At 41.1% G+C, this 51,904-nt stretch carries 60 protein-coding genes and 3 tRNA genes; 29 read left to right on the top strand and 34 right to left on the bottom strand.

Annotated elements, in window-relative coordinates:
• The 10 genes from ABI367_RS14750 to ABI367_RS14705 form a co-directional block, all read right to left on the bottom strand.
• On the bottom strand, nt 1-678 hold a 678-nt coding region (locus tag ABI367_RS14750), incomplete at its 3' end, for a YWFCY domain-containing protein (RefSeq protein WP_462228530.1).
• A 3-nt stretch (nt 679-681) separates the two neighbouring features.
• Nucleotides 682-1,854, bottom strand: coding sequence for a relaxase/mobilization nuclease domain-containing protein (locus ABI367_RS14745; protein WP_462228529.1), 1,173 nt, complete (start codon nt 1,852-1,854; stop codon nt 682-684).
• Nucleotides 1,821-2,231 carry a plasmid mobilization protein gene (locus ABI367_RS14740; protein ID WP_462228528.1) on the bottom strand — a complete coding sequence of 137 codons (411 nt, stop codon included), beginning with the start codon at nt 2,229-2,231 and terminating at the stop codon, nt 1,821-1,823. The genes ABI367_RS14745 and ABI367_RS14740 overlap by 34 nt, the downstream gene beginning before the upstream one ends.
• Before the next feature lie 129 nt (nt 2,232-2,360).
• Nucleotides 2,361-2,624 carry a hypothetical protein gene (locus tag ABI367_RS14735; protein WP_462228527.1) on the bottom strand — a complete coding sequence of 88 codons (264 nt, stop codon included), beginning with the start codon at nt 2,622-2,624 and terminating at the stop codon, nt 2,361-2,363.
• Nucleotides 2,625-2,642: 18 nt separating this feature from the next.
• Entirely contained in the window at nt 2,643-3,233 is a 591-nt protein-coding gene (locus ABI367_RS14730; protein WP_462228526.1) for an AAA family ATPase, read from the bottom strand.
• 35 nt (nt 3,234-3,268) lie between these two features.
• A complete protein-coding gene (locus ABI367_RS14725) occupies nt 3,269-3,781 on the bottom strand; it encodes an ORF6N domain-containing protein (RefSeq protein ID WP_462228525.1) in 513 nt (170 codons plus the stop codon).
• Nucleotides 3,782-3,814: 33 nt separating this feature from the next.
• A complete protein-coding gene (locus tag ABI367_RS14720; RefSeq protein ID WP_462228524.1) occupies nt 3,815-4,069 on the bottom strand; it encodes a hypothetical protein in 255 nt (84 codons plus the stop codon).
• Entirely contained in the window at nt 4,062-4,343 is a 282-nt protein-coding gene (locus ABI367_RS14715; protein WP_462228523.1) for a helix-turn-helix domain-containing protein, read from the bottom strand. The genes ABI367_RS14720 and ABI367_RS14715 overlap by 8 nt, the downstream gene beginning before the upstream one ends.
• Before the next feature lie 127 nt (nt 4,344-4,470).
• Nucleotides 4,471-5,712 carry a site-specific integrase gene (locus tag ABI367_RS14710; RefSeq protein ID WP_462228522.1) on the bottom strand — a complete coding sequence of 414 codons (1,242 nt, stop codon included), beginning with the start codon at nt 5,710-5,712 and terminating at the stop codon, nt 4,471-4,473.
• 299 nt (nt 5,713-6,011) lie between these two features.
• Nucleotides 6,012-6,084, bottom strand: a tRNA-Lys gene (locus ABI367_RS14705).
• A gap of 193 nt (nt 6,085-6,277) precedes the next feature.
• Between ABI367_RS14705 and ABI367_RS14700 the strand changes: the two genes are divergently transcribed.
• Both ABI367_RS14700 and ABI367_RS14695 read left to right on the top strand, forming a co-directional pair.
• Nucleotides 6,278-6,361, top strand: a tRNA-Leu gene (locus ABI367_RS14700).
• A gap of 63 nt (nt 6,362-6,424) precedes the next feature.
• A tRNA-Leu gene (locus ABI367_RS14695) sits at nt 6,425-6,508 on the top strand.
• 21 nt (nt 6,509-6,529) lie between these two features.
• Here ABI367_RS14695 and ABI367_RS14690 read toward each other — a convergent pair.
• From ABI367_RS14690 to ABI367_RS14670, 5 genes are all read right to left on the bottom strand, one after another.
• Nucleotides 6,530-7,039, bottom strand: coding sequence for a hypothetical protein (locus ABI367_RS14690; RefSeq protein WP_462228521.1), 510 nt, complete (start codon nt 7,037-7,039; stop codon nt 6,530-6,532).
• On the bottom strand, nt 7,036-7,566 hold the full coding sequence (locus ABI367_RS14685; RefSeq protein WP_462228520.1) for a CHAP domain-containing protein: 531 nt from the start codon (nt 7,564-7,566) through the stop codon (nt 7,036-7,038). The genes ABI367_RS14690 and ABI367_RS14685 overlap by 4 nt, the downstream gene beginning before the upstream one ends.
• Complete coding sequence (locus tag ABI367_RS14680; protein WP_462228519.1) at nt 7,482-7,838, bottom strand: hypothetical protein; 357 nt, start codon at nt 7,836-7,838, stop codon at nt 7,482-7,484. The genes ABI367_RS14685 and ABI367_RS14680 overlap by 85 nt, the downstream gene beginning before the upstream one ends.
• 84 nt (nt 7,839-7,922) lie before the next feature.
• Nucleotides 7,923-8,420 (bottom strand): terminase large subunit domain-containing protein, encoded by a 498-nt coding sequence (locus ABI367_RS14675; RefSeq protein ID WP_462228518.1) that lies wholly within the window; start codon nt 8,418-8,420, stop codon nt 7,923-7,925.
• A 55-nt stretch (nt 8,421-8,475) separates the two neighbouring features.
• Complete coding sequence (locus tag ABI367_RS14670) at nt 8,476-8,943, bottom strand: terminase small subunit (RefSeq protein WP_462228517.1); 468 nt, start codon at nt 8,941-8,943, stop codon at nt 8,476-8,478.
• Between the two features lie 197 nt (nt 8,944-9,140).
• Between ABI367_RS14670 and ABI367_RS14665 the strand changes: the two genes are divergently transcribed.
• Together ABI367_RS14665 and ABI367_RS14660 are read left to right on the top strand one after the other, a co-directional pair.
• Nucleotides 9,141-9,710, top strand: coding sequence for a hypothetical protein (locus tag ABI367_RS14665; RefSeq protein ID WP_462228516.1), 570 nt, complete (start codon nt 9,141-9,143; stop codon nt 9,708-9,710).
• Between the two features lie 125 nt (nt 9,711-9,835).
• Nucleotides 9,836-10,123 (top strand): RNA recognition motif domain-containing protein, encoded by a 288-nt coding sequence (locus tag ABI367_RS14660; protein ID WP_462228515.1) that lies wholly within the window; start codon nt 9,836-9,838, stop codon nt 10,121-10,123.
• 76 nt (nt 10,124-10,199) lie between these two features.
• On the opposite strand, the gene ABI367_RS14655 is transcribed toward ABI367_RS14660, so the two are convergent.
• Nucleotides 10,200-10,616: a hypothetical protein gene (locus ABI367_RS14655; RefSeq protein WP_462228514.1), complete on the bottom strand. Its 417-nt coding sequence runs from the start codon at nt 10,614-10,616 to the stop codon at nt 10,200-10,202.
• A gap of 344 nt (nt 10,617-10,960) precedes the next feature.
• Here ABI367_RS14655 and ABI367_RS14650 point away from each other — a divergent pair, with 344 nt between their 5' ends.
• Together ABI367_RS14650 and ABI367_RS14645 are read left to right on the top strand one after the other, a co-directional pair.
• Nucleotides 10,961-11,665, top strand: a complete 705-nt coding sequence (locus ABI367_RS14650; RefSeq protein WP_462228513.1) for a S24 family peptidase — start codon at nt 10,961-10,963, stop codon at nt 11,663-11,665.
• A 43-nt stretch (nt 11,666-11,708) separates the two neighbouring features.
• On the top strand, nt 11,709-12,071 hold the full coding sequence (locus ABI367_RS14645) for a hypothetical protein (protein WP_462228512.1): 363 nt from the start codon (nt 11,709-11,711) through the stop codon (nt 12,069-12,071).
• 3 nt (nt 12,072-12,074) lie between these two features.
• Here ABI367_RS14645 and ABI367_RS14640 read toward each other — a convergent pair whose 3' ends face one another.
• On the bottom strand, nt 12,075-12,713 hold the full coding sequence (locus ABI367_RS14640) for a DUF47 domain-containing protein (RefSeq protein ID WP_462228511.1): 639 nt from the start codon (nt 12,711-12,713) through the stop codon (nt 12,075-12,077).
• 194 nt (nt 12,714-12,907) lie between these two features.
• Between ABI367_RS14640 and ABI367_RS14635 the strand changes: the two genes are divergently transcribed.
• The 8 genes from ABI367_RS14635 (at nt 12,908) to ABI367_RS14600 (ending at nt 20,393) form a co-directional block, all read left to right on the top strand.
• Nucleotides 12,908-14,254 (top strand): hypothetical protein, encoded by a 1,347-nt coding sequence (locus tag ABI367_RS14635; protein WP_462228510.1) that lies wholly within the window; start codon nt 12,908-12,910, stop codon nt 14,252-14,254.
• A gap of 37 nt (nt 14,255-14,291) precedes the next feature.
• Nucleotides 14,292-15,332, top strand: a complete 1,041-nt coding sequence (pstS, locus tag ABI367_RS14630; RefSeq protein ID WP_462228509.1) for a phosphate ABC transporter substrate-binding protein PstS — start codon at nt 14,292-14,294, stop codon at nt 15,330-15,332.
• 131 nt (nt 15,333-15,463) lie between these two features.
• Entirely contained in the window at nt 15,464-16,378 is a 915-nt protein-coding gene (gene pstC / locus ABI367_RS14625; RefSeq protein WP_462228508.1) for a phosphate ABC transporter permease subunit PstC, read from the top strand.
• Nucleotide 16,379: 1 nt separating this feature from the next.
• Nucleotides 16,380-17,225, top strand: coding sequence for a phosphate ABC transporter permease PstA (gene pstA, locus ABI367_RS14620; protein ID WP_462228507.1), 846 nt, complete (start codon nt 16,380-16,382; stop codon nt 17,223-17,225).
• A complete protein-coding gene (gene pstB / locus ABI367_RS14615) occupies nt 17,207-17,965 on the top strand; it encodes a phosphate ABC transporter ATP-binding protein PstB (RefSeq protein ID WP_462228506.1) in 759 nt (252 codons plus the stop codon). The genes pstA and pstB overlap by 19 nt, the downstream gene beginning before the upstream one ends.
• A 76-nt stretch (nt 17,966-18,041) precedes the next feature.
• Nucleotides 18,042-18,737 carry a phosphate signaling complex protein PhoU gene (gene phoU / locus ABI367_RS14610; RefSeq protein WP_462228505.1) on the top strand — a complete coding sequence of 232 codons (696 nt, stop codon included), beginning with the start codon at nt 18,042-18,044 and terminating at the stop codon, nt 18,735-18,737.
• Between the two features lie 116 nt (nt 18,738-18,853).
• Nucleotides 18,854-19,816: a phosphate ABC transporter substrate-binding protein PstS gene (gene pstS, locus ABI367_RS14605; RefSeq protein WP_462228504.1), complete on the top strand. Its 963-nt coding sequence runs from the start codon at nt 18,854-18,856 to the stop codon at nt 19,814-19,816.
• 79 nt (nt 19,817-19,895) lie between these two features.
• Entirely contained in the window at nt 19,896-20,393 is a 498-nt protein-coding gene (locus ABI367_RS14600) for a DinB family protein (RefSeq protein ID WP_462228503.1), read from the top strand.
• A 66-nt stretch (nt 20,394-20,459) separates the two neighbouring features.
• Here the strand turns inward: ABI367_RS14600 and ABI367_RS14595 are convergent, their stop codons facing one another.
• From ABI367_RS14595 to ABI367_RS14575, 5 genes are all read right to left on the bottom strand, one after another.
• Nucleotides 20,460-21,206, bottom strand: a complete 747-nt coding sequence (locus ABI367_RS14595) for a LytR/AlgR family response regulator transcription factor (protein WP_462228502.1) — start codon at nt 21,204-21,206, stop codon at nt 20,460-20,462.
• A complete protein-coding gene (locus ABI367_RS14590) occupies nt 21,203-22,237 on the bottom strand; it encodes a sensor histidine kinase (protein WP_462228501.1) in 1,035 nt (344 codons plus the stop codon). The genes ABI367_RS14595 and ABI367_RS14590 overlap by 4 nt, the downstream gene beginning before the upstream one ends.
• 35 nt (nt 22,238-22,272) lie before the next feature.
• The gene (locus tag ABI367_RS14585) at nt 22,273-23,118 is read right to left on the bottom strand and encodes a LiaF transmembrane domain-containing protein (RefSeq protein ID WP_462228500.1); all 846 of its coding nucleotides are present in this window, start codon (nt 23,116-23,118) and stop codon (nt 22,273-22,275) included.
• A 115-nt stretch (nt 23,119-23,233) separates the two neighbouring features.
• Complete coding sequence (locus ABI367_RS14580; protein ID WP_462228499.1) at nt 23,234-24,274, bottom strand: agmatine deiminase family protein; 1,041 nt, start codon at nt 24,272-24,274, stop codon at nt 23,234-23,236.
• A gap of 47 nt (nt 24,275-24,321) precedes the next feature.
• Entirely contained in the window at nt 24,322-25,191 is an 870-nt protein-coding gene (locus tag ABI367_RS14575; RefSeq protein WP_462228498.1) for a carbon-nitrogen hydrolase, read from the bottom strand.
• Between the two features lie 132 nt (nt 25,192-25,323).
• On the opposite strand from ABI367_RS14575, the gene ABI367_RS14570 reads away from it, so the two are divergent.
• Together ABI367_RS14570 and ABI367_RS14565 are read left to right on the top strand one after the other, a co-directional pair.
• The gene (locus tag ABI367_RS14570; RefSeq protein WP_462228497.1) at nt 25,324-26,289 is read left to right on the top strand and encodes a lysylphosphatidylglycerol synthase transmembrane domain-containing protein; all 966 of its coding nucleotides are present in this window, start codon (nt 25,324-25,326) and stop codon (nt 26,287-26,289) included.
• Between the two features lie 8 nt (nt 26,290-26,297).
• Nucleotides 26,298-27,002: an SDR family NAD(P)-dependent oxidoreductase gene (locus tag ABI367_RS14565; protein WP_462228496.1), complete on the top strand. Its 705-nt coding sequence runs from the start codon at nt 26,298-26,300 to the stop codon at nt 27,000-27,002.
• Between the two features lie 40 nt (nt 27,003-27,042).
• On the opposite strand, the gene ABI367_RS14560 is transcribed toward ABI367_RS14565, so the two are convergent.
• Together ABI367_RS14560 and ABI367_RS14555 are read right to left on the bottom strand one after the other, a co-directional pair.
• Nucleotides 27,043-27,315 (bottom strand): hypothetical protein, encoded by a 273-nt coding sequence (locus tag ABI367_RS14560; RefSeq protein ID WP_462228495.1) that lies wholly within the window; start codon nt 27,313-27,315, stop codon nt 27,043-27,045.
• A gap of 53 nt (nt 27,316-27,368) precedes the next feature.
• A complete protein-coding gene (locus tag ABI367_RS14555) occupies nt 27,369-27,716 on the bottom strand; it encodes a single-stranded DNA-binding protein (RefSeq protein ID WP_462228494.1) in 348 nt (115 codons plus the stop codon).
• Between the two features lie 149 nt (nt 27,717-27,865).
• Here ABI367_RS14555 and ABI367_RS14550 point away from each other — a divergent pair, with 149 nt between their 5' ends.
• The 5 genes from ABI367_RS14550 to ABI367_RS14530 all read left to right on the top strand — a co-directional run bounded on the left by ABI367_RS14550 (nt 27,866) and on the right by ABI367_RS14530 (nt 32,019).
• On the top strand, nt 27,866-28,228 hold the full coding sequence (locus ABI367_RS14550) for a hypothetical protein (protein WP_462228493.1): 363 nt from the start codon (nt 27,866-27,868) through the stop codon (nt 28,226-28,228).
• A 72-nt stretch (nt 28,229-28,300) separates the two neighbouring features.
• Complete coding sequence (locus ABI367_RS14545) at nt 28,301-29,368, top strand: NADH:flavin oxidoreductase/NADH oxidase (RefSeq protein WP_462228492.1); 1,068 nt, start codon at nt 28,301-28,303, stop codon at nt 29,366-29,368.
• 64 nt (nt 29,369-29,432) lie between these two features.
• Nucleotides 29,433-29,855 carry an OsmC family protein gene (locus ABI367_RS14540; protein WP_462228491.1) on the top strand — a complete coding sequence of 141 codons (423 nt, stop codon included), beginning with the start codon at nt 29,433-29,435 and terminating at the stop codon, nt 29,853-29,855.
• 248 nt (nt 29,856-30,103) lie between these two features.
• Entirely contained in the window at nt 30,104-30,532 is a 429-nt protein-coding gene (locus ABI367_RS14535) for a DoxX family protein (RefSeq protein ID WP_462228490.1), read from the top strand.
• On the top strand, nt 30,532-32,019 hold the full coding sequence (locus ABI367_RS14530; protein WP_462228489.1) for a multicopper oxidase family protein: 1,488 nt from the start codon (nt 30,532-30,534) through the stop codon (nt 32,017-32,019). The genes ABI367_RS14535 and ABI367_RS14530 overlap by 1 nt, the downstream gene beginning before the upstream one ends.
• Nucleotides 32,020-32,092: 73 nt before the next feature.
• Here ABI367_RS14530 and ABI367_RS14525 read toward each other — a convergent pair whose 3' ends face one another.
• The 5 genes from ABI367_RS14525 to ABI367_RS14505 are packed head-to-tail and all read right to left on the bottom strand — an operon-like array spanning nt 32,093 to nt 35,569.
• Nucleotides 32,093-32,485, bottom strand: coding sequence for a hypothetical protein (locus ABI367_RS14525; RefSeq protein WP_462228488.1), 393 nt, complete (start codon nt 32,483-32,485; stop codon nt 32,093-32,095).
• A 10-nt stretch (nt 32,486-32,495) separates the two neighbouring features.
• Nucleotides 32,496-33,302 (bottom strand): DUF4097 family beta strand repeat-containing protein, encoded by an 807-nt coding sequence (locus ABI367_RS14520; RefSeq protein WP_462228487.1) that lies wholly within the window; start codon nt 33,300-33,302, stop codon nt 32,496-32,498.
• 32 nt (nt 33,303-33,334) lie between these two features.
• A complete protein-coding gene (locus ABI367_RS14515; RefSeq protein ID WP_462228486.1) occupies nt 33,335-34,168 on the bottom strand; it encodes a hypothetical protein in 834 nt (277 codons plus the stop codon).
• A 10-nt stretch (nt 34,169-34,178) separates the two neighbouring features.
• Nucleotides 34,179-35,051 carry an anti-sigma factor family protein gene (locus ABI367_RS14510; protein WP_462228485.1) on the bottom strand — a complete coding sequence of 291 codons (873 nt, stop codon included), beginning with the start codon at nt 35,049-35,051 and terminating at the stop codon, nt 34,179-34,181.
• A 2-nt stretch (nt 35,052-35,053) separates the two neighbouring features.
• Complete coding sequence (locus tag ABI367_RS14505; protein ID WP_462228484.1) at nt 35,054-35,569, bottom strand: RNA polymerase sigma factor; 516 nt, start codon at nt 35,567-35,569, stop codon at nt 35,054-35,056.
• A 307-nt stretch (nt 35,570-35,876) separates the two neighbouring features.
• Between ABI367_RS14505 and fabG the strand changes: the two genes are divergently transcribed.
• From fabG to ABI367_RS14490, 3 genes are all read left to right on the top strand, one after another.
• Nucleotides 35,877-36,620 (top strand): 3-oxoacyl-[acyl-carrier-protein] reductase, encoded by a 744-nt coding sequence (fabG, locus tag ABI367_RS14500; protein WP_462228483.1) that lies wholly within the window; start codon nt 35,877-35,879, stop codon nt 36,618-36,620.
• 86 nt (nt 36,621-36,706) lie between these two features.
• Nucleotides 36,707-37,297, top strand: coding sequence for a hypothetical protein (locus tag ABI367_RS14495; protein WP_462228482.1), 591 nt, complete (start codon nt 36,707-36,709; stop codon nt 37,295-37,297).
• A 111-nt stretch (nt 37,298-37,408) separates the two neighbouring features.
• Nucleotides 37,409-39,493 (top strand): vWA domain-containing protein, encoded by a 2,085-nt coding sequence (locus ABI367_RS14490; protein WP_462228481.1) that lies wholly within the window; start codon nt 37,409-37,411, stop codon nt 39,491-39,493.
• Between the two features lie 48 nt (nt 39,494-39,541).
• On the opposite strand, the gene ABI367_RS14485 is transcribed toward ABI367_RS14490, so the two are convergent.
• The 4 genes from ABI367_RS14485 to ABI367_RS14470 form a co-directional block, all read right to left on the bottom strand.
• Nucleotides 39,542-40,525 (bottom strand): type I phosphomannose isomerase catalytic subunit, encoded by a 984-nt coding sequence (locus tag ABI367_RS14485; protein WP_462228480.1) that lies wholly within the window; start codon nt 40,523-40,525, stop codon nt 39,542-39,544.
• A gap of 5 nt (nt 40,526-40,530) precedes the next feature.
• Nucleotides 40,531-40,716 (bottom strand): type II toxin-antitoxin system HicA family toxin, encoded by a 186-nt coding sequence (locus ABI367_RS14480; RefSeq protein ID WP_462228479.1) that lies wholly within the window; start codon nt 40,714-40,716, stop codon nt 40,531-40,533.
• Nucleotides 40,717-40,932 (bottom strand): type II toxin-antitoxin system HicB family antitoxin, encoded by a 216-nt coding sequence (locus ABI367_RS14475; protein ID WP_462228478.1) that lies wholly within the window; start codon nt 40,930-40,932, stop codon nt 40,717-40,719.
• A gap of 108 nt (nt 40,933-41,040) precedes the next feature.
• Nucleotides 41,041-42,270 carry an NADP-dependent isocitrate dehydrogenase gene (locus tag ABI367_RS14470; protein ID WP_462228477.1) on the bottom strand — a complete coding sequence of 410 codons (1,230 nt, stop codon included), beginning with the start codon at nt 42,268-42,270 and terminating at the stop codon, nt 41,041-41,043.
• 147 nt (nt 42,271-42,417) lie between these two features.
• Between ABI367_RS14470 and ABI367_RS14465 the strand changes: the two genes are divergently transcribed.
• Genes ABI367_RS14465 through ABI367_RS14455 form a run of 3 tightly spaced genes read left to right on the top strand, consistent with a single transcriptional unit; the run spans nt 42,418 to nt 44,086 of the window.
• Entirely contained in the window at nt 42,418-42,858 is a 441-nt protein-coding gene (locus ABI367_RS14465; RefSeq protein ID WP_462228476.1) for a hypothetical protein, read from the top strand.
• Between the two features lie 42 nt (nt 42,859-42,900).
• Complete coding sequence (locus ABI367_RS14460; protein ID WP_462228475.1) at nt 42,901-43,608, top strand: hypothetical protein; 708 nt, start codon at nt 42,901-42,903, stop codon at nt 43,606-43,608.
• Nucleotides 43,609-43,666: 58 nt separating this feature from the next.
• A complete protein-coding gene (locus ABI367_RS14455; RefSeq protein WP_462228474.1) occupies nt 43,667-44,086 on the top strand; it encodes a hypothetical protein in 420 nt (139 codons plus the stop codon).
• 61 nt (nt 44,087-44,147) lie between these two features.
• On the opposite strand, the gene ABI367_RS14450 is transcribed toward ABI367_RS14455, so the two are convergent.
• The gene (locus tag ABI367_RS14450) at nt 44,148-45,956 is read right to left on the bottom strand and encodes a DNA polymerase III subunit gamma/tau (RefSeq protein ID WP_462228473.1); all 1,809 of its coding nucleotides are present in this window, start codon (nt 45,954-45,956) and stop codon (nt 44,148-44,150) included.
• 173 nt (nt 45,957-46,129) lie between these two features.
• Here ABI367_RS14450 and ABI367_RS14445 point away from each other — a divergent pair, with 173 nt between their 5' ends.
• Nucleotides 46,130-51,394 (top strand): PKD domain-containing protein, encoded by a 5,265-nt coding sequence (locus tag ABI367_RS14445; protein WP_462258096.1) that lies wholly within the window; start codon nt 46,130-46,132, stop codon nt 51,392-51,394.
• A 9-nt stretch (nt 51,395-51,403) separates the two neighbouring features.
• On the top strand, nt 51,404-51,904 hold a 501-nt coding region (locus ABI367_RS14440), incomplete at its 3' end, for a PorP/SprF family type IX secretion system membrane protein (RefSeq protein WP_462228471.1).

Below are 51,904 nucleotides of genomic sequence, written 5' to 3'. Positions count from 1 at the left end.
GTCATAGATGAGCATTGCGAATCCCTTGGCGATATGCTGGGTGATGATATGTCTTATAACAAAATAAGACTTACCAGCGCCCGGGCTACCGCCGACCAGCGTTCCGCGAAAGGGGTTGATGATATTGATCCAGCTGCCCCGCTCCCGCCCTTTGAGTTGATATTTGGCAGGGAGGTTAATGGAGTACTCGTTTTCCAATAGTCGTTCTTCCTGCGGGAAGGTTTCATTTTCTTTGTTAAAGATATCACCGCCCAGTTGGAGTTTCAGCATCCGGAACAGCAGGCCGCCCCCGGTCATAAATAACAAATAACCGAATGCGGTGGCGCCGATATATAGCCAGCCGGACAAATAGCTACTGAAAAAATAGATCAATAGCCCGGTCATGCAGTAAGTAATGATCGTTTTGAGCCTGATCTTGTCATCCCGTTTACCTTTGGAGCCGATGAGGGAAACGATGAGGAGGCCGAGCGCACTGAGTTTGGCGTTTAAAACGGTTTTGAAGATCGCCATTTTGGACAGCGGCAATAAGATATGGTCAACGACTGGATGGGCCAGTGTCAGGTGCTCAAATATGAGGTAGTTGTATAAATAAAAGTGGATGAGCAATATGGCAATGCTGAGTAGCCTGGTGAAGTCGATGATCTTCCTGAGGGCTTGTTCGTTTTCTCCGGTTTGCATAATTTATAAGTTAAATCGTTTACGTTTCTTTTTGAGTTTGTTCAGGGCGGCGATATCCTGCTGTTCGGGTTGTAATAAAATATCAAGGACATCGATGCTTTCAGCCGGTTCATAGGTTGCAGGTTGTTGAACAGGTTCGGTTTTGTTAAATTTTGCATTAAGTGGGTTGGCACTGAATTCCTTGCCGAGGTCGCTGCCGTTAAATACCGCTTTGTTTTCATGATCAATGAAAGTCGTCCCGTAAATCCGGCCATCGTCGCTGCGGCGGAATAAGACCTCGATATTTTGGTTCTTTAAGGCGCGTTCAAATGATTGCCGGTCGGTTGCCAGAGACAGCGCTTCGCTGATGGCAATGCTTAATTTTTCTTTGAGCGGCTTGCGCAGGGTTTCATTGAGCCGGAATTTTTCCGCCAGCGTGTTGAGCGTTGGTTTACCGTAGATGCTGCTGGCCTTGATGGGCACCCCGGTTTTGTTGCCTTCCTTATCCGTGATCCAGTAGACCAATCCACCGTATGCCTGAATACGCGATTCCTTAGACCCCCGGTCAGCTTGAATATGATATTGCTGCAACACGGCATTCAGTTCGGGGATGCTGGTAAACTTGTACGTGCGCACCACCTGGTTAACGATGTTGGTGATGGCCCGTTTGGTTTCCTGTTTACCGTATTCTGCCGGTACGACCCGGAGATCCGGCTTTTGCTGTTGTTGTTCTTCGGCTTTTATCAAATTGTATTTGATCTCGATGGACTTACGGGCTTTCTCGGATTGGTTTTGCCCGAGGTAATGTAAGCTGATGCGTTCGCCGCTCTTCTTAATATTGGTGGTCACGATATGGATATGCGGGTGTCCGGCGTCGCTATGGCGGTAAACGAGATAAGGCTGGTTTTCAAATCCAATGCCTTGCATATAGTCCTGGGTAATGGCTTGCAAAGTTTCGGTGGTCGGAGTTTCGCCGTTAGCGAAATTCAGCGATATATGCACGGTATTGGTTTTGGTGCGCTCATTTCTTTGCGCCAGGTCAGTTAAGCGTAACAGCTTATCATAAAAATTGAGGTCTTTCAAATCTTTGAAATAACCAACGGCTTCGATCAGTGCTGCTTTACCCTGTTTCACTTTGTTCTCGTTATAGTTGAGCGCGCCTTTCAGGCTTTTGCCGCTCTTAATTTTTGCGACCATATATCGGCGTATTGGTTCATGCGTTCCTTGATCTGGCTGATGGATGGTTCGACCTGGCGGGTTATGATGGCCAGCAGATTGGCCCATAACCGTATGTCTGCGTTGCCATGCGCGGCATTGATCTGGTAGACGGCCTGGTTCAAATTATTGCCGATGGCATTGAGTTCGCGTCTTAATAAAATGAGTTCTTCCAGCACATCATCCATGGCTTTGTCGCGGTAAGTGACCGTGATTGTTTTTTCCAGCAGTACGTTGCGGCAATATTCACTGAGCTTACGAAACAACGTCTTTTTGAAACGCTTTTCGATCAGTTCAAACTCGGTCGGTTTGAGGCGGATAATTAATCGGCGGCTGCGGTTTTCTGCTGGCTTTTCCATATGCGTTGTCTTTGAAAAATGCGACTTCGGAGCTTTTTTACGGCTGGGCAGGTCATCCCCGGGAGCCGGGGCAAGATGCGTTTGTATGACAAACGTACATCTTGCTGACTGCTGCGAAGCGGGCGGTCTTTAGTCTGTTGTCAGTGGTTTTTGATGGGTTTTCAGATAGCGTTTTAAAGCGTCAATACCGATATCTTTTTGCGAGATGTCGTTGGCGACACCGTAGTTCTTGATGTCTTTCAGCAGACTTTTGGGCAGCCAGATATTGAACTGGGCTTCGGCTTCTTTGGGCGGCGCTGTTTTGACGGGCTGTACTTGCTGGATAGGGGTCTGCGGTTTTTCCTGCTTGAGTTTGCCAGCAAGGTTGCTGAGTTTATTTTTATAGTTTTCCATAATGCTAGTTTTCTATAATTATAGAATGATGTAATTGACAACTTCCTCGGCAAGGGCCATGATCTCCGCTTTGGCTTTCGGGTCATTGCCGTTCAGGATACCGGCGGTCAGGGTCGAGCGAGTGATGCTGACGCGGTCGTGGATCACGGTCTTTAACAACGGCGTTTGCATTTCCGCTAAGAGTTGGATCACGTCATTGGTCAGGCTGGTGCGGGGTTTGACCATGTTCAGGACGATGGCGGCATTGGCTTTGGCCTGGTGGATCAGGGCTAAGGTGGAGCGGATGGCCATGACGTCAAAAAAGCCGGCCTTAGTAGGCACGAGTACAAAGTCTGACCGCCGGAAAAGTTCGGGTAACTGGTCAGACAGGTACGGCGGGGTGTCGACGATAACGAGATCATAGTCGAGCTGATGGAGGTCTTTGAACTGATCCGCCCCGATAATGGTTAAGCCCGGTAACTCATCCTTTAAATGATACAGGCTGCCCTGGTGATCGGTGTCAGCGACTGCGACAGACAGTTGATCCTGGAAGCATAGTGCGAGGTTGATGGCGAGGGTGCTTTTGCCGACGCCGCCTTTTTGATGGGCGATGGTGATGATCTTGGCCATGATATATAATTATAGATTTATAGATTTCTATTCCGCTACCCTTTCAGTTTAAAGCCTACCGGCTCCCGGGGTTCGTTCTTTTGCCAGATGAGTTGTTTCAGGGTTTGAAATATCGCCTGGATATCATCGTCATGCTGGATGAGCAGTTTTTCCAATTGTTCAAATTTGAGCAATAGGTCTTTTTGTGTGATCAGCATTTCCCGGAATTTGACGAACACCTCGATGATCTTGATGCTCATGGCGATCGCTTGCTGGCTTTTAAGGACGTTGGCGAGCATGAGCACACCATGCTCGCTGAAAACATAGGGCAGGGTGCCGCCCAGGTGTTGCCGGGAAGGTATCGCATTTTGCGATACCATAGCTGCGACTTCTTCCTCGGTCAGTTGAAACATAAAATGACCTGGAAAACGTTCGAGGTTGCGTTTGACCTGTTCCCGTAAGCGGATGGGTTTAACGGCGTACATTTCCGCGAGGTCCCTGTCCAGCATGACTTTGATGCCGCGGATCAGGTAGATTTTAGCTGCGATTTGTTGGTGTTCCATTTCCATAATTGGTCGTATTGGCATTAGATTGCTAGTTGACTATTGCAGTTGGTTTTCTTTGAGCCGTTGCCGGAGTTTTTGCGTTTGCTGGTGGTTAAATAGCCAGTCGCTGGCCAGCACTTTCCAGTTGCGGAAGGGCGTGCCGCGTGGGCTGCGCCAATGGTGCTCACGGTAATAGGTATAAAATAGGGCAGCTTGTGCGGCAAAGCCTTTCTGATCGAAATAGATGTCAACAAGCTGGCGGTCCGGTGGCATTTCGTAACCGAAGCCGCGTTGGGCTTTTCGCTTATTCATGATCCATCATATGCGTAATCTTGTCGACATCATAGTAGGTGATGCCGCCTAATTTGGTAAATGGGATCTCCCCGCGGTCGCGGAGGTATTGTAATTTCCCTGCGGATATATTGAGCATTTTCCGGACTTCCATGGACTTGAGCCATTTTTTGGTTTGCTGCAAGCCGTGACCTTTGAGGATGCTTTTTATTTCCTGGAGTAACTGCTCTTTGATATCGGCGAGATCGCCTACAGTGACCAGTTGGTCGCGGGTTAAATTTTTTCGTTGTTCCATAGTTTTACGAGTTGAGTCAACAAAGTTGCGCAGCCTGGCTTAATTGATTTCAACTGCATCACCCCAGTGGGGTTATTTATGGCGGTTTGGTTTGGTTTCAATAGAAATTATGCCGGGGGCTAGCGTGCTATGTTTTTAGCTGGCCGGCGGACGTGAATAACTTGTCCTGGAGTGCCTGCATATTATTGCTCAGTTTGCGCCTGGTGATCTTCGCGTAGATCTGGGTGCTGCGCAGGTCTTTGTGTCCAAGCATTTTGCCTACGGTTTCCAGCGGCACGTCGTTTTCGAGGGTGACCGTGGTCGCAAAGGTATGCCGCGCGGTATGCGTGGTCAGGTGTTTTTTGATCCCGCAAATGTCTGCGAGTTCTTTTAGATAGGCATTATAGCGATAATTGCTGTTGACCGGCAGTAACTTATTATTTTCCACACAATAAGGGTGACGGGCATATTTTTCGATGATGGCCAGCGGGATGGGCATTAACGGCACCGTTTCCATCACCCCGGTTTTTTGGCGGTCTTTGGATATCCATGGTTTGCCGTCCATACCGTTGAAAATATTGTCCGGCTGTAAGTTATAGCAGGTTTCATAAGCGAAGCCGGTGAAACAGCAAAATATATAGACATCCCTGACTTCTTCCAGCCGTTTTAATGGAAGGCCTTTGTTATACAAATTCATGATCTCCGCCATTTCGAGGTATTCCCGTTCGGGCGCATCATAGGTGCATTTGAAGTGTGCGATAGTGTTATATTTGATCCAGCCTTCTTTAACAGCACGGTCGATGACCTGCTTTAAGGTCTTGACGTATTTCATGGCAGCGTTCTCACCGATATCGTCCATGATCAGGAAGTGATAAAAGTTGACGGCGAAGCCGAGCTGGATCTCTTCCAGCGCGATATCATTCACTTTATACTTGCTTTTCATAAAGGCCTGGCATTTTTTGGGCAGCCGTTCGTAGCGTGCCAGGGTTCCGGCGCTTGCTTTTCCTTTTTTGACCCGGCCGGAAAATTCCTGGTTGTGCAGCTCGAAGGCGGCGTTAAGGGTTTTCTGTATCGTGGCTTTGGGCAGGTAGGCCTCTTTGACCATGGCTGCGGTTATCTTTTTTTGCGTGGCGGCGACCTGGTTATAGCATCTTTCGAGGTCGGCTTTGACTTTCGTAATGTAACTGTTAATAGCCTTGTGGTCGGGGCAGGCTTTCTCCGCCACGGCATTGTCTTCGTCCCAAAATTGAGGATCGATTTTCTTTCCGGACGCAAAGCCGTCCCGGTTGCCGTTGATGGTGATACGGACGTATATCGGTACCTGTCCGTCTTTGGTGCTTTTCCCTCGTTTTAACCAGAATAAGATCGACAATTCTTCATTAATTTTCATGCTCTAGTTTTTAAGTTTACGTTGGTTCTTTGAACTGAAAATCAAACTGATACAACTAAACCTAAAGCGTACGCGTTTCAATTCGGTACCCTATTTTCGGAAAAAGGAATGGGGTACCGAAAAGGGTACCTATTACTTTGCATGACATTGCTTTAATTTGAATTGGAATTTTTAAAAGAGATCGTTTCGATGTAGGCCCGGATGGGTGTTTTTAGCTTTAACATTGCATAAAAACAAAAAAAGGAGTCTCTTTTTCAAGAAACTCCCCTGCAAATCAGCGATGATTTTTCACGTCTCTGTGATCCCGCTGGGATTCGAACCCAGGACCCCAACATTAAAAGTGTTATGCTCTACCAGCTGAGCTACGGAATCTTTAATGCTTCTGATTAAAGTGGTGCAAATATAGGGCTATTGACCTATTTGTGCAAGGCTTATTTTATTTTATTTAACAGTATACTATAAGCACTTAATATCCAACAAAATATATTTTATTATACCCAAATACAGCTATTTAAAATAGTAAATTTTATTATTAAATTAAAGAATTATATTTGCAGCTCTGTATGCCCGGATGGCGAAATTGGTAAACGTTGCGGTCTCAGAAGCCGTTGAGAATTGTCTCTTGAGAGTTCGAGTCTCTCTTCGGGCACGCCAAATATTAATAAGGTGAGTAGTTATTATAACTTAAACTCACCTTATTTTTTAATATATAGCCCGGGTGGCGAAACTGGTAGACGCACCATCTTGAGGGGGTGGCATTCGCAAGAATGTACGAGTTCGAATCTCGTTCCGGGCACAGGGAATAGACTATATCAGCCTAAAGGCACTTTTTGTATAATCTATATACTATAACTACAATCACAAATAAACCACTAACCCACCAAATCCAACTATAATTTGGCTTGGCTTCTATAGCTTTTATTTTTTTGCTAACCGATACTTCCTGTTTTTTTGTAGAAACGTTATTGACAGTCTTATTATCATTTATCCCCCTCCGCTCATCGTCTAGTTCAGACTGTTGTGTTAAAGAATGCTTTTTACCTACTACTTTAACTATGGATGCTTCACCAATAAAGTTGCCATCTTTATCAACTGTTATCTTCCTATCAGGCACTGGTATAATCACAATTTTTACCTCACTGCTATCATTAGTAATTATATTCTTTTGGTTTTTAATATTTGTTGAATCAACGTAGCTTTCACTTTTATGGCTTAATTTACCATATGTAAATATTGCTGCACTATCAATTTTAGTGCTCAATACCTTTCTGCCTTTACAGCTTATAAACAAAGTCACGGTCGCCATGACAATTAAATATCGTTTCATTTTATAAACCTCGTTACGGCATATATCTGCCTGGTTAACCTTATTTTCCTGTATACTCCATCGCCTTCCCGGCTACCGGCTTGATTTGTATTACCTTCTACAGTTGTAACTGTAGTTGAGGCCCACTTTTCAATAAAGCCAACATGCGCAATTCTGCCTTTTTCAGGAAAGTATAATCCGAAAATATCTGATGGCAAAGGCTGGATAGTGTTTTTTTGAGTGCGCTTCCATATAATATTTTTTAAAGTAAATAGATCTGGGCAGTAACCACTTTGCGGATTAGGTATTCTATTTTGACCCAATGACCAGCATACAAATGCAGCACACCAGGGCTCGCCTTTCGACAGGCCACAATAACGCAAAAACATTTCAACCGATTTGCCATCATTATGCCCGGTAAGCTCCCTTACTCCAATTTGTGAAACATACGTGTGCGCTACTTTTAACCTGATATTGATTTGCTGAGCATAACCAGGCAGAATACTAAAAAACAGTAAAGGGCTAATGATGCTGAAATTTTTTGCCATGGCAATAGTTTGTTAAAGTCGGTTACAAAGTGTTTATCAAAATAGCGGTGTATGGCCGGCCATATAAAGCATAAAATTTTCCAGGCCACTACCTCAAATATTAGCAGGCTTACAATAGCGGTAATATTGTTTTGTAATACGCCTATATCATACACCCCTGCAGTCGGGTCTATCATCCTAAAAACAGATGGGGATAGAAAAAACAATAAGATGGCTGCTATTATAAGTAAGTACTCTCGTTGGGTATGGACCCAATATTTAATTAACTTCATGATTCCCATATTTTAATTGAATTTTAAGTTTATTTAACATGTCTTCGGCTTGTTTAAGCGCTATTTCGAGCTCCTTTATTTTGGCTATATATTGTTTTTCCCTGATTTGGTTATTTTTAATAATCTTGACGGATTATAATCAATGAAAACTCTTTGTTTTGTACGTAAAGCCAATTCTGTATAAACTGGCCATTCTATACCGTTTGCTTCATTAATAAATAAATAATCCCTTTTGCCCGATTTGGCATCCTGAGCGTTGGCATAGCTCTTAAATTCAATTATAGTTCCGTTATTAAATTCAAATACCCTGTCTGTTTTATTGTAAGCCTTAACTAAAGCCTGTAACTGGCCCGAGTTATTATAAATACTTAACGCATCTCTCAATGCCCCGGCTTTAAGGTTAGGTATATCCTGACCTACTATTGTTATTATTTGTTTTTCCCTTTGGGCCGCCAGGCAAAAAAGCACTTGTTCAATAGCATAGGTTTTACCCGAGCTGGTGCCCCCCTGATTAATAACTATTTGTGCTTTTGATGCATAGTTTAGCCTAAACAAAACCGAAGCTTCATGATCATTTATCATTATTAAATGTGATATAAACCCGATAGGTTATGTGGTAAACAAGTAATGAGTTGTATTAAATATCAACACTTTTTTCGTTGGCAGCGGGCTTAGAACTTGTTTCAACAATTACTACACGCATTGTTTTGGCAATAGCATCGGTGGATTTCTTAGTTTCACTTTTTTCGTTCCAGCCTAAGGTTTTTAAGGCAAAAATCACCCCTGATGATTGTTGATGCAATTTTTTTTCATAAACCTCCTCAATGCGCAGGCAAGCACGTTTAATGCATGCGGCAAACTTTCCATTGCTTTCGTAGCTTTCAAATTGCTCCCTGCTGTTAAAGCCTAAGTAAAATGCTAAACCGGCAATAGTTGCCGGGCCGTGTGCCTCTTTACTTTCATTTTCCGCGGATATTCCAATTGGAGTTTTACTACCTCTAGTTGCTTTCCCTTCCGGTTGATAACTTTCAACCCGGCTAAAATAGGCCTCTATCAGGTCCGTTAAACGGCTCTTTAATAAAAATTTAGGATAATTATTTTTCATTATGAATTAAATGCCATTCGGCATATAATATATACAAATATACCGATTATTATTAAAAACCAAAAGTTAATTACCAACTTTTTTAGTAAGAAAGTACTGCTCGTATGTTATTACTGGGTTAAATAATGTTAAAATTATATTGCTTTAGCAACTATTAACATTATTAATGCGTATTTTAGAATAATTCAATGGCTACCATGGATAAAATTCGTTACATCTTTTTTATAGCATTATTATCAATTATAATTGTATCCTGCCAAAAGGACCAAAACATAAAGGATGTGCCTACCCTGCCCGCTGCAACAAACCCGGCCTTGCTTGCTATGGTTTCGGGGCCGGGCAATTTTTTAGCTTCATCAGGAACGCTTAGTGTTACAATTGATGATTCCACTTATACTTTTGACGCCCAAAAAGACTCTATAGCTTTTGTTAATTTATATTTGGATAATAAACAATACTTTGGCCTTACCGCTATTAATAAAAGTCATAACATGAGCTTTGGAATAAGCTCGGCCGGTTATGCCCAAACAAATATTGACAACAAAGTAGCTGGCACTCAATTTTTATTAACAAAGAATAAGGCCAATCTTCAATATGCTTTAACCCAATATGCCAACCTACAGGATAGCAGCTTTATTAAAATTAGTGCTTTTGCTCAAGATAGCACCCTTGCCAAAGGAAACTTTGTTACATTTTTAAATGACAAAACCAAAACTGGCAAGCCCTTTTACCGGGTAACCGGCATTTTCAATTTAAAAATCAAATAAGCATTCTTTCATATTTTTAAATAGTAATTCTTAAGTAAAATAATCTTCAGTGTCTTTATTTGACTTAGACAAACCTATCCAAAACCGTCTTTTTTTAGTACCTTTGCTCAAATTTTATTATATTGATGAAGGTATTTATTGCAGGGCTCCCTGCTGAAGTGAGCGAAGATGAATTAACAGCAGTTTTTGGCGATTTTGGACCGGTAAAATCTCTTAGAATAATTAAAGATCGCGAGACAAAAGAAAGCAAGGGTTTCGGGTTTGTTGAAATGGTTAATGATAGTGAAGCTAAAGAAGCAATTAGGTGCATGAATGGCGCAAGCTATTACGGTAAGCGAATAACAGTGAACATTGCCGAAGATAAAGGACCAGGCTTTAATGGTGGCTCCAAAGGCGGATTCAGAAGAAATTAATTTATTTTAATTCATCAGCCGGTTTTTACCGGCTTTTTTATTCGCCAAATTATGTAATTAATGCCTATTGGCATAGTTACCAAGCACTAATTTCAGCAACTTCTGTTTCTATTAGTTGTGTTAGTATTGATCGTACCAATGCGTCCCTTGCCCATTGTTGTTCCGTTATTGAGGCGTCTTCCTGATACCATCGTACTGGTTCATTTATTTCAATGCGTGTTTTATATATAAAATTCTTTTTTGGGTGTATTTTGGTTCCTTCATAACTGTTCAGGTTTTCATTTCTAATTACCTTGGCAAATTCCCTGGCTGGTATATCTAATTGCAGGCATTCTTCTAATGAGTTTTTAAAGTCCTGCTTATCTTCAAGCCATAGGGTTAATGTACCGTCGTTTATTTCATGGTCTGCAATTGTTATCCGGCTATAATCATAATCTACCGATATGATCATCCACCAAATTTGGTCTTTTAGTTTTTGTGAGAGCTTTATCATGATGTTTTGATTTGATGTATTTTATGATAGGTTTTAATAACCAAACAATGGTTGCCAGTCTGGTATATATTTTTGTATAGCAACTATATCGTGTTTGTATTTGTTGCATACTGCTACGTAGGCATCGTATTTTTTTTGACTTTCGCTATTTTTTTTCTTTTGGTTAGATCGGGTTTTTATTGCGTTATAAACGAGATGCATGTTGTTACCTTTATTTTTATTATTTCTTTAACTTCTGTACTTGCTTTTATATAAACTATTAGTAGTTTAGTAAAATGAACAATACAAATATAAAGAAAAATCTTTATTTAATAAAGAAATTTCTTTAAAATATATTTTTATTTATGGAAGAGGCTACAAATCCGGGTAAAATTAAAACCATTCGTCCTGAAACGCTGGAGTTTATTATACTATATAATCAACTTAAAGGACGTGCTTTCAACGGCAATGCACAGTTAGCTGATGTATTGGGCTTTAATTCTGCCAGTTCAATTACCGAGATCATTAAAAGTCGCCAAAATATCGATCCAGAAAAATTCAAGTTGTTTAAGTTGCTTTATAAGGACTATATTGAAGCCCCCCGGCATAAACAGTATGAGCATGAGCCGGTAATTTCTATGGTTGCCGAACCCGGTATACCTATGTATGAAATTACGGCTACGGCTTCGGGTGTTGAAGTTTATAATGATATAAACGATACACATGCTGTTGGCCGTATGAACTTTCCGGGTATTGAGGATTGTGATTTTGCATTGCCCGTTTGGGGGCACTCTATGTATCCATATTTAGAGAATGGGTGCTGGGTGGCTTTAAAAGTTATAAATGATAAGAAAATTTTGCCTGGCGAGGTTTATTATATTGAATGGGGCGACTATCGCATGTATAAAAGACTTTTAGCGGGCGATAATCCCGATGAGGTAATAGCTCATTCTGATAATACTACTGAAATGATTGGCGACAAGCTTAAATATGCTCCTTTTGTTATAAAAATAGCTGATATTAAGAAGTTATGTTTGGTTAAGGATATTCATAAAAAGCATAATCATTAATTTATTTATTTTTTGTGGGTACTTTGTTTATTATTGTAACCAAATGTCTGACGAAGCATTAGTAAAACGGTTAAAGATAATTGTAAAGGAGCACGGCGGACAATTGGCGCTTGCTGGTGCTATTGGCGTAGATCAAGGCTTTATAAGCAAGGTTATCAACAAAAAACAGGAGGTAAGCTATTACCTTATTCGCAAGTTATGTTTCCAGCTAAAATACTCGCCCGAATGGCTTATATTAGGTACAGGTGATAAAAAGATAAATAAGCCTGAAGCTGCCAAGCTAATTACCGAAATACAAATGCTGCGTACCGAAGTTGACATATTGCATGCCCGTATGCGTGCTTTTGAAATTGAAATAAAGGAAATTAAAGATTTTAATTGGCCTGGTAAACAACAAGCCGGATAGGGATTAATTATTTAGCGAGATACTTTCCAAAGCCTCGGCCACATTTTTGCAACGATTTACCGAATTCTCTAATGAAGCCAATATCTCGCGATACCTTATCAAATTAATAGCATCTTTTTCATCAGCAAATAATTGTGCTACGGATTTATAGTAAATTAAATCGGCATGGCGCTCATATTGCTTTATCTGACGACACGAAATTATTATCTCATCCCTGCTTTTTGGCACATTTAATATCAATACTGCTTTTTCAATTTCTTTAGCGGCCTCTAATATTAAAGCGGCTATTTGTTTCATGGCAAAACTAAAATGAATTATATTATACAAGTACATTCTTCCGCTAGCTTCTTGTATAGTGTCTGACACATCATCAATAGCTGATGCAAGCGTATGTATAGCACCTCGGTTTAATGGCGTAAATATCACTTTATCTAAAGCCAGGTATATTTTATGGGTTATGTCATCGCCATTGTTTTCCAGTTTATCTAGTTGCTTAAATACTGGCTCACGCTCACGCTCGTCTTCTATATTAACTACAGTAAGCAGTAAATTGGCCATTTCAATCATGTTTTTTGCAGCTTCATTAAATAGATTATAAAATAATGATCTGTTAGAAAAGTAGTGCTTAAATATACCGGCCATGTTAAATTTTAGAAAGTTTAAAATTACAGTCGGCATGTTAAGTAAATATTAACTAATCATAATGAAAAGTTAATGTTAAGTGATTAAAGGCAACTTAACATTTGAATAATATTATCAAATGTTAATCAATTCTTAACATTAACATAATGTTGAGTAGGCACCTTTGAAGCAAAATTTATTAATCTCATTTCGATATGAAAAAAATGTTTACAAAACTTTTTAGTACAGCCTTACTTATAGCTTTCATGCTTACAGGCCTTGCCGGCAAAGCCCAGCAAAATTTATTAGCATCAGTTTCTGCCAAAAAAACAGCAAAAGTTGATACTGTTGTAACAGAAAAAAAGAATGCAGAAGTAAAAAAGGATGATCCTGCTTTTGTACCTACCAGAAGATTATGGGGTTATGCGTTTGGCGATATGTATTTTGCGCCACATGTTGATGCCGCTAACCGTGGTCCTGAAACAATGTATAATGGCGTACCTTCAAATAGAAACGCTTTTCAATTCCGTCGAATGTATTTAGGATACGATTATGATATCAACCAAAAATTCAGTGCTGAAGTATTATTAGCTTCTGAGCCTAATGCCAATACCGGCGTAAATGGTGCTACAGCTATCCAAAATGGCGACAACCTGGTTGACGGCAAAATGGCTTTCTGGATCAAAAATTTCAACTTACGTATAAGAGAAATATGGAACGGAACAGATTTGGTTGTTGGCGAAATGAGCACCCCTGGCTTCGCTTTAAGTACAGGTAACTCTAACGCTCCTAATTCACTATCAGAAGCAACCTGGGGCTATCGCTTCATTGAAAAAACTATTACCGATTTCCACAAAAACAATTCTTATGATGTTGGTGCAGCATTACAAGGCACCTTTGACCCTAAAACCAAAAACTTCGGTTACGTTTTCATGATAGGTAATAACACTACATCAAGCTTAACTTCAGCGTCAAACCCCGCGAATGGTTTCTACAAAATATTTTACGGCGATATCTGGGGTAAATTCCTAAACAAAAAGTTATATGTAGATATCTATGCACATTATGCGCCAACCGGACAGGCTACTTTTGCTACCGGCGGCCAAAGCCAAAGCATGCAAAAAATATTTGCAGCATATAACACTAAGCCATTTACTATTGGTGTTGAAGCTTATACCCAAATGTTCAGAAACGGTGTCGTAAGTGCCGCCCATGGTGTGGAAAATGCTACAGCACAAGGTTTGTCAATCTGGGCTAAAGGAGCAATTGATAGCAAATGGGGTTGGTTTGCCCGTTACGATAGTTATAGCCCTTATACTAATTTTGATTCCGCTGTGCCTACTTATAGTACTCAAACTACTTACGGCAGCTATACCACATTATACAAAGAGACTTTTTACACCGCAGGTTTAGATTTCCAACCGGTTCCAAAAATTCATTTTTCGCCCAACTTGTGGTTAGTTAATTATAAAGATCAAAGAGCTACAACAACAACAGGCTATGTTGGCCCTGATCATACTTTAGTAGTTAGAGCTACCTTCTATTACACATTTGGTAAATAATAACTCATTAATTCAAATAAATTAAATACTCAAAAATATGAAATTCATCAAAAATTTAAAGTTGGCGGCTGTTGTTATGGCAACATCAGGCGTAGCGTTATCAGCATCGGCACAAGATGTAAGGGGTGCAGGCAGTTCGTTTGTGAACCCGCTTTTTCAAAAAATATTTGCAGACTATACTCCTGCAAAGGTTGATTATCAATCAATCGGTTCAGGCGGTGGTATAGCGCAGTTAACTGCTAAAACTGTAGATTTTGGCGACTCTGATGCGCCTTTAAATGACGAGCAAACAGCTAAAATGGGGGGTCCTTCTGCTGTTCTGCATATCCCAATGACATCTGGAGCCGTTGTGGTTACTTATAATGTACCGGGTGTTGCCGGTGGTTTAAAATTATCAGGCAAGGACCTTGCTGATATTTATTTAGGAAAAGTTACCAAATGGAACAGTCGCGAAGTTGCAGACTCAAACCCTGGTGTTAAATTGCCTGATCTTCCTATAGTTGTTATTCACCGTTCTGACGGTAGTGGCACTTCATTTATATTTACTGATTACTTAACTAAAGTAAATTCTGACTGGGCTTCAAAAGTAGGTAAAGCAACTGCTCCTAACTGGCCTGCAGGTTTAGGTGGCAAAGGCAACGAAGGCGTTTCTGGTTTAGTTAAACAAACTCCGGGTGCTATAGGTTACGTTGAGTTGGCTTATGCTATACAAAACAAAATGCCTTATGCATTTATCCAAAACAAATCAGGTAAATTTATTAACCCAACCTTAGCTGCCACTACTTTAGCAAGTAATGTTGCCATCCCGGCAGATACTAAGGTATCTGTAACTAATACTGATAATCCGGCCGGTTATCCTATTGCAAGCTTTACCTGGGCTTTAATTTATAAAGAACAAAATTACAATGGCCGCACTAAAGAACAAGCTGCTAAGTTGTTAAAATTACTATGGTGGAATGTTCATCAAGGTCAAAAATTTTGCGCGCCTTTAAACTATGCACCACTTTCAAAAGCGGCTGTCAAAGCTGCTGAAGCTGTATTAAAGTCGGCTACTTATGGTGGTAAAGCAATATTATAATTAACTTACACTCGAGAAAAAAGGTTAAAGAACCCAATAAGTTCGACTTAAACATATCTTGACTTGAAACAACTACCAGTTTCCGTTTTAAACGGGGCTGGTAATTGTTTTGTATAACAAATCTAAAATTTGTGGAAAATAAAAGATTAGAATTATCAAACAGCCAATTAAAATGGGAGATCCTTTTTAAAAGGATACTTATAGTAATGAGTGTTTTTTTAGTGCTCATTGTTATTGGATTTCTTATAACACTTATCATTGAATCCCTGCCATCCATCAAATCATCAGGCATTGGTTATTTATGGGGCAAGGTTTGGGATCCGGTGCAAAATATTTATGGCGCTTATCCGTTTTTAGCGGGAACACTGCTTACTTCATTCATAGCCTTAATTATATCTATACCATTTTCGTACGCTATTGCTATTTATTTGGGTGAGTATAATCCCAAAGGCTGGCTGTCTGACCTGTTAAAGAATACCATTGAATTAATAGCAGCTATACCGTCTATTATTTATGGATTTTGGGGATTGGTTGTACTGGTGCCGGTGATACGCACATTAGAGATAAGCTTGAAAATATTGCCATACGGCGTTGGTGTTTTTACCGCTTCAATTGTTTTGGCTGTAATGATCATTCCTTACGGCGCATCATTAGGTATAACACTAATCAGAATGGTGCCGTCGTCATTAAAAGAAGGCGCCTATGCTTTGGGAGCAACAAGGTTTGAAGTTATACGTAACGTAATAATGCCTTATACCCGTACCGGTTTGTTTGCCGGTGTATTGTTATCATTAGGACGAGCTTTGGGCGAAACCATGGCTGTAACTATGCTGATAGGTAATACTACCGCCTTGGGTGATAATTTGAAGGATATAATTTTTGGACCGGGAAACACTATGGCAAGCGTTATTGCAAATGAGTTTGCCGAGGCTGCCCATACCCTGTACCTATCGGCTTTAATTGAGCTTGGTTTAGTATTATTTTTTGTAACAGTTGTAATAAACCTTATTGGTAAAAGGATTATTACCAAATTTACCAACAACTAATATGAAAGCAAAAACAGGAATCAGGAATATAAAAAGTTTGATCTTTAAGGGAATAGTAGTGTTTTTTGCTTTCGCAGTTACAATACCATTAATTATTGTTTTGCTGTATATCATTAAACAGGGTGTTACTCAAGTTAACTGGCACTTTTTAACCAACGTACCCGCCCCTCCCGGCGAAACCGGCGGAGGTATAAGCAACGCTTTGACTGGTAGTTTTATTATGGTACTTATGGCATCGGTTGTTGCCATACCTATAGGCATTTTTGCAGGCATTTACCTTAGCGAAAACCCACGCACCAAACTAGCTTATTACAGCGGTTTATGTGTTGATATTTTACAGGGCGTACCGTCTATTGTAGTGGGTATTGTGGTTTACTTTTGGATTGTAAAACCGTTAGGCACGTTTTCGGCAATAGCGGGTAGTATAGCTTTAGCTATTATGATGTTACCGATAATTATACGGTCAACAGAGCAAACACTCAAGCTACTGCCAGATTCATTAAAGGAAGCAGCATTATCATTAGGCGTACCTTATCACCGGGTAATTTTAAAGGTTATTATTCCCTGCGGATTTGCCGGTATATTATCTGGTATTACCCTATCTATTGCACGCGTAATTGGCGAAACCGCACCGTTATTATTTACCGCGTTGGGCAACAACTACTTCTCGTTAAAAATTACCGGCCAAATGGAAAGCTTACCGCACGTTATATTTACGTATGCAACAAGCCCATATGATGACTGGCATGATTTGGCGTGGGGTGCCTCTTTTATATTATTAGTATTTGTTTTAACACTAAATATTGTCACTAAAGTGATAACAAGAAAATGGAAAATACAATTGTAAAAGCTGAAAATTACAACTCTTATTTTGGTGACAATCACGTTGTAAAAGATGTAAACATCAGCATAAACAAAAATGAAGTTATAGCAGTAATGGGGCCATCAGGTTGTGGCAAAACAACGTTTTTGCGTGGTATTAATCGTATGCACGAGCTTATTCCCGGAGCAACTTCAACAGGTAAAATATTGCTTGATGGTGAGAATGTTTATGATATGAATGCTATTTATGTACGCGCTAAAATAGGCATGGTATTTCAACGTCCTAACCCTTTCCCAAATCTTAGCATTTATGAAAACGTGGTTGCGGGTTACTTGTTAAACGGAATCAAGCTTTCAAAAGCTGATAGGGATGTAATTGTCGAAAAATCATTAACCAGCGCTGCATTATGGAAAGAAGTTAAAGATTCATTACACAAAAAAGGCACCTTCCTATCAGGTGGGCAACAACAGCGTTTGTGTATTGCACGGGCAATTGCCATGCAACCCGATCTGATACTTTTTGATGAACCAACATCTGCACTCGACCCAATATCAACATCAAGCGTTGAAGCACTGTTTCATGAACTTAAAGCCAATTATACGCTGATAATAGTTACACACAACATGCAGCAAGCTGCACGGGTGAGCGACAGGACAGCTTTTTTTTACATGGGCGAACTGGTTGAGTTTGATGACACCAAACAGATGTTTACAAACCCGTCAGATCAGCGTACACAAAATTACATAACAGGTAGGTTTAGTTAACTTATTATGATGTGGAATGAGGTGGTTAACACATTACTACCCCGTCACATTTAGCATAACTTTAAAAAGAAAAAACATGACACCATTAGAAAATGAACTAACCGCACTTAAAAAAGAACTGGTTAATATGTGGATATTAGTTCAATCGCAATTGAACAAGGCCAAAGAAGCTATGTTACAATTTGATAAGGACCTTGCCCGCGAGGTTTTGATCAAAGAAAAGCGCGTTAACTCGTTTGAATTGAAAATTGACCGGGATTGCGAAAACATTTTTGCGTTGCATTGCCCGGTTGCGGTTGATTTGCGTTTTTTATTAGCTGCGTTAAAGATCAATACGAACTTAGAGCGTATTGGTGATATTGCCGCCGGTATAGCATTATATGTGGTTGAATCGACCGTTAATTTTGATATAGACGGGTTAGAAAAAACTTCATTGATACGTATGTATGAAGAAGCAGTTAATATATTAATGGATACACGCACCGCATTTGAAAAAGAAGATACCGTATTGGCGCGCAGCATATTTAAACGAGATGACGTATTAGATGCTATTAACGAAAACGCACCGGGAACCATAGCTGATGTGATAAAAGCCGACATTAATAGCCTGCCAGAGGCACTTTACATGCTGTCTATTATCCGTAAACTGGAACGCGTTGGCGATCAATCAAAAAATATTGCCGAAGAGATCATATTTTACGTAGAAGCTAAAATATTAAAACATTACGAAAGCAGCCAAAAGGGCAAAACTGATAATAACGAAAAGGAGTAATTACCTTTAGTTTTATAGTATTATAGCCGATAAGCAACACAATATAAATAGCAATATTTAGTTTTACTAAAGCCCTGACGTTAACCGGCGGGGCTTTTTTGCTAACTTAGTTTTATATGAAAACATTTATACGAATTGCGTTACTAAGTGCACTAATATGGTTACCAGGCCTATCTGCTTTAGCACAAAACAATGCCCTAGTGGGTGCGGGCAGCACATTGGCGTATCCCTTATTAACAAAAATATTTGACGACTATAGCCGTACTAGCAAAGAAACTGTTAGTTACCAGGCTATAGGCTCGGGCGCCGGTATAACATTGCTAAGCCAAAAAACTATTGACTTTGCTGCAGTAGACTTAAACCTCACCGATGATCATATAAAAAAATTAGGCCCCCAAATTGTATATGTGCCTATAGCCACAGGAACAATTGCTATAGCTTATAATGTGCCCGGTGTAAAATATATATTAAAATTAAACGCTACTGTTTTGACCGGTATATATTTAGGCAAAATAACCAGGTGGAATGATGCCCGCATAGCTAAATTAAATCCGGGTGTGGTATTGCCTGCTATCCCCATACTGGTTGTACACCGTAGTGATGATAGCGGCAGCACAAGCATTTTTATTAAATATTTTAAGGATGATGCAAATTGGGTAAAAAGTATGGGTAGCAACACCCCTGCAAAATGGCCTGTTGGTACCGGGGTTAAAAGCAATCAGGGTATTGCCGGTTTAATTAAACTTACACCGGGTGCTATAGGATACGTTGCTTTGCCTTATGCTATTCAATACAAAATACCATTTGCCGCGCTGCAAATAAAAGCCGGCAGTTATGTTGTTGCAGGCAATGGCAATTATCCGCTTACCGGTAGCACGGGCATAATAGTTTATAAACAGCAAAATTATAGCAACCGCAGTTTAGACAGGGCTAAACAATTAGTAAAGCTATTACGATATGCCGTTAGGGATGGGCAAAAAACAGCTGAGTCTTTAAATTATGAGCCATTATCAACGGTAAATGTAAATGAAGCAGAGAAAGCGATAAGGTCAATTATATATGATGGGAGAAATTTATAATCCCTAAAACGCTGCTGACATAGGGTTGTCATAGCCCCGTGGTTTATTTGTATCAATAAAACTTAAAACCATTAAAATTATGTCAATAATTAAAATTTTGTTGAAAGAGATTGAGCAGGAAGCTCAAACAACCCGTAAAATGTTAAGCATTGTGCCTAATGACAAATACGATTGGAAACCACATCCAAAAAGTATGAGTATAAAGCAATTGGCTACCCATATAGCCGAATTACCAAGCTGGGTAAGTATGGCCATTACTACAGATGGACTTGATTTTGCCGCAAATCCGTACAAACCCGAAGACATTAATAATACAACCGACCTATTGACATTCTTCGAAAAAAATTACGCTGAGGGCCGTGCGCAATTACAAGCCACAACTGAGGAAGTTTTACAACAGCCCTGGGTACTAAGCAATGGCGATCAGGTATTGTTAAATCAAAATAAATACGAAACCGTGCGTGTGGCAATTAGCCAAACCATACATCACCGGGCGCAATTGGGTGTATTTTTACGTTTATTAAATATCCCCATCCCGGGCAGCTATGGGCCAAGCGCCGATGAGATGGGAAAGTAATTTTTAGAAACTTTAGACTTACGAAGTTTTTGAAACTTCGTAAGTCTATGTTTTTGTAGCTAAATCCTATATCCCCAAAACCTGTTTCAATTTAACATATCCCGTTTTACTAACCGGTATTTTAGCACCTGATTTGAGTATAGCCAAATGGCTATCTTTTTCGTACGGGTCAATACGGGTAATTTCGGGCACGCTTACCATATAGCTGCGATGTACCCGTACAAACTGCCGCGGATCAAGCGTTTGCTCAAAAAAGCTCATGGTTTTATTTTTAAGGTATGAACCTTCTTGGGTAAACACGCTTACATAATCATCATCAGCCTGCAGGTATTGCACGTCAGCAACGGGGATAATTTTAACTTTGGTACCCGTTTTTACCACAATACGCTCATGCTGCGCCGGCGATTGTGTTGCCGCGGTTTCTAATAACTGTTCGGTTTGCTTTGGTGTAGTTGTATCGACCTGGGCCAAAAACTTTTCAATAGCTTTGTTAAAACGCTCCTTGCTAAAAGGCTTTAAAAGGTAGTCAACCGCATGAGCCTCAAAAGCTTTAATGGCATATTCGTCAAAAGCTGTGGTAAATATTACCGCCGGTTGCTTGTCAACCAGTTCCAGCATTTCAAAACCGTTTATTTTAGGCATTTGCACATCCAGAAATATAATATCAGGCTGATGTTGCTGTATGGCTTTTAACCCCTCAAAGCCATCGTTACATTCCTGCAATACTTCTATCTGGCTGCTAAATTGTTGTATATATTCCTGCACAACCATACGAGCTAAAGGCTCGTCGTCTATAATTAAGGCTCGTTTCATAGCTGTGGTATTTTAATTATGGTTGTAAATATATTATCATTTGCGTGGGTTTCCATCAAATCATTACGGGCGAAAAGCAAATACAAACGTCGCTGTACCCCTCGCAAACCAAATCCGGTACCTTGCCGTGGCCGCGATGTTTGAGGGTCATATGGGTTTTGTACCATTATTTGCAGGTAAGTGCCTTCCATTTCGCTGCGTATGCTCACTACAACGTCTTCGGTAGTATCATATAAACCAAACTTAATAGCATTTTCAACCAATGGCTGTAGCATCATAGCGGGTAAAATAGCTGTTCCGCAGTTTTCATCACAACTTATTTCTGTTTTAAGGCGATGACCGAATCGTACCTTCTCTATATCCAGGTAAAGGTTAAGGTGCGTAAGTTCTTCGTTCAAAGTAACTTGCTGCTGGTCGTCCTTACGTAAGGTACCTCGCAAAAAATCAGAAAGCTGGTGTATCATTTTACGAGCCTCATCGGGCTTAAACCCTATAAGTGCGTTAATGGAGTTTAAGCTATTAAATAGAAAATGCGGCTGCAGTTGCTGCCTCAGATTATACAATTCAGCATCGCGGGCCAGCTTTTCAGCTTCGCTTTTACGCTTCTCATTTTCCTTTTGGTCAAGCTGGCCATACCATATCATACTTATCATAGCCATCCAGCCAATAGCTAAAAAGTTGGTAAACAAACGTATAATAAGCGATTGACTTACAAAGTTTATATATGTTGCATCAGGATTTATAAATGGCAATATCCATCGGCTGCCTGCCATGCAAATAGCAGCAAGTGCACCACACCATATTAATATATTAATGTAGCTGCCTTTGCCCGGCTGGTAATAACGTAAATTATTATTTATTAACCAACAGGCGGCAGCAAGTAACAAGGCACTTACTCCCCCATCAATTATGGCGGTATACCACAAAAATCCAAAACTGTGAATTATGTAGGTTTGCAGGGCGGCCCAAACCACCCCGCATACTACAAATGCCCAGCGCAACTTTGAAAATGTAAATGATTGAACAGCCAAAGTATATTGGTTTTAATTTATTAAAGATGGGGTTCTTAATAGCTCCTAATGTCTACGCCTGCAAAAAATGAAACACCTTTAAGTACCAAAACTTTATCGCTCTCGGCATTTAGTGCAGCGGTTCTCATCCTTTTATCATCAACACTGGCAAATACGGCTGCAAGATCAGACACCACTTTCCAGTTGGCCGGCACTATTATTTTAATGCCCCCAAAAAACTGTGTAATATCAATACTAACAGAACCATTTATATCAGCCTGTGTAAAATCAAGCTCAACACCTCCAAATATGTTTACAATATCGCCGCCTTTAAAATCTTTGGAAAGAATGGTCTTTTTTACTCCGCCAAAAACTGATACCGCATCCAGGTAATCAGCCTCATTGCGGTGGGTATACGAATTTTCCTCAACACTTGGCGGCGGCGGTGTTGATGATGACTCGGTTGGGGGTACTGTATAATCAACCACCGGTTCGGCGGGATTTTTATACCCTTGCCAATCCCATTTGTCTTCCCTGTAATAACTATATTGATCCCATTTATTAAACTTAGTTTTTGTGTTGCGCCTAAGTATCATCCATAAGCCAAATCCTATTACAATTATGGGCCATGCTACATGTATGTTACCCGGTAAAGCATCATCTAACAAAAAGGCTATGCCAACAGTCATCAGTATTGCCCACGAGGATTTACGGAAATTATGTTTGGCACCAATATATAGGCCCAATACTATTAAAATCATGGGCCAGTCTGTTATCCAGCCCGGAAAAAAGAAAAAATCAAATTGTTTTACTAATAGCAGTAATCCTACTACCAATAATATAGCACCGGCTACGCTCCTGCCCCTTCGGTTATCTGTTGTATATTTTATATCGTCACTCATGGTCTTATTTTTAAATCTTATTCAAAAGTAAAGTACCAATATAGTAACCAAAAACTAAAATTGGTTATATATTAAAATAACTCGGTAAACAAGGGTATTTTGGCGGTGAAAAAGTTTACACTTCGGACTCCTGCTGGCTAAGGCAATGAAAGCTGCCCAAACCCCAAATAATATCTGTAGAATCAATGCCGATAACCTTACGCTCGGGGAAACAACCTTGCAGTATTTCCAAAGCCTTTTCGTCATTATTACAGCGATAGGTAGGCACTACAACCGCGGCATTACCAATATAAAAATTAGCGTATGATGCCGGCAGTCGCTGCCCATCATAAATAACCGCATCAGGCATGGGTAATTCAATAATATCCAGCTGTTTACCATTTAGTAAGCGCATAGCTTTTAGCTCATTGAGATTTTCTTGCAGGATATGGTAATTCTCATCATTCCTATTCTCTTCAACTACCGTAACAACAGTATCTTCGCTTACAAAGCGGGTAATATCATCAATATGCCCATCGGTATCATCACCAACTATGCCATCGCCCAGCCAAAGCACTTGCTGCGCCCCATAGTAATTGTGCAGGTATTCTTCTATCTGCTGTTGGTTGAGATGCGGGTTACGGTTTTTATTAAGCAGGCATGCGGTAGTAGTTAAAATAGTGCCATTACCATTAAAATCAACCGAGCCGCCTTCCATAACAATACCCGGATGATAAACAGGTAAATTTAAAGCCTTTCCAATTTTGGTTGGGATCACATCATCCAGATCAAATGGCGGATATTTACCCCCCCAGGCATTATAACCCCAGTCTACAATTACTTTTTGGCGGGTTTCATTATTTATCAAAAACGCCGGGCCATGATCGCGGCACCAGGCATCATTGGTTTCAAAAGGATAAAATTCAATCTTGCTTAAATCAGCATCAACCAATTGCAGTTGCTGTTTAGCAAAGGCGGCCATTTGTTCGTTTTTAACGCTGATCCGTACCAACTCACCCTCTGTAATCGCTTTTATAAACTCACAGTATTTAGGGTATATGGTAACCAACTTTCCCGGCCATGATTCTTCCTTATGTGGCCAACTTAGCCAGGTGGCTGTATGCGGGTGCCATTCGGCGGGGAAGAAGAAACCTTGAGAAGCTGGGAAATTATTCATAGTTAATATACTTAGTCTTTGCTTCGTTCCTCGCAATGACATTTAAATTAGTCGTTATCAAGTAGTCTTTTAGTGATGGGCTGGTATGAGTCAATCCTCCTGTCGCGTAAAAATGGCCAGTGACTGCGATAATAGTCTGATTTATCCAGATCCAGTTCCTGAACAATAACTTCTTCATCATTGTAAGATGTTTGATGTATAATAGCACCAAACGGATTGGCAAAAAATGATCCTCCCCAAAATTTCACACCTGCCTCTTCGCCTACGCGGTTCACACTAACTACATGCACGCCATTAGCAACCGCGTGTGATCGTTGGATGGTTTGCCACGCGTTGTATTGTTCAACGTTAGTAGCTTCGTCCTGTGTGGTTGCCCAGCCAATAGCGGTTGGATAAAATAAAATTTCGGCCCCCATTAGGGCTGTTATACGCGCAGCCTCCGGGTACCATTGGTCCCAGCAAATTAATACACCTATAGTGGCATATTTGGTTTTAAATACCTTATAGCCCAGATCGCCGGGAGTAAAATAAAATTTTTCATAAAAACCCGGATCGTCCGGTATATGCATTTTGCGGTATTTGCCTAAATATTTGCCATCCGCATCTATAACGGCGGTAGTATTATGATATACCCCTTGCGCGCGCTTTTCAAATAACGAAGCAATGATAACTATGTTTAACTCGGCGGCTAATTTTGACAATTCATCCGTTGATGGCCCGGGAATAGCCTCGGCTAATTTGAAATTTTCATAATCTTCTACATCGCAAAAATAAAGAGATGTAAAAAGCTCCTGAAGGCAAACTATCTGCGCACCCTTTTGGGCCGCTTCGCGCACTTTGCTAATTGCTTTTTGTAAATTTTGCTGCTTATCAGCAGTGCAACTCATTTGCACTATACCTACATTTGCTTTACCCATTACTCAAAATTTTGTGCAAAAATATTGTTTTTTAATGATTACCGTTAGTTAAATGCGCATTACTTACATACGTATGTTTAAAGTAATTACTTAACATATACGCTAATTAACTTTTTATTAGCTTTGCACCCAATGACAGAAATTGCCGAACCACCAGCGCCCAAAACGTTAAAAGGCCGACTTTGGAACATTACCAAAACACTTTTAAAAATTGCCGTAACTACTGTACTGCTTTATTTTGTTTATAAACATGTACCTATAACTGATGTAAAGAACAGGTTGTTAAACGCCAATTATTGGTGGATGTTTGGCGGATTAATTTGCTTTTTTCTTTCAATAGTGGTTTCATCGTGGCGGTTACAGAGTTTTTTTAAATCCATCAATTTAAAACTCGATTCACGCTTTAATTTTAGATTATACCTTTTAGGTTTGTTTTATAATTTTTTGCTTCCGGGCGGTATAGGAGGCGATGGTTATAAAATATATATGCTTAATAAAAGCTATAAACTGCCCGCTAAAAAAGTTTTTTGGGCCATAATGTTTGATAGGCTTAGCGGCCTTTGGGCCATTGGTTTAATAACCGTAGCACTTATATTTTTTATACCGCAGATAGATGTTCAGATTAGTATACCGTTAGGCATATTTGTTGCAGCATCAGGTATATATTATTTTGTTGCATACATGTTTTTCAGAGAATATACCCGCTACTTTTTTGCAGGTCATGCAAAGGCTATACTGGTACAGGGCTTGCAGGTATTAACCATAATTTTCATTTTATTAGGGCAAAATTTTGATGGAAAATATTCTCCTTATTTATTATCGTTTTTAGTATCTGCATTAGCTACTATAATACCTATAAGTGTTGGCGGCGCGGGCATACGCGAAACTGTGTTTACCCAGCTAACCAAAGTATTCCCTATGGATAAAAGCCTGGCTGTTTTTCTTCCGGGTTCATTTTATATTATATCGTTATTAGTTGCGTTATTGGGTGTTTATTATGTACTGCGCCCAAGCCGGCTGGAGGATGGTTTACCTAAAGATGAACCTGTTGTTGAAGATGAGGGCGATTTTGCTGAAGACAATCCTAGAAACTTATAATTAAGTTTATGAATATTATTGTAACCGGTGCAAGCAGCGGAGTGGGTTTTGAAGCTGTTTTAGAATTAATATTATCAGGAAAACATAAAGTAATCGCTTTAGCCCGATCGCAAAACAAATTGGAGCGTCTGGCCGAAATAGCTGCCGGTTTAAACCCTGAGAGTATTTTATTCCCCATAGCTTTTGATATTGTGCATGACGACTATGTGGATTTGCAGCAATTTATAAACACCCATTTTGACGGCCGGGTTGATGTTTTAATAAACAATGCCGGCGTTTTAATAAACAAACCATTTACTGATTTATTAGAGACTGATTTTGTAGAGATGCTGCAAAGCAATTTTATAGGTCATGTGCGCATCATCCAAAGTTTGTATAAACTTATGCCTAAGGATGCACACATACTAAATATTGGTAGCATGGGCGGCTTTCAGGGCAGTGCAAAATTTCTGGGACTATCAGCCTATTCGGCAAGCAAGGCGGCCCTGCATACACTAACCGAGTGCCTGGCACAAGAATTTACAGAGTTGGGAATAAAAGTTAATTGCCTGGCGTTGGGGTCGGCACAAACCGAAATGCTGGAGAAAGCTTTTCCCGGTTATGAATCGCCGGTGATGGCTTTTGAGATGGGTAAGTACATTGCCGATTTCGCCATAACCGGCCATAAGTTTTTTAACGGAAAAGTATTACCCGTAGCGGTAACTACACCTTAAAACACAAAGCAGCCATCGGGCCGCTTTATGTTTATACCCCTTATTTCAAAAGTAATATTATCAAAACATAGGTGCTTGCAAACTGCATTATCCAGGCTATCACCAGCCATTTAATTACAGCGTTTTTGTTATCAACCATTTCGTCTCTGATAATTGCGATATCATCTTTTCGGGCTAATGTTTTGATTTTTACTTCAACCGAGCGCTCTGTTTTATTATCAATATATTTAAATAAGGTATCAGTAGTTTCGGTACCTAATTTGATTGATAGCAAGTTGTATAGCTGCGCGGTTTCCTGTGCTTCTAAATACATAATAAATTGTGATAAGGTTTAGGATTTAGGTATAGTTTAGGTTGGCATAGATATTATTGATTACTTATTTTGCCGGTGATCTTCAAAAACTCGTTCACTACAATTTCGTTGGTATAGCGTTTTACGCCATCTTTATCAACATAACTTCGATTACTTATCTTGCCTTCAATGGCAACTTCATCACCCTTTTTTAGGAAATCTTCAGCTAATTTTGCCTGTGCTCCCCAAAATACCAAGTTATGCCACTGGGTATCGGTTATTCTTTCACCTTTGTCATTTTTATAGCTATCATTAGTAGCTATTGATAAACGGGCCAGTTTTTTGTTCGTGTCAAATGTTTTTACTTCGGGATCCATACCCAGGTTTCCTACCAGGCGTACGCTGTTTCTTAATGTGTTCATGTTGTCTGATTTTAAATTTCTATTTGTTTTGTTTGACGATTCAAAGTTGCACCGCACCGCAAATATTAGTCGGTTATTAAGTGCTTATAGTCGACAATATCCGTTTGCAAACGTTTGCAATTGAATAATTAAATAGTTAACTTGGCTATATGAATAGCGAAAAAACCTGCCTGGATTGCGGCGAACCTATACATGGCCGTGCCGATAAAAAGTTTTGTAATGATCTATGTCGCAATAATTATAACAACCAGCTTAACAGTAGCAGTTATAATTTGGTGCGTAACGTAAACAATATTTTAAAACGCAACCGCCGTATTATGGAAGAGCTAAATCCATCCGGCAAAACAAAAACCACCCGCGAGAAAATGGGCGCAAAGGGTTTTAACTTTAAGTACCTTACCCATAAGTACGATACGCAGAACGGGAAGACCTACCACTTTTGTTATGAGTATGGCTACCTGCCTTTAGACGGTGATGAAGTGTTATTGGTTAAGCGCGAAGATAAAGATTAGCCGCAGAGACGCTATTTTACAAAACAGTGATACCATTGCGCAGGTTACTTTTAATATTTGTATAAAAAAAGTATGCCTCATCTATTCTCTCCCTTAAAAATAAAAAATATTGAATTTAAAAACCGACTGGTAGTATCGCCTATGTGCGAATATTCAAGCAGCGATGGTTTTGCCAACAACTGGCACCTGGTGCATTTAGGTAGCCGGGCTGTTGGCGGTGCAGCTTTAATTATTACCGAAGCTACTGCCGTATCGCCCGAAGGCCGTATAAGCTATGGCGATTTGGGTATTTATAAAGATGAACACATTGTCAAACTAAAAGAAATAACCGATTTTATACACCAGCAGGGTGCTGTGGCAGGTATACAATTGGCCCATGCCGGTCGTAAAGCCAGCCATGATTTGCCGTGGAGCGGTGGTAAACAAATACCACCTACTGATAAAAATGGCTGGCAGGCCGTCGCTCCCAGCGCTATTGCTTTTGAGGGGGATGCCTCTACTCCGCTTGCATTGGATAAGGCCGGCATTGAAAAAGTAAAAGCTGATTTTAAGGCTGCCGCAATAAGGGCATTAAAAGCCGGATTTAAGGTAATTGAACTACACGCCGCACATGGCTATTTAGTGCACCAGTTTTTATCGCCATTAAGTAATAAACGGGCGGATGAATATGGCGGCTCGTTTGAAAACAGGATACGGTTATTATTAGAAATTATTGCAGAAGTACAGCAAGTTTGGCCCGCAGATCTGCCACTTTTTGTGCGTATATCATCAACCGACTGGACCGAAGGCGGCTGGACCGCTGATGATTCTGTCGCTTTAGCAAAAATATTGAAAGATAAGGGTATTGACCTGGTGGACTGCTCGTCAGGTGGTAATGTATTGGCAAAAATTCCGTTGAAACCTGGCTACCAGGTGGAGTTTGCCGAGGCCGTACGCAAAACGGGTATATTAACCGGCGCGGTAGGTTTAATAACCGAACCCAAACAGGCCGACGAAATTATACAAAGCGGCCAGGCCGATATGATAATTATGGCCCGCGAAATGCTGCGCGACCCCCATTTTGCATTAAGGGCGGCGTTTGACTTGGGCCATGAAGTTAAATGGCCCATACAGTATGATCGTGCTCAATGGCGTAAATAAAACCACAGATAATTAAAAACAAAACCTATTTTTACTATAATAAAAATCAAACACAACAAATATCATGAAACGCACAGCAAAAGCTCATTGGAACGGTACCCTTAAAGATGGCAAGGGCCAAATAACCACCCAAAGTACCACACTTAACAATACCCAATATTCCTTTAAAACACGTTTTGAAGAAGGTGTGGGCACCAACCCCGAAGAATTAATAGCCGCAGCACATGCAGGCTGCTTTACCATGGCCGTAGGTGCCGTATTAACCCAGGCAGGCTTTACCCCCGGCGACCTAAACACCGAAGCTATTTTAGATCTGGATATGCAGGCATTAAGCATTATCGGAATACATTTAGAATTAACCGGATCAGCAATAGAAGGGGTTACCGAGGCTAAGTTTAAAGAGATTGCCGAAGGCGCAAAAGCCAATTGCATCGTATCAAAAGCTTTAAGCGTACCTATTACGCTAAATGTTACCTATAATAGCTAATACAGCAACCCATATTTACATAGAGACGCGATACTTCGCGTCTCTTTTTTTGTGCCCTGTTTTTAGGTATTCGGTTTAGCGGAGACCTTGTGGGAACATTAATATTAACAGCAACCCTTTTGCTTCCTTCATGGTTTTTCGCTACACCCGGGGCACGAAAGCCATCAATACTTACGTGATTGTAAATTGTTTGCAGCAATTATCAACTTTAACAAAAATTTAAATAATTTTATAAGAGTAACCTCTATATGAAAAAACCACCCTATTATGATCTCACAGGCAATATCATCATCCGGCTGCTGGTAGGAATGGTGTTCCTATCCGAAGGCATACAAAAATTTCTTTTCCCGGTAGCAGATGGTGCCGGGCGCTTTGCAAAGATAGGCATACCCCACCCTGATTTTTTGGGGCCATTTGTTGGCGCTACAGAGATTATTTGCGGTACGCTGCTTGTTATTGGTTTAATTACCCGGTTAGTCGTCGTTCCGCTACTCATTGTTATTTTAACAGCTATTATTACCACCAAAATACCTATGTTAATAGGTAAAGGCTTTTGGGCCACGGCCCATGATGGCAGAGCCGATTTCAGTATGCTGATGGGCCTTATCTTTCTTTTAATTTACGGTGCGGGAAAATATTCATTAGACAACAGGTTATTTAACAGAAAAACAGCATAATGGATCGCAGGAAATTTATCAGATCGGCAGGGTTAGCTTTACCCATAGCGGGCGCTTTACCCGCCAGTGCATTGGGTTTGTTTAAACCGACTGCCGCAGTTATTGATGCGGAGAAAGTAATTGACGCGGCACAAAAGACAGATTATGCCATCCGTATAGGTACCGGGCTGGTGGAAGTGGCCCCGCAGCATATCATTTCTACAACCACTTATAACGGGCAGTTTCCGGGTCCGTTGCTGCGTTTTAAAGAGGGGCAGCAAGTTATAGTGGATATTTATAACGATACCGACAAGCCGGAGCAACTTCATTGGCATGGGCAGTTTATCCCGGTAAGTGTAGATGGCTCTGCCGAGGAAGGTACACCATATATTCCGGCACATGGTATGCGCCGCGAAGTTTTTACCCCTAAGCCTGCGGGTTTGAGGTTTTACCATACGCATACGGTTGCCAAAGGCGACCTAAGTGCCGGGCAATACTCGGGGCAGGTGGGCATTGTTTATATTGAACCTGCCATTAAACCCACCGGTTATGACCGCGAGGAATTTTTAATGCTAAAAGAATTTGAGCCGTATTTTATGAAAGGCGGCGACATGGCCAGCGATTTTTTAAGCGGCCCGGTAATACCTCAGCTTGAGGCCATACAGGATAAAGCAGAGAAAGCCGCACCCAATAAACCCAAAGGATACGAGGTTGGCTATAAAGTATTTACCATTAACGGTAAACAACTTGGCCATGGCAAACCCATTGAGGTTAAACACGGCGAACGAATTTTGTTTCATATTGTTAATGGCAGCGGTTCAGAGATACGCAGCCTGGCTTTGCCGGGTCATACCTTTAAAGTAATCGCGATGGATGGGTTTACCGTTCCAAATCCTGCCGAAGTACCGGTATTATGGCTGGGCACCGCCGAACGCATATCGGCCATTGTAGAAATGAAACATCCCGGAAACTGGATAATGGGCGACCTGGCGGATGATGACAGGAATAATGGCATGGGCACAATTATTCAATATACCGGGCAAAAAGGCAAACCACAATGGGTAAAGCCTAAACCCTACTTATGGGATTATACCATATTTGGCAAACACAACACAAAGGTTGCCGAACCGGATGAAGTTATAAAAATGACCTTTGCCAAACAGCAGGCGGCAGATAAAGGCTTTAACCGCTGGACCATTAACGGCGTAGCTTTCGATATGATGAACATGAAACCCATGTTCCATCTTAAAAAAGGTAAACGTTACCGTTTACAGATGTTTAACGCATCTGACGATATTCACCCCATGCACCTGCACCGCCATAGTTTTGAGCTGACCAAAATTGGCGGCAAGCACACTGCCGGTATTATGAAAGATGTTGCCATGCTTGGTGGTTTCCAGGAAATGGAGGTCGACTTTGTGGCCGATAATCCCGGTTTAACCCTGTTTCATTGCCACATGCAATTGCACATGGATTTTGGCTTTATGGCCCTGTTTGACTATGTATAGCAACAAAGAGCTAAAACGGTTTGTCGTATTGCGTACAAGTTACGCTAAACTTTAACCAGCGACTGCATAACCATCAAAACTCATCCGCCGTCGACCGCCCCTCAGCAAAAGGCGAGCTATAAAAACTAATGGTATTATGGTGCATGTCAACGCTAAATGTCCACTCGGATGTTTGGTCCGTTTTTTTGGTTATAACATCTTCGCAGCCGAAAGTAAAGTTAATATCCAGCACTATCCTAAAACTGCCATGCCCCGTTGTAATATTGTATTGTACCCTATCAAACGTTATGAGGGTAATATCCGGCGAGCCGGCCTGTTTAAACTCGCGCTGCAGTTCGTAGGTTAGCTGTCGGTAATAAGTGGTATCAGGAGCAAAAAAACGATCCATGAACACGGTGATATCCGGGCTGGCATTACTTAAAACATGAAGCTGTGCGATATTCAGGCTGAATGATAGGTGTTCCATAAAACGGGATTTATTTCTGCTTTCGCAAAAATACGTTTCCATAGTTTGTATTTACAACTATAGAGGGGCCGCCTCCATTTAAATCGCCCGAAAAATTACTTGATCGCCTTTTGTTAACCAGGTTAAGGTTTGAATATATATCACCATTACTGGTATTAACATCAATGGTGGCTTTTGCATTTTCAGGAACTGAAATATCTACGTCGGCCGTATGTGCCGAAATATTTATTAACGGTTTAGGATTGGCATTAGCATTTGGCCATTTTATATTAGTGATAATAATTTTTGAACTAACTATGGTATTGGAAGAAAAGGTAATCGGGCCGGTTACATTGTTTACTTCAGTTACTAAGGCGGCACCGTTTATTTCCAGCTCACCTGTCAGGTCCTTTAAAGAGATCTTACTAATCTCTGATTGCATAAATCCCGCTTTAAGTTTAAGATGAATGTTTCTTGGCACTTTTATTAATAATACTTTATCATTCTCTCTCAACCATATGAAAACTTGTTTTGGATCTGCCGGCTGTGCAGGTGGATCATACATTACTTTCCTTTCATAAGAATATTTTGCGATCGAACTAATATTGGCTAATCCGCGGGCTTCTTCCGGCTCCGATTTTGAAGACGCTGCATCGTAAGTATGGATGGTTAACTCGTCCCCATCATATCCTTCTATGTATATAGCCGTACCATATATATCCAGTTCAACAGAGGGTGCCGATTGACCCTTAAAAGAATGCTTTATAGGTAATGTTTGCTGTGTAAAGCCTGTTTTGAACAACACTATAAATATTAATAACAGTATACTTTTTTTCATGACTGATCAATTAATAAACGGTTTGATTTTGGTTACTTCTGTTGTTTCCTGATATAAGTATTCCCCCTGTTGGTGTTGGTATTATATAAAAATACTCCTACCCCACCGCCATTTACCTTAAGAATACCCCCTTTAGACCCATTGTTAGATAAGCTTGCCAAATTCAGATCGGAATAAATCTCACCATTAGCTGGGCCGGGGAACGAAGTAATGGTGGCTTTCAGGTCCTCGGGAAGTGTGATATCAATATCGCCCGTTGAACTGACCCCATATGCGTAGGGTCCAACGGCATCTTGCTTCCATAAAATATTTGACAGGATAACCTTTTCGCCCCTACCCATAACCCTAAACGGACCGGCAACATTGCTTACATAAATTGTTCTGATCATCCCACTTACGTCAAAAGGGCCAACAAAATTTTTAATGGAAAGATAAGCGCCTAAAGTCATGTTATTTGCATTAATAGAGACGTACAGGTTATTGGGTACCTTAATATGCAGGTATTTACATTGGGTCGGCGCACTTATCTGATATGACATATTGCTTCCTGATGCTGTTAATTTATAACTGATATCATTATTTTTCTCTGAGGGGCGATCATCTAATTTTACCAGTTTTAACCCTTCAGCTTCGGGCGGAGTAATTTTTTTTAATTTATTGGTAATGTCTTCTATGATCAGGCTATCGCCATCATACCCTTCCATATCAACAGATACTTCTGATGTATTAACGGTGATGCTTTTTGTTTTATCTACCGGTATTTTTAAGCTTTTTAGGGTATTTGCTGTTGGAGTACCCAGCTGTGTTTGGGCATATCCTACTGTTAAACGGAGACCAATAGCTGCTAAAAAAATTATCTTTTTCATATTCTAATATTTAATTCAGAAAACTTTCAATACTGCCCTTAATTTTGTTCTGCACAATAGCATCGGTGTTCTTATTTTCAAGCAAGGTTATCAGTTGCGGAATAGCCAATTTTGATTTTGCACTAACCAACAGGTCTACAAGCGAGTTTTGAACCAAGAGGTTATCCTGGCTATTTAACCCGCTTATTAACACTTGTTGCACATTTTGTAAGCTAATTAAGGGGCGTAATGAATTAATAACTGTTAACCTCACATTAGCATTGGGATCCTCCTGCAGCGCAAGCTCCAATAATTTCAGGTCACCATCGCTTAAGTTTTTTTGTGCCGATAATTTCATTACCGCATCAATACGTTCAGACACATAAACCGATCTTAGCTGTTGTGCCATTTTAGTATTGTTATCATTTATAATAATTTCTTTTTCCGGTTTGATAGCACTATTGACAGGGTGCCTAACTGCAAGTACAGGTTCGGGTTTTAATTGCGGGGTATTTATTGCCGGCTGTTTTACTAACACCGTTTTATACTTGTACTTAATTACCTCAGGCGGCGAAGCCGTAAACCGGCCAACAACAAACATGATTATACAAGCAGCAATAGCTGCTGCGGCTTTTATCCACGAGGCGTTTATTTGAACAACCCGCGCACCTTTAGATCGTTCATCTACCCTCTCGTTTTGCAGCATAGCATAAAACTGCTTATCCATTGCTGCCGACGGTTCTTCAGTACCATTAAGCTCCTGCCACACCACAGCCATTTCTTCTGCTTCTTGCTTTAAATTTGCATCCTGCTCAAATATTTTTTCCAACCGCTGCCTGTTCTCCGGCGATATTTCGCCATTGGCATAATCAGCCAGCAACTGTTCAATTTCTTCCCTTTTCATGTTCAACTTATTTTAAAATAAACTTCACGCAAACTTTTAATAGCTCTAAAAGCTCTTGTCTTTATCACACCTACACTACAGTTATTAATTTCGGCTATCTCCTCGTACTTTAAACCACCAAACCTGCTCATTACTAATACTTCCCGATATATATCAGGTAGCAATTTTAACGCATGATGCAAAGTTTGGTGGTCGTCATCAAATTGTGTATAGGTTTCAGGTATTAGGTAATTGTCATTAATATCCTCTTGCTTCACCTGCTGTCGGAAATCATGATGCTGTATGTTCCAGGCTATACTGTATAGCCAAACTTTAAAATTGCCATCTTCTTTATAGGTATGCCTGTACTTTATCATTTGGTAAAAAACCTGCTGCACACCATCTTCGCCTTTGTCCTTATCGTTATTATTTTTATAAACAAAAAAGTTATACAGCTGCTTCTTATAGCGCTCGTACAAAATGGCTGCTTTGTCCAGTTCTCCGTTTTTAACATATAGCATCAAAGACTCGTCAGTCATTCTGTAATAAGGCTCCTTTATTAAATAATAGTTCAAATTACAGAAAAGGTTACATGGGTAGATAAAATAACTTCTCGGCTTACTTACTTTTCCAACTCCTGCTGGATTAAGCGTCAAACATACGCCCACGCTTAACTTAAAATACATTCAAGTGTTGACATTTGAATGGGCGGGTTTCACCTCTCGTAGAAATGACATCGGAGTATACAATTAACCATGATCTATGAACCATGAACCAACTACAAACCTTTCGCAGTTTCGCGCTAAATAAGTATCTTCACCGCCCGAAACGGATTTTTAAAAGTTTATGAAATTATTAGAAGGAAAAACCGCGTTAATTACCGGCGCGTCAAAAGGAATAGGCCGCAAAATAGCCGAGAAATTTGCCGAGCATGGCGCTAATGTAGCTTTCACCTATTTATCGTCTGTAGAGAAGGGCCTGGCTTTAGAGCAGGAACTACAAAGTTTTGGCACCCAAATAAAAGGTTACCGCAGCGACGCGTCAAAATTTGACGAGGCCGATAAGCTGATAAATGATATCATAGCCGATTTTGGCACTTTACATATTGTGGTTAACAACGCGGGCATCACCAAGGATGGTCTGCTAATGCGCATGACCGAGGAACAATGGGACGACGTTTTAGAAGTCAACCTGAAATCTGTTTTTAACGTTACCAAGGCGGCATCAAAATTCATGATGAAAAGCCGCGAAGGCGTGTTTATTAACATGAGCTCGGTTGTTGGGGTTGACGGAAACGCCGGGCAGGCCAACTACGCGGCCTCCAAAGCGGGTATCATCGGCTTTAGCAAATCAATGGCTAAGGAGCTGGGCTCACGCAACATACGTACCAACGTAATAGCCCCGGGCTTTATCCGCACCGAAATGACCGACGTATTGGACCCTAAAGTGGTTGAAGGCTGGACAGCGGGCATCCCACTTAAACGTGCCGGCGAAACCGAAGACGTAGCCAATGCCTGTGTGTTCCTGGCGTCTGACATGGCAGCCTACATCACCGGGCAGGTTATTCCGGTTGACGGGGGAATGCTTTAAGAGATTTGGGAAGTCGGATTTTCGAGTTCGGATTTTTTTATCATATTAAAAACAGCATATTTGATATACAGATATGCTGTTTTTTTATGAATAAGATTTTACTTTTATTGGGGATTGTTATTCTGTTTGGATGTAATTCAAACCCAAAACAGGCTTTTCCAATTCCTAATGAAAAAGATATCAATGAAATTGTAAAAGCTGTTATTAAGGCAGACAGTGTATACTTTTCCGATAAGAAATTGTCTGTAGATTTGTATAAGATTAAAATTGTCCGGCCAAATTCAATTGATGGGGTTTATATTCCACCACCAGTGGGGGGAAATTTGAATATAAATCAATTGATTGATACCGTTCATTATAAGAAATTATTTTTCTCAAAAAAAGATTCTCTATATCTACTTTTCCAAAATGACACTTTAAAAAAATTTAGAATTGATAGTTCACTAGTAACTAATTTTAAAACAACTACCAATGCTATTCAAGCGCAAAATAGAAAAATAGATAAACCTGAATCATTCATTCAAATTTCAATACCGATATTCTCATTAGATCAAAACCATGCTTACATTCAAAATGACTATTTGTGTAGCACGTGTGGGGGAGGTATGGGTATTTTTTTAGAAAAAATTAAAGGTCATTGGAAAATTGTGCAAGCATTTCGCACTTGGTATAGTTAAGTTTTCCCTCAAACTTATTACATTCAAAATCTTTATCATTCACAATATTTTTGCATTTTGCAGTAACGTAAAAAGCGTATAAAGTAATACGTGTAGCGTAAAACCTGTTAAATGCTATTATTTTCAATAACCTGGGGTGCGGTTTCGGGATGGTGGGTGCCTGTATGCGTATTGTTGGGCCTATTATATGCCTGGCTGCTGTACCGCCAGCCGGTAAGTTTGGGCCCAAAAGTGCGGTATGCCTTGTTTGCGGCCCGTGTCCTGGTAGTAGCTATTATAGCTTTTTTACTCATATCCCCTCTTATCAGGTCGGTTAATTATAAGCCCGAAAAACCGCTGGTACTTATTGCCCAGGATAACTCACAATCTATAAATACCTTTAAGCCCAAAGGTTTTGACGCCAAAAAATTTGTTACCGAGTTGGCCCAACTTAAAAATCAGCTTGGCGACCAGTACGAGGTGCGCGAATTTAACTTTACCCATGATGTAAACGAAGGACTCTCGACAGGGTTTACCGGTAAACAAACGGATATTGCCGCCGCCCTGCGTGGTTTAAACGACCGCTTTGTTAACCAAAATATTGGCGCGGTAATATTAGCAACCGATGGCTCGTACAACCAGGGCAGCGATCCGCAGTATGAGGCGCGCAACTTTAAATCAAACATATACACCATTGCCCTGGGCGATACCATTGCCCGTAGAGATTTGTTGGTGGGTAACGTTAACTACAATAAGACCGCCTACCTGGGCAACGATTTTGAAATAGAGGTTTTAACCGAGGCCTACCAAAGCAAGGGCGAAAACATGAGCCTTACCGTAACCGAGGATGGCAGGCAGGTTTATAACCAGATCATAGCCGTAAACTCGGACGCTTTTAAAAAGGTAGTACCTATTAAACTAAGCGCCGATAAAAAGGGCATCCGCAAGTTTAATATCCATATTACCCCGGTAAAAAACGAGTTGTCTGTTCAAAATAACGACGAAACAATTTATGTAGAAGTACTGGATGTAAAACAAAAAATACTGGTGCTTTATGATGCGCCGCACCCGGACATTACCGTAATAAAACAAGCAATTGAAGCCAACAAAAACTACGAGGTTAAAACAGGTTTGGTAACTGACCTGCCCGGTATAAAATTCAGCGATTATAGCCTGGTGATGCTGTACCAGCTTTCGCCCAATAGCTTTGGTTTGTTAAGCAACCAGATAAAGGGTAAAACTCCGCTTTGGTTAGTGGCCGCCGGGCAAACTGATATCAGCAGCTTTAATAATCAGCAAAAAATAATTCGCCTCAATATTATGGGCACACTGGATATGCAGGAAGTATTTGCACAGTCGGTTACTGATTTTGCGTCGTTTACTTTTTCTGATTCTACCCGTACTAAAATTGCGCAAATGCCTCCTCTTATGGCACCGTATGGTAACTATAGCTTGTTGGGTGGCAACGTATTGTTTAAACAGCGTATTGGCGCTGTGCCCACCACCTACCCCTTGTTTGCGTTTGGTACTGACAATGGCAAACGCGAAGCCGTGTTAATGGGCGAGGGCCTGTGGCGCTGGCAGCTGGCCGAGTTTAAATTGTATGGAAACCACCATGCTTTAGAAGAATTGTTTAGCCAGAGCATACAATACCTTACAGCCAATGCCAACAGTCAGCGGTTTAGGGTGTACCCGGCAAAAAATATATTTGACGAGGGCGAGAACGTAATACTTAATGCCGAATTGTATAACGACGCGCTTGACCCTGTAAATACGCCCGACGTTAGGGTAAACTTTAAAAATACAGTAGGCAAGGACTATAGTTACCTATTCAGCAAAAATGGCACAAGCTACCAGTTGGATGCAGGGGCATTGCCTGTTGGCGAGTATACTTATGCTGCCAGCACCAAACTGGGCGACCACCTGTTTAACGCCAGCGGCCAGCTTACTATAAAACCGTTAAATCTGGAACTGCGCCAAAGTGCGGCTAATCATCAGTTATTAAGAAGTATTGCCAAACAAAGCGGTGGTAAAATGCTGCGTCCAACTGAGCTTGACCAGTTGCCTGATCTGATACGAAAAAACGAGAATATTAAAACCCTGGTATACGAGAACAAGCACTACAGCGATATTATTGACGTGAAGTGGATTTTCTTCCTGATACTGCTGCTGTTAACCGGCGAGTGGTTTATGCGGAAACGTGAAGGGGAGATTTAATTTATATAGACTTACGAAGTTTTAAAAACTTCGTAAGTCTAACATTCGTTACTCAATATAACTCTCTAAAATTTTAAACCCTGAAGTAGTTTCCATTTCTATTTTATCAATAGTTTTTGGCAGCAGTATGCTTTCGCCCATTTTTACGGGGTAGCTTTCGCCGTTGTAGTTTATGGTATATGCGCCCGCCAAACAAACTTGTATTACAAACGAATCGAGGTTGCTGTAATCCTTAGCCATATTCTCTGTAGAATCCAATACATTAGTGGTAAAGTAAGGGCAGGTAACCAACTCTACGGTTTCATTTTTTTCGGGCTGGTAGCGGGTTTTATAATCGGGATACTGTTTATAGTCAATAGCGGCTAACGCCTCCTGGGTATGTAATTCACGTTTATGACCCTGAGCATCCATCCGATCAAAATCATAAATACGATAGGTAATGTCTGATGTTTGCTGTATCTCGGCAAGCAACAGGCCCTTGCCTATGGTATGCACACGCCCGGCAGGTAAAAAGAAAACATCACCCGCCCTCGCATCTTCCCTGTTTAATATCTCCATAAGGCGGCCGCTGTTAAAATACTCCAGGTAGGTTTTTTCGTCCAATTCGCGGTTAAAGCCGGCTATTACTGTCGAGCCCGGGTCGGCCTCGATAATGTACCACATTTCGGTTTTACCAAATGAATTATGGCGTTTTTTAGCCAACTCATCATTAGGATGAACCTGTATAGACAAATCATCATTAGCGTCGATAAATTTGACCAATAATGGGAAGATATTGCCAAAATGTTTGTACACCTTCTCGCCTACCAAATCGGCACCATATTGCTCCAACAAGTCGGCTAACGATTCGCCATCAAGCGCCCCGCCGTCAACAATAGAAACATCAGATTTTACGCCCGATATTTCCCAGCTTTCGCCGCAGTTAGGCAGGTTGCCAAAATCTTTATGCAGATAGCTTTTTATTTTTTGGCCACCCCAAATTTTGTCTTTGTAAATGGGTTTGAATTTTAATGGATATAATGATGTAGACATGGATATTAGACAAAAGAGATTTCTAATTGTTTGCAAACTTTTTTACACAACAAGTTATCAAGTTCCTGATGCCTTCCTACTGCCGTTTGCCTTTGGTTTTTTGGATTGATATAGATTGAATGGTTAGCACCTTCCCGTAAAAGATAACAGCCATTCTTTTCAATATGTTTAATTAAAGCAGAACGCTTCATTTATATTAATACAAGTTCCTCTTTAATAGTGGATTTACCTAAGTATTCTTTTTCTGTAATCTGTTTATTGGCGTCTAATACTAGACGTAGGGCATCTATCAGGTTTTCTTTAAGCTCCTCAATGCTTTTACCCTGCGACATTGCAGCCGGCACCTCTTCTACCTGACCAACATACCAGCCATTTTCACCTTGTTCAATAATTGCAGTAAACTTCATATTCAAATATAATCAAAAATTATATGATGTAAAGCGATACAAAAAAGTCCGCATAGAAACTATACGGACCTTTAATATTATCGTTAGTAGACGCAAAATATTGCGTCTCTATTTATTTAACTTCTTTTTCAAATTCTCGTTAATCGCTTCCAAAAATTCTTCGGTATATAAATAATCAATGCCGTGTTCAACTTTTGGTTTAATTGTAATGGCCAGATCTTTGGTCATTTTGCCACTTTCTACTGTTTCAATACAAACCGTTTCTAAAGCTTTACAGAAATCGATCAGCTCCTGGTTGTTATCTAACATACCACGAAATTCCAAGCCCCTAGTCCATGCGAAAATAGATGCGATAGGGTTAGTTGATGTTGGGCGGCCCGCCTGGTGCTCGCGGTAGTGGCGGGTTACGGTACCATGCGCAGCCTCGGCTTCCATTACGGTACCGTCAGGTGTAACTAAAGTCGAGGTCATTAAACCTAACGAGCCAAAGCCTTGTGCTACGGTGTCGCTTTGTACGTCGCCATCATAGTTTTTACAGGCCCATACAAAGTTGCCATGCCATTTAAGGGCCGATGCAACCATGTCGTCAATTAAACGGTGCTCATAAGTAATGCCGGCAACGTCAAATTTTTGTTTGTAATCTGCCTGGTATATCTCTTCAAAAATATCTTTAAAACGGCCATCGTATTTTTTAAGGATGGTGTTTTTGGTTGATAAATATAAAGGCCAGCCTTTCATTAAAGCCTGGTTAAAGCATGAGTGTGCAAAACCGCGGATAGACTCGTCAGTATTATACATAGCCATTGCTACGCCATCACCCTTAAAGTTAAATACTTCAAATGATTGCTCGGGGCCACCATCTTCGGGTGTAAATTTAATGGTCAACTTGCCTTTGCCTTTAGTCACAAAATCGGTAGCGCGGTACTGATCACCAAAAGCATGACGGCCAATGCATATTGGAGCTGTCCAGTTGGGTACCAAACGCGGCACGTTTGCCATTACAATAGGCTCGCGGAATACTGTACCATCCAATATATTACGGATAGTTCCGTTTGGCGATTTCCACATTTGTTTTAAGCCAAACTCTTCTACACGTGCTTCATCCGGTGTAATGGTGGCACATTTTATACCTACGCCATATTGTTTAATAGCATTTGCGGCATCAATGGTAACCTGGTCGTTAGTTTCATCGCGGTACTCCAAACCAAGGTCGTAATATTTAATATCAAGATCCAGATACGGGGTTATCAGTTTATCTTTTATAAATTTCCAGATAATGCGGGTCATTTCATCGCCATCCAGCTCAACTACCGGATTATTTACTTTAATTTTTGACATACCAGATGCTTATTTTTATGGTTAATGGCCGCAAAGATAGGAAATTACACCCTATCAATTATGCTTAAAATTTGTAAAATAGTGGTTAATTTTCAATAAATTCGCCAGTGGTATTGTTTTATTACACAATCTCTTTAATTTTAGTAAATGAAAAAGTATCTGGTATTATTAACAATAATTATTGTGTTCCTGGGGGGATGCAAATTGGATGAAGCCGGTTTCCCTATAGCTGGTAGCAGCCTGCTTATTGGTAAGTGGTACAACAAAAGCACAACCACCTATACTCCTCCACAAAATGGCGGGGTGGTAAGTTTTACTATTAATAATAATTATACCACCAGTGATTATTTATTGTTTGATGTAGGTACTGTAACTGCATCCATTATCGGCTTGCCGACAAATACTTACAAATACGTTTATCAGGGCTCTACATTAACCCTTACTTCAAATGTTGACCCAACTAATATAGAAACATCAACGGTGCAAAAACTTACTGCTGATAGTTTGGTTTTGGTAAGTACTGCAACTATTACAATTAACGGGGCTATCACCCTATCAACAGTAACTGACCATTATGCGCACAAATAACAAGCGTTATCAAATTTACAATTCACTATTTGCACGCCAACTATGGAACTTAATATAAAAAAATATCTTTTTGCGGTGCTAATATGTTTGGCTACCTATAATGCTAAGGCACAACTGGGGTATGAATATGCACAGTACGACCTGGGTTTTGCGGGCGGTTTGAATACGGTATATGGCGATGCCGAAACAAAAACCACCACCAAATCATTACACGTTAATTTTAATTACAATGTAAGCCCGTTTATTAACTATGTATTTGAAGGGCAAACCGGCGATTTGCGCGGCGGTGATGCAGCGACTACCCCCAGCGGCCGGCAGTTTACCAATAATTTTACGGCCTTTGTATTTAGAGGGCAGGTACAGGCCGGCGAAATAATGGACTACTCGCATAGCCGGATAGCAAACGCGTTAAAAAACTTTTATTTATCTACCGGCATAGGCTATGTTATTAGCCACATGACGTATATCAACCGTAATTCTATTTTAATACCCGGATACAGTACCGATGGCCTTGATAACAGCAACCAGCTATTTATACCCGCGCGTATTGGATACGAGTTTAAGGTATTTAATAAATATAACCAGCCTTCATTTAAAGTAGACCTGGGTTATCAATACAATTTTGTGTTAGGCGATAATTTAGATGGCTTTACAGCAGGCACAGCAAAAGATGCTTTTTCCCAAATAACCCTGGGGTTCAAGTTTGCTTTGGGCGGTTTTACATCCTACAGAAAACAAATTAGTTATTAAAATCCTGTAAACTGGTTTTTTGGCAGGGTTTTTATTGTAATATACAAAACCTACAGCTATGAGCAATAACAATTCAAATTCTCCCTTCGACAACGAAAATAGCGACAGGGACAGGACCTTAAAAGATGAATTAGGCGAAACCATCGATAAGGAGCAGTTAAAATTTAACGCTGCTGATAACAGCTATGAATACGATGTAAAAAGCGATGATCCGAATTACGATCATCCCGACCCTTATAATACTTCTGTTAAAAATGGTGCCGATATGGATTCTACCTATGACGAGGCCAACCCTTATGATGCGGTAGACGAATATATACCCAACGAAAGCCTGGAAGATGATGTAGAAATTTTAGGCATGCACGTTGACGATGGTCAAATTGTTGACGTTGACCCTATTGACGAGGTTTTGTCGCGCACGCCCGAAGATAATCGTGATGACCTGGACGAGGAAGGTTACCCTAAGAATGACAGGTAATACAATAATAAACAATGTCATTTCTACGGTTGGTCGAAATGACATTGTTTAATAATTGTTTCTAATCAAAATCCAAGTTAAACCGTTTTTTAAGTTCCAGCAACTGCGGATTTTTTGCTGCCATATGCTGAAATTTTTCCTGGCTGGTATACGGGCGCTTTACCACCACCTGCTCATCAATACGGGTTATAACATCAATATCAAAATTGCGCAGGGCAGTACGTAAATAGTTCAGCAGGTCGGGTTTTTCGTTTTTAAACAGGTCTTCCTGTATCTTATTCTCTACAACTATTTCAAAAGTATAGGGCCTTAACATTTTTGGCACTTCTGAAATAAATATGGTAAACAAATTCATTTTACCCTGTGCCTTAATATTGGCCGCATGGGTGTTCCATACTTTTAAAAAATCATCAAAAGTAAAATCATCCTTTGCCGTACCTTTTATATAAGGGTCTTCTTCCTTTATTACCTCATCGGCGGTTTTGCCAATATCTTTTAACGAGGGTATTTTTACCGATGTTGACGGTGTATTCAAGTTAGGAATAACCGTTTTTGGCTTATCAGCTTCAAGTGTAGGTACTGGGTTTACCGGAGTTGCTTCGGCAGGTGTTTTATTAACTTTTGTGGCGGTATAAGGTGCGGGATCTTCGTTAAGCATTGATACCGGCACAGGTGCCTGGGGCTTGGTTAAAGGCGCGGTTGTTGAGGTATCAGGTTTTTTTTTTAACTGCTCGTTGGTGTCGGGCATTGCGGCGGGCATATTGCCTAAATTAAAAACCGATGGCAAGTGGCACATTTTAAGCAGGGCCAGTTCTACCTGTAGCCGCTGGTTTTTACTAAGCTTATAATTCAGGTCGCACTGGTTGGCTATATTCATGGCCGAAAGCAGGAACGATATGCTGGCCGCCTGCGATTGCTGTAGATATTTGACCCTGATGCCTTCGCTTACTTCCAAAAGCTTTAGTGTGGTAGCGTCCTTACCTACCAACAGGTTACGGAAATGCTCAGAAAGGCCCGATATAAAATGTGCGCCATCAAACCCCCGCGACAGTATCTCATCAAAAAGCAACAGGGTTTTGGCAGTATCCTCGGCAAGCAGGCTATTGGTTAAATTAAAATAATAATCATAATCCAATACGTTCAAATTATCAATAACCGAACGATAGGTGACCTTCCCATCAGAAAAGCTAACTATTTGGTCAAACATAGATAGCGCGTCGCGCAACCCGCCGTCGGCTTTTTGCGCTATAATATGCAGGCCATCCGTTTCATAGCTTATATTTTCTTTACCGGCTATTGATGCCAGGTGCGTGGCCATGTCATCAACCGTAATACGGTTAAAATCAAATATCTGGCAACGTGACAGTATAGTAGGCAGTATTTTATGCTTCTCGGTAGTAGCCAGTATAAATATGGCATATTGGGGCGGCTCTTCCAGCGTTTTTAAAAACGCGTTAAATGCCGCCTGCGACAGCATGTGCACCTCATCAATTATATAAACTTTATAACGCGCGCCCTGCGGGGGTATGCGCACCTGATCAATTAAACTGCGTATATCATCAACCGAATTATTTGATGCAGCATCAAGCTCGTGGATATTAAAGGAGTTGCCGTTTTGAAACGTTCGGCATGAGTCGCACTCGCCGCAGGCTTCGCCATTTGGCTGCAGGTTGGTACAATTTATGGTTTTGGCCAATATACGCGCACAGGTAGTTTTACCAACACCCCGCGGCCCGCAAAACAAAAATGCCTGCGCAAGCTGGTTGTTTTTAATAGCGTTTTTTAACGTATTGGTAATATGTTGCTGACCAACAACGGTTTCAAAAGTAGCTGGGCGGTATTTGCGTGCCGAAACAATAAAATTATCCACAGCCACTAATATAGCAACAAAATAGCGCTATCAAAACAGCGTTACTTAATAAAATTTATAACCTAAAAGAGTAACCTTTAGCCCCTATGTTACGTAATTGCTGTACCGGCTTTTTTGAAAATGATTAATTATATTTGATACACATCTATCACTCTCGCAAACAGGGCGTTAGTATGTTGGTTAATAAGATAGTAGGCGCTTCAGATTTTTTTAGAGACACCATGTTTAAAACCACTGTAAGGTATATATTACTTGCTTTACTTACCATTTTTGTGGGTTTGGATACCTATGCACAAACTATTACTATAGGCACTATTGATCCGGGCCCATATGCCCCCGGCTCAACTATAGCTGTGCCTTTTCATGTTGACGATACAGGCGGTTGCATTGGTAAAGACAACACGTATCAACTGTACATCTCTGACGCTTTAGGCTCGTTTGCTGCTTCAACAACACCGGTGGCTACCAGCGCGCCAAATACCTTTTATGCTACCTTTTTAAACTATATACTGCCGGCCGGCCTGACACCTGGCAACTATAAATTTATGGTTAAAGCTACCCGACCGACACCCGGAGTTAGCAGCATCGCTTCGGCAGCTGTAGTTGTGGCCGTTGGTACTCCTGTAACGGCAGGTGTTACTTCATTTTCAACTATTGGTACGGGTAATGAAACGTTTGGGCAATGTAACAACCCAGCAAACCAATATACTTTTAGCGACGGCAGCGCTGCTGCAGCAGTAACCTCAACCGCCAGCTTTTTTAACGAATCAACCCAAACTCCTGAAGTAATTGACCAAGATATTAAAACCGATTATACCTTTACCGCCGCCCATACCAATTACACCATAATTGCCAAATCGGTTAGTGCTACGGGTACGGTAAGCACCAAAGCCTATACATTAATTAATAACCCGATTACATCGTCAATAAGGGTAGTAGGTAATAGTACTGTTTGTATTTCGCCCGGCTCTGGTGGTACCGCATCGCTTACTTACGAGATAGACCCCGCAAGTATCCAATCAAATTACCCGGGTAATTTATACACTATTTCGTGGGGCGACGGTGCAACGACAGTGCTTACATTTTGCGACATACGGGCATTAAACGGGTTGGTAACCCATCCGTACACCCGGGCCTCGTGTGGCAACCCACTACCCAATCAAAATAATAAATTTGAAGTTGATGTTGACATCAGCAACACCTATTGCGGCCCTGTGGGCAATCGTGTGGTTACTTATGCTGCAATATTAAAAACACCAATTAATACTATACAAGGCCCGGCAAATGTATGTACAGGGCCTCAGCAGGTAATTTTTAATAACCTGTCTGCACCGGGGCCTGATCCAAACTCAACAAGTCTGCTTTGTACAGATAACCCCAATGCCAGGTATATATGGCTGGTTAACGGGGTGGTGAAAGCAGCAGGCTATAAACAGACTGATCAATTTAAATACGCGTTTCCTACCCACGGCACCTATACAATAACTCTGCGCGAGCAAGTAGGCAATGGTTATTGCCCTGCTGCTGACGGTGTATTTACTGTTTGTGTGCAAGACCCGCCAACTGCATCATTTACTATACCTGCAACACCGGTTTGTATAAGTGCGCCGGTTACGCCTACCAATACAACCAACCCCGATGTTATTTGCAATGCAGGTTATACATACATCTGGACAGTAGACAAAAACACCTATACGTTCGGCGGCGGTACTACACTTAATAGTGTTCAGCCGCAATTTAATTTTACAGCAGCGGGTACCTATAACTTAACTCTACAAGTTACGGCTCCAGGCGGCTGCACAAATACAAGCCAGCCTCAGCAAATTGTAATCGCTCCCACACCCACAGCCACATTGGCGGCGGATCTTTTTTTGTGCGGTAAAGGGCAAACCATAAATTTTGATAACACGCGGGTAACTTTTACGGGCGCGTCCTCTACCGAGGGTTCCCTATTTTTATGGGAAGTAGCCGGTGGCGGCGGGTATCATTTTGTAAATAGTACCACGGCAAATAGTGAATACCCGCAAATATTGTTTGACGATTTTGGGGTCTACCATGTAAAAGTTACCCGCAGTAACGCGTGCGGCGACGCCATTGGCACGCAGGATATTACCTTCCAAAACGCACCCACGGTTGATGCGGGCACCGTACCCGCTATTATTTGCCAGGCACCTACAGCCGGCACACCTACCGTTGTGCACCTGAATGGTACTGTAAAAAATGGCACCGTTACGTCGCCAATATGGACTACAAGCGGCTCCGGAACTTTTTCTCCAGCTACCAGCCTGGTAACCGATTATACCCCATCAAATCAGGACTATTTAAACGGCTCAGTAGTGTTAACATTGTCTGGCAGTACCGGGCTGTCTGGTGCTTGTGCCACCGTAACGAGCAGCATAACGCTTAACTTAACCAAAAGAACAACTATAACCAGCGCCACTTCCAATTCTATCTGTTCAGGTAATAATGTAGGTTATACTATGACGGCTAATAACCCGGGCAGTAGTTTCACTTGGACGGGAACAGTTACAAGTGGTTCTGCTTCCGGCGTTACAGCGTCAGGCACGGTGGCTTTAATTAATGACCAGTTGGTTAACCTTACCCCTACCATTGATGCGGTTATTAAATATACCATTACACCAACCAACGCAAACGGATGCCCCGGCGACCCTTTTGATTTTACTGTCACCGTACCATCTGTTCCGGTAGTAACGTTTACACCGCCTCTCGCTATTTGCAGCAACAGTCCTGCTGGTATTAATTTCACATCGAGCCCCGGCACCCGTTATACCTGGAGGGTAAGTTTACCGGCTGGCGTAACAGGGGGGCGCGATCAGGCTGCATTTACCAATAACAATACCATAACCGACAGATTGGTTAATAACAACCCTACTACCGCAACTGTTGTTTATACTGTTACACCCTATAATTCAAATAGCACCTGCCCCGGTGCGGCGGTATCAATTTCGGTTGACGTATATCCTGCACCCGTAACCTCAGTTGCAGGCCAAAACCAGTCTTTATGCGGCCAAACCAGTTATGTATTGCAAGGCAACAGCCCCGGTACAGGAACGGGTAAATGGACCGTAGTGTCGGGCACGGGGCTAACTTTTGCTGATGATACCTCGCCTACAACAACCGTATCCGGCCTCGCTTATGGCTCAACATACACCTTAAAATGGACCATCACATCGCCAAATGGATGTACGTCAGAAAGTTCAATAAATATATCAGTAACTGCTGCCACTGTGGGCGGCATTACGAGCGGTGCTGATACAGTTTGCGCGGGCAACAACAGCGGCAACATTACGCTAACCGGCCGGGTAGGTAATGTTTTACGCTGGGAACGATCAACCAACAGTGGCGTTAATTGGCAAACGGTACCGGGAGGTAATATAGCTGATACGCAATCCTACTTAAATCTTACACAAACCACACAATACCGGGCTATTGTTCTAAATGGAAGCTGTAATATCGACTCGTCAACCGTAACTATCATAACTGTAAACCCGCCCGCGGTTATTGCCACAGCAGGTGTTAATCAAATACTGTGTAATTTTAATACCACTACCTTAAACGGTAATGACCCCGGTATTTTTGTAGGCATCTGGACACAAACCAATGGCCCGTCGGTAACTATTACTGATATACATAACCCCAAAACTACAATAACAGGGCTTACTGGCGCCAATACATATACATTTAGGTGGACAATAACCGGCCTGCCCCCCTGCGCTGATAGTTTTGCCGATGTTACCATTACCAATAATGCCGACGTTGTAGCCAGCTTTACCACCAGCCCAAAAACCGGCTGCGGTAACTTAACGGTTAATTTCACTAATACATCAAACAACCAGCCGAGCGCTGTTTTTAAATGGAACTTTGGCGATGGTTCTACGTCAAATACAGCCAGTCCGCAGCATATTTTTGCGCAGCGCACAGATGGGCGCGATACCACTTATTATATATCATTGGCAGTAATAAGCAATTGTGTGCAAAGGCCGGCCATTATTGATTCGGTATTAGTAAGGCCCGCAACGCCTATAGCGCGTATATTACCTGTATCAACCAATGGATGCGGTAATTTTGCCATCAATGTTCAAAACACATCACCGGGCAACAATGTATCGTATGATTTTTATTTATATGATGGCAATATATTGGTACAAACAATAACTAAAACTGATAAAACCAATGCCATATTTAATCCCATAAGCACCACTGTTCGTAAAACATTTACTGTATATATGATAGCTACCGGTTATTGCGGCACCACTAACGAAAGCACGCATGTACCTATTGTAATATCCCCCTCAGATGTTGTGGCACAAATGTTTATACAAAATGATGTACACGCCGGCTGTGCCCCGTTAAATGCAACATTTGTTAATAATTCGTATGGGGGTAACAACTTTTATTATACCGTTTACGATGCCAATAATAACGTGGTTGATAAACCTGTGGCCAGTACAGCTTCGTTACCTTATACCTTTACAAAAGCGGGCACTTATTTTATCACCATAACAGCCATTAACTCGTGTGGGATGAATGAAAGCCCGCGTACAAGGGTTGATGTTTTCCCGGTGCCTACGCCATCTTTTGTTGCTGATGTTACTACAGCCTGTAAAAACCTGCGGGTAACGTTTACCAATAACACCGTTAGTAACGAACCTAATACTCCGGCCACATCGTTAGTGTACGACTGGGATTTTGGCGATGGCACAACACACTCGGTACTTTTTGCACCCGTACATTCCTACGCAAAAAGCGGCACATTTACGGTTACTTTAACAGCCACCAATACGGCTTCGGGATGCAGCGATGTATTTACAAGGCAATCATATATTGTTATTAATGCCCCTCCGTCAACAGCTTTTAGCGCGCAACCCGATAGTATAATATCTATACCTAATTACACCATGTCGTTTGTTGATAAGACCAAGGGTAATCCAATCACTTGGAAGTGGCAATTTAGTGATGGGCAGGTTTCTAACAAGCAAAACCCCATTGTTACATTTGCCGATACAGGCATCTATAAAGTAACGCTTACTACCAATAATACTATAGGGTGCGATAGTGCCTTAACCAAAACCGTAAGGATAGATGGCGTACCCGGGCAATTATATTTACCTAATGCGTTTATGCCTAATAGCGCCACTAATGATTTGAGAGTATTTAGGGCAAAGGGGTCGGGTATTAAACAATGGCATCTGCAAATATTTAATATTTATGGTCAGTTGCTTTGGGAAACAACTAAACTTACTACAAAAGGCGAGCCTATGGAAGCATGGGACGGCACTTTTAATGGGACACCTATGCCGCAGGGAGTTTACCAATGGCAGGCCAGCGCCACTTTTATAAATGGCAACGAATGGAAGGGCAACGCCTATGGTACCGAACTGCCAAAAAGGGTGGGTTCAATACATTTAATTAAGTAAACAAGAAGCATGATAAACATTAAAAAAAAATGCTTTTTGCTCTTAACACTACTGCTGCCCTGCTCGGCAATATTTGCGCAGGATCATATTTATACTAAATTTTTCGAGTCGCCAATTTACCTTAACCCTGCGCTTACGGGGCAATTTGAAGGCGATTTGCGTACTAACCTGATATACCGCAGCCAATGGACATCATTACCGGGCAACCTTAATTATACCACGGCATCAATTGATTATAACATGCCCAGGTTTGGCGGCGGCGTAGGTTTGCTGGTAACCCGCAGCAGCGAGGGCACAGCCTATCTTAATAAAAACAGCATAGCCGGTACTTATGCGTATAGTGTAGGCTCCGAAGGTTTTGTACTGTCATTTGGTTTGCAGATTGGCGTAACTAACCGAACTATTGACCGCAACAAACTGGTTTTTATTGACCAGATAGACCCCCGACTGGGATTTATACCCGGTTCGCCAACAGCGGCGGAAGCATTGATATTTGACAATCGCTTTTAT

Origin of the sequence: Mucilaginibacter sp. (assembly GCF_039935595.1) — a bacterium.
In the GTDB taxonomy this organism is placed as follows: Bacteria; Bacteroidota; Bacteroidia; order Sphingobacteriales; family Sphingobacteriaceae; genus Mucilaginibacter.
This window is presented reverse-complemented; position numbering and strand designations above follow the sequence as displayed.

What these genes read in the sequence shown, in the direction of transcription:
- ABI367_RS14745 (WP_462228529.1), bottom strand. Translation starts at nt 1,854, where the DNA reads ATGGTCGCAAAAATTAAGAGCGGCAAAAGCCTGAAAGGCGCGCTCAAC.
- ABI367_RS14740 (WP_462228528.1), bottom strand. Translation starts at nt 2,231, where the DNA reads ATGGAAAAGCCAGCAGAAAACCGCAGCCGCCGATTAATTATCCGCCTC.
- ABI367_RS14735 (WP_462228527.1), bottom strand. Translation starts at nt 2,624, where the DNA reads ATGGAAAACTATAAAAATAAACTCAGCAACCTTGCTGGCAAACTCAAG.
- ABI367_RS14730 (WP_462228526.1), bottom strand. Translation starts at nt 3,233, where the DNA reads ATGGCCAAGATCATCACCATCGCCCATCAAAAAGGCGGCGTCGGCAAA.
- ABI367_RS14725 (WP_462228525.1), bottom strand. Translation starts at nt 3,781, where the DNA reads ATGGAAATGGAACACCAACAAATCGCAGCTAAAATCTACCTGATCCGC.
- ABI367_RS14720 (WP_462228524.1), bottom strand. Translation starts at nt 4,069, where the DNA reads ATGAATAAGCGAAAAGCCCAACGCGGCTTCGGTTACGAAATGCCACCG.
- ABI367_RS14715 (WP_462228523.1), bottom strand. Translation starts at nt 4,343, where the DNA reads ATGGAACAACGAAAAAATTTAACCCGCGACCAACTGGTCACTGTAGGC.
- ABI367_RS14710 (WP_462228522.1), bottom strand. Translation starts at nt 5,712, where the DNA reads ATGAAAATTAATGAAGAATTGTCGATCTTATTCTGGTTAAAACGAGGG.
- ABI367_RS14690 (WP_462228521.1), bottom strand. Translation starts at nt 7,039, where the DNA reads ATGAAACGATATTTAATTGTCATGGCGACCGTGACTTTGTTTATAAGC.
- ABI367_RS14685 (WP_462228520.1), bottom strand. Translation starts at nt 7,566, where the DNA reads ATGGCAAAAAATTTCAGCATCATTAGCCCTTTACTGTTTTTTAGTATT.
- ABI367_RS14680 (WP_462228519.1), bottom strand. Translation starts at nt 7,838, where the DNA reads ATGAAGTTAATTAAATATTGGGTCCATACCCAACGAGAGTACTTACTT.
- ABI367_RS14675 (WP_462228518.1), bottom strand. Translation starts at nt 8,420, where the DNA reads ATGATAAATGATCATGAAGCTTCGGTTTTGTTTAGGCTAAACTATGCA.
- ABI367_RS14670 (WP_462228517.1), bottom strand. Translation starts at nt 8,943, where the DNA reads ATGAAAAATAATTATCCTAAATTTTTATTAAAGAGCCGTTTAACGGAC.
- ABI367_RS14665 (WP_462228516.1), top strand. Translation starts at nt 9,141, where the DNA reads ATGGATAAAATTCGTTACATCTTTTTTATAGCATTATTATCAATTATA.
- ABI367_RS14660 (WP_462228515.1), top strand. Translation starts at nt 9,836, where the DNA reads ATGAAGGTATTTATTGCAGGGCTCCCTGCTGAAGTGAGCGAAGATGAA.
- ABI367_RS14655 (WP_462228514.1), bottom strand. Translation starts at nt 10,616, where the DNA reads ATGATAAAGCTCTCACAAAAACTAAAAGACCAAATTTGGTGGATGATC.
- ABI367_RS14650 (WP_462228513.1), top strand. Translation starts at nt 10,961, where the DNA reads ATGGAAGAGGCTACAAATCCGGGTAAAATTAAAACCATTCGTCCTGAA.
- ABI367_RS14645 (WP_462228512.1), top strand. Translation starts at nt 11,709, where the DNA reads ATGTCTGACGAAGCATTAGTAAAACGGTTAAAGATAATTGTAAAGGAG.
- ABI367_RS14640 (WP_462228511.1), bottom strand. Translation starts at nt 12,713, where the DNA reads ATGGCCGGTATATTTAAGCACTACTTTTCTAACAGATCATTATTTTAT.
- ABI367_RS14635 (WP_462228510.1), top strand. Translation starts at nt 12,908, where the DNA reads ATGAAAAAAATGTTTACAAAACTTTTTAGTACAGCCTTACTTATAGCT.
- pstS (WP_462228509.1), top strand. Translation starts at nt 14,292, where the DNA reads ATGAAATTCATCAAAAATTTAAAGTTGGCGGCTGTTGTTATGGCAACA.
- pstA (WP_462228507.1), top strand. Translation starts at nt 16,380, where the DNA reads ATGAAAGCAAAAACAGGAATCAGGAATATAAAAAGTTTGATCTTTAAG.
- pstB (WP_462228506.1), top strand. Translation starts at nt 17,207, where the DNA reads ATGGAAAATACAATTGTAAAAGCTGAAAATTACAACTCTTATTTTGGT.
- phoU (WP_462228505.1), top strand. Translation starts at nt 18,042, where the DNA reads ATGACACCATTAGAAAATGAACTAACCGCACTTAAAAAAGAACTGGTT.
- pstS (WP_462228504.1), top strand. Translation starts at nt 18,854, where the DNA reads ATGAAAACATTTATACGAATTGCGTTACTAAGTGCACTAATATGGTTA.
- ABI367_RS14600 (WP_462228503.1), top strand. Translation starts at nt 19,896, where the DNA reads ATGTCAATAATTAAAATTTTGTTGAAAGAGATTGAGCAGGAAGCTCAA.
- ABI367_RS14595 (WP_462228502.1), bottom strand. Translation starts at nt 21,206, where the DNA reads ATGAAACGAGCCTTAATTATAGACGACGAGCCTTTAGCTCGTATGGTT.
- ABI367_RS14585 (WP_462228500.1), bottom strand. Translation starts at nt 23,118, where the DNA reads ATGAGTGACGATATAAAATATACAACAGATAACCGAAGGGGCAGGAGC.
- ABI367_RS14580 (WP_462228499.1), bottom strand. Translation starts at nt 24,274, where the DNA reads ATGAATAATTTCCCAGCTTCTCAAGGTTTCTTCTTCCCCGCCGAATGG.
- ABI367_RS14575 (WP_462228498.1), bottom strand. Translation starts at nt 25,191, where the DNA reads ATGGGTAAAGCAAATGTAGGTATAGTGCAAATGAGTTGCACTGCTGAT.
- ABI367_RS14570 (WP_462228497.1), top strand. Translation starts at nt 25,324, where the DNA reads ATGACAGAAATTGCCGAACCACCAGCGCCCAAAACGTTAAAAGGCCGA.
- ABI367_RS14565 (WP_462228496.1), top strand. Translation starts at nt 26,298, where the DNA reads ATGAATATTATTGTAACCGGTGCAAGCAGCGGAGTGGGTTTTGAAGCT.
- ABI367_RS14560 (WP_462228495.1), bottom strand. Translation starts at nt 27,315, where the DNA reads ATGTATTTAGAAGCACAGGAAACCGCGCAGCTATACAACTTGCTATCA.
- ABI367_RS14555 (WP_462228494.1), bottom strand. Translation starts at nt 27,716, where the DNA reads ATGAACACATTAAGAAACAGCGTACGCCTGGTAGGAAACCTGGGTATG.
- ABI367_RS14550 (WP_462228493.1), top strand. Translation starts at nt 27,866, where the DNA reads ATGAATAGCGAAAAAACCTGCCTGGATTGCGGCGAACCTATACATGGC.
- ABI367_RS14545 (WP_462228492.1), top strand. Translation starts at nt 28,301, where the DNA reads ATGCCTCATCTATTCTCTCCCTTAAAAATAAAAAATATTGAATTTAAA.
- ABI367_RS14540 (WP_462228491.1), top strand. Translation starts at nt 29,433, where the DNA reads ATGAAACGCACAGCAAAAGCTCATTGGAACGGTACCCTTAAAGATGGC.
- ABI367_RS14535 (WP_462228490.1), top strand. Translation starts at nt 30,104, where the DNA reads ATGAAAAAACCACCCTATTATGATCTCACAGGCAATATCATCATCCGG.
- ABI367_RS14530 (WP_462228489.1), top strand. Translation starts at nt 30,532, where the DNA reads ATGGATCGCAGGAAATTTATCAGATCGGCAGGGTTAGCTTTACCCATA.
- ABI367_RS14525 (WP_462228488.1), bottom strand. Translation starts at nt 32,485, where the DNA reads ATGGAACACCTATCATTCAGCCTGAATATCGCACAGCTTCATGTTTTA.
- ABI367_RS14520 (WP_462228487.1), bottom strand. Translation starts at nt 33,302, where the DNA reads ATGAAAAAAAGTATACTGTTATTAATATTTATAGTGTTGTTCAAAACA.
- ABI367_RS14515 (WP_462228486.1), bottom strand. Translation starts at nt 34,168, where the DNA reads ATGAAAAAGATAATTTTTTTAGCAGCTATTGGTCTCCGTTTAACAGTA.
- ABI367_RS14510 (WP_462228485.1), bottom strand. Translation starts at nt 35,051, where the DNA reads ATGAAAAGGGAAGAAATTGAACAGTTGCTGGCTGATTATGCCAATGGC.
- ABI367_RS14505 (WP_462228484.1), bottom strand. Translation starts at nt 35,569, where the DNA reads ATGACTGACGAGTCTTTGATGCTATATGTTAAAAACGGAGAACTGGAC.
- fabG (WP_462228483.1), top strand. Translation starts at nt 35,877, where the DNA reads ATGAAATTATTAGAAGGAAAAACCGCGTTAATTACCGGCGCGTCAAAA.
- ABI367_RS14495 (WP_462228482.1), top strand. Translation starts at nt 36,707, where the DNA reads ATGAATAAGATTTTACTTTTATTGGGGATTGTTATTCTGTTTGGATGT.
- ABI367_RS14490 (WP_462228481.1), top strand. Translation starts at nt 37,409, where the DNA reads ATGCTATTATTTTCAATAACCTGGGGTGCGGTTTCGGGATGGTGGGTG.
- ABI367_RS14485 (WP_462228480.1), bottom strand. Translation starts at nt 40,525, where the DNA reads ATGTCTACATCATTATATCCATTAAAATTCAAACCCATTTACAAAGAC.
- ABI367_RS14480 (WP_462228479.1), bottom strand. Translation starts at nt 40,716, where the DNA reads ATGAAGCGTTCTGCTTTAATTAAACATATTGAAAAGAATGGCTGTTAT.
- ABI367_RS14475 (WP_462228478.1), bottom strand. Translation starts at nt 40,932, where the DNA reads ATGAAGTTTACTGCAATTATTGAACAAGGTGAAAATGGCTGGTATGTT.
- ABI367_RS14470 (WP_462228477.1), bottom strand. Translation starts at nt 42,270, where the DNA reads ATGTCAAAAATTAAAGTAAATAATCCGGTAGTTGAGCTGGATGGCGAT.
- ABI367_RS14465 (WP_462228476.1), top strand. Translation starts at nt 42,418, where the DNA reads ATGAAAAAGTATCTGGTATTATTAACAATAATTATTGTGTTCCTGGGG.
- ABI367_RS14460 (WP_462228475.1), top strand. Translation starts at nt 42,901, where the DNA reads ATGGAACTTAATATAAAAAAATATCTTTTTGCGGTGCTAATATGTTTG.
- ABI367_RS14455 (WP_462228474.1), top strand. Translation starts at nt 43,667, where the DNA reads ATGAGCAATAACAATTCAAATTCTCCCTTCGACAACGAAAATAGCGAC.
- ABI367_RS14445 (WP_462258096.1), top strand. Translation starts at nt 46,130, where the DNA reads ATGTTGGTTAATAAGATAGTAGGCGCTTCAGATTTTTTTAGAGACACC.